Raw genomic sequence first — 49,381 nt, 5'->3', positions numbered from 1 at the left:
CCCCGTCGGAGGGGGTTTGTTCGCGCCTTTCGGCGTGATCACTACGTTAGCGGAATTCCTCGTCGGCACATAATCGCGCCGCGGTCCGAATTTCGGCATACCGAAATTGTTCCCGGTGAGGGGCCGTGCAGTAGTGGTGTGCCGCGAAGCGGCGGGATGGTTGCTCGGGGCCTGTCGGCTCCGTGGCAACTCGGAGGACACTACACGAGGGGGTGGGGTTGTTCAAACCCGCGCGGGGAGGGGGTTTGCCGGGTACTTTGGGGTCCATGACTACGCATGCGCTCGTACAGCAGTGGTGGCCCGCCTGACGGCGGCCGCCCAGCAGTGCATGCATGACCACGGCCGCCGCTTCGGCGGCCGTTCGCGTTTCTGCATCCGTAACGGCCGGTGAGGTCGGCGGTCTCGATGCGCACTCGGAGGAGTGCGGGACTTCGGGAGAGTACGGATGGACGAGATGGCGGTTCCGGCGTCGGGCCGTACGCGGATCTTCAGTGGTGTGAAGCCGACGGGGCATCTGACGCTGGGGAACTACCTCGGGGCGGTACGCGGGTGGGTCGAGGAGGACCAGCACCGTGCGGACGCGCTGTTCTGTGTGGTGGATCTGCACGCGCTGACCGTGGAGCACGATCCGGCGCGGGTGCGGCGGCTGACCCGGCAGGCCGCGACGCTGCTGCTGGCGTCGGGGCTGGATCCGGAGGTGTGCACGGTGTTCGTGCAGAGCCGGGTGGACGAGCATGCGCGGCTGTCGTACCTGATGGAGTGCACGGCCTCCGACGGGGAGATGCGGCGCATGATCCAGTACAAGGAGAAGACCGCGCGCGAGCAGGCGCGGGGTGGGAGCGTGCGGCTGTCGCTGCTGACGTATCCGGCGCTGATGGCGGCGGACATCCTGGCGTACGGGGCGCACGAGGTGCCGGTCGGTGAGGACCAGGCGCAGCACGTGGAGCTGACGCGGGATCTGGCGATCCGGTTCAACCAGCGGTACGGGGCGACGTTCGTGGTGCCGAAGGCGACGCTTCCGAAGGTGGCGGCGCGGGTGATGGACCTGCAGGAGCCGACGTCGAAGATGGGGAAGTCGCACGACCGGACGGCCGGCATCGTCTATCTGCTGGACGAGCCGGAGGTGGTGCGGAAGAAGGTGATGCGGGCGGTCACCGACGGGGGCAGCGAGGTGGTGTACGACCGTGCGGAGCGGCCGGGGCTCGCCAATCTGCTGGATGTGCTGGCCGCGTGCACGGGCGGGGATCCGGAGCGGCTGGCCGGTGCGTACGACTCGTACGGGGCGTTGAAGAAGGACGTCGCGGAGGCCGTGGTGGAGACGCTGCGGCCGGTGCGGGAACGGCACGCGGCGCTGGCCGCGGAGCCCGCGTACGTGGACGAGGTGCTCGGGCGGGGCGCGGAGCGGGCCCGGGGCATGGCCAGGCCGCGGGTGGACGCGGCGTACCGGGCGATGGGGCTGCTGGCGTAGCCGGGGCCGGTGGGGGCGGTCGGCCGGCCCCACCGGCGCGGGGGGTCAGCCGTTGCCGGTGGCCAGTTCGCGGCTGCGGTCGCGGGCGGCTTCCAGGGCGGCGATGAGGGCGGCGCGTACGCCGTGGTTCTCCAGTTCGCGGATGGCGTTGATGGTGGTGCCGGCCGGGGAGGTGACGTTCTCGCGGAGTTTGACGGGGTGTTCGCCGCTGTCGCGGAGCATCACGGCGGCGCCGATGGCGGCCTGCACGATGAGGTCGTGGGCCTTGTCGCGGGGCAGGCCGAGGAGGATGCCCGCGTCGGTCATGGCCTCGACCAGGAAGTAGAAGTAGGCCGGGCCGGAGCCGGACAGGGCGGTGCAGGCGTCCTGCTGGGACTCCGGGACGCGCAGGGTCTTGCCGACTCCGGCGAAGATCTCCTCGGCGCGGGTGAGGTGTGCTCCGGTGGCGTGGGTGCCGGCGGAGATGACGGACATGGCCTCGTCGACGAGGGCGGGGGTGTTCGTCATGACCCGTACGACGGGGGTGCCGGCGGCCAGCCGCTCCTCGAAGTAGGCGGTGGGGATGCCGGCGGCGCCGCTGATGACGAGGCGGTCGGCGGGGACGTGCGGGGCGAGTTCCCGCAGGAGGGTGTCCATGTCCTGCGGCTTGACGGTGAGGATGAGGGTGTCGGCGGACTTGGCGGCCTCGGCGTTGCTGACCGCGTCCACGCCGTAGCGGGCGTGGAGCTGGTCGGCGCGTTCCTGGCGGCGGGCGGTGACCAGGAGGTCGGAGGGCGCCCAGCCGCCGCGGATCATTCCGCTGAGGAGCGCTTCGCCGATCTTGCCGGTGCCGAGGACTGCGACCTTCTGGGTCATGGTGCGGGTTCGCCTTTCCGCTGCGCTGGGCCTTTGCCGTCATCCTCGCACCGTGCGGGGTGCCGGGCCGGTGCTGTCCGGTGGATGGGCGGTTCGGGGCGCGTACGGCGTGCGGTCACGCGGTGCGGCGGCGGAGGGTGGCCGCGCCCAGGGCGAGGACCAGGAGGGCGAAGGCGGTGACGACGAGGCTGTCGCGGAGGAAGGCGGTGGTGACGTCGGGGTGGTGGAGGACCTCGGTCATGCCGTCGACGGCGTAGGACATCGGGAGGACGTCGGAGACCGCTTTCAGGGTCGGCTGCATGGTGTCGCGGGGGGTGAAGAGGCCGCAGAGGAGGAGCTGGGGCATCAGGACGGCGGGCATGAACTGGACGGCCTGGAATTCCGAGGCGGCGAAGGCCGAGACGAACAGGCCGAGGGCGGTGCCGAGGAGGGCGTCGAGGACGGCGACGAGCAGCAGCAGCCAGGGTGAGCCGGTGACGTCGAGGCCCAGGACCCAGACGGACAGCGCGGTGGCGAGGGCGGACTGGACGATCGCCAGCAGGCCGAAGGCGAGGGCGTAGCCGCTGATCAGGTCGGCCTTGCCGAGGGGCATGGCGAGCAGGCGTTCCAGGGTGCCGGAGGTGCGTTCGCGCAGGGTGGCGATGGAGGTCACCAGGAACATGGTGATCATCGGGAAGATGCCGAGGAGCGAGGCGCCGATGCTGTTGAAGGTCTCCGGGCGGGCGTCGAAGACGTAGCGCAGCAGGGCGATCATCACGCAGGGGACGAGCAGCATCATCGCGACGGTGCGGGGGTCGTGGCGCAGTTGGCGCAGGACGCGGGCGGTGGTGGCGAGGGTGCGGGACGGGGAGAGGGCCGCGGCGGGGGTCCGGCGGGCCGGGGGCGGGGCGTCGGAGGTCATCGGACCGGCTCCTCGGTGGTGGTCTCCGGTGGTGCGGGGGTGGCGGCGGCCTCGTCGACGAGGTGGAGGAAGGCGGCCTCGACGGTCGCGGTTCCGGTGCGGTCGCGGAGGGCGCGGGGGGTGCCGTCGGCGAGGATGCGGCCCTCGCGCATCAGGAGCAGCCGGTGGCAGCGCTCGGCCTCGTCCATGACGTGCGAGGAGACCAGGAGGGTGGTTCCGCGGTCGGCGGCGAGGGCGTGGAAGAGGTGCCAGAGGTCGCGGCGGAGGACGGGGTCCAGGCCGACGGTGGGTTCGTCGAGGACGAGGAGTTCGGGGGCGCCGAGGAGGGCCACCGCGAGGGAGACCCGGCTGCGCTGGCCGCCGGAGAGGTGGCCGGCGAGGGCGTCGGCGTGCCGGGTGAGGTCGACGTCCTCAAGGGCGCGGGTGACGCTTTCGCGGCGCCGGGTGCGGGCGCCGCGGCCGGGGTGCAGGACGGCGGCGAAGTAGTCGAGGTTCTGGCGGACGGTGAGGTCGTCGTATACGGACGGGTCCTGGGTGACGTAGCCGATGCGGGGGCGCAGGCCGGGGTCGCCGGCGGGGCGGCCGAGGACGTCGAGGGTGCCGGTGACCTTGGCCTGGGTGCCGACGACGGCGCGCAGGAGGGTGGACTTGCCGCAACCGGAGGGGCCGAGGAGGCCGGTGATGCGGCCCGGGGGGATGGCGAAGGTGAGGGCGTCGAGGACGGTGCGGCGGCCTCGGACGACGGTGAGGTCGTGGGCGTGGACGGCGGGGGTGCCGGGGCCGTTCGGGGGTGGGGGGCCGGTTGGGGAGGCGGGGTCGTCGTCACCACCGTAATTCATCATGCGATGAATAATGTGCGGGGGAAGGGATGACGTCAAGGGGTGGCGTCAAGGGGTGGGCCATGGGGTGAGTGCGCCGCGGAGTGGTGCGCGGACGGTTCGGCAACGGCGCATGGGGGCGCGGGCGGCGCTTTGACGGCCGCCGGAGCGAACGGAACCCTTCCTTCCTGTCCGATAACCCTGCGTTTACAGGGTGGTTACATAACGGGTGGCGGCCGGGCGCGTCCGCCTCGACACAATGGGGGGACGTGTCCAGCCGCGCCGGAAGGGGCGACGATGACGACCATCCAGGTCCGCGGCCTCGGCCGGCTCCTGTTGATCGTCGTGACCCTCGTACTGGCCCTGCCGCTCGTCGCCGGCGGCACGTACGGAGAGCGGACGGCGGCCCCGCCGGCGGCCGGGAACAGCGCCGCCGGCACCGGCTCCCCGGGCTCCGCCCCGGTGGCGTCGGACCCCTCCGACCACCCGGAAGCGGCCGGTGACCGCTGCCAGCCGCGCCGTGGCGGACGCTCCGCGGCCACCCTGTGCGCGCCCGTACCGCCGGGCACCCCGGTCTCCACGGCCGGGCCCGTACGGACCGAGGGCGGGCTGCGGGTGACCGTCCCGCTGACCGGCCGTCAGGCCGTGCCGCTGTCGAGATCGGGCGAACTGCCGGTCCGCCACCTCGTTTTCCGCTGCTGAGCGCGAAGAGCTGCCCCAGGGGCCTCCCCCGGCCCGCGCATCCGACGGATCCAGCCGTCCTCGCATTTCCCCCTTCCTGGCGCGCGGCGCCCGGTGCCGGTCCGGCCTGCCCGGGCCGCGGCCGGGCCCGCGCCGGTGCCCGGCCCCCGGGCCCGGGCGGACGCGCGCCACCGCATCTCGCAACCGCTGGAGGCATGCTCATGCGTAGGTTCCGTGTTGCCCGCCCGCGCCCGTCCCGGCCCTCGATACCGTCCCCGGCCGCCCGGCCCGCCGACCGATCGTGGCGCTCGCCGGCCGTCTGGCGCGCCGACTTCACCGCCTCCCTCGTCGTCTTCCTCGTCGCCGTCCCGCTCTGCGTCGGGGTGTCCGTCGCCTCCGGGGCGCCGGCCGAACTGGGGCTGGTCACCGGCATCGTCGGCGGGCTGCTCACCGGGCTGCTGCCGGGCAGCAGCCTTCAGGTCAGCGGGCCCGCCGCCGGGCTGACCGTGCTGGTCTTCGAGGCCGTACAGGACTTCGGGCTCGGCGCGCTGGGCGCGCTGGTGCTGATCGCCGGGGTGCTTCAGCTGGTCATGGGGGTGCTGCGGCTGGGGCGCTGGTTCCGGGCGATCTCCGTCGCCGTCGTCCAGGGGATGCTCGCCGGCATCGGGCTGGTGCTGATCGCCGGGCAGCTGTACGCACTGGCGGACGCCAAGGCGCCGGGCGGCGGGCCGGCGAATCTGGCCGGGCTGCCGCGGCTGGCGATGGACACCATCGGGTCGGACCCGGCGCTGGGCGCGCTGGCGGTCGGCGTGTCGACCATCGCGGTGCTGGTGGCCTGGCCGCGGCTGCGGCAGCTGGCGCCGGCGCTCCCCCGGCCGCTGGCGCGGCTGGCGTCGCAGGCGCCGCAGGTGCTGCCGGCGCCGCTGGTGGCGGTGGCCCTGGTGACCGCCGTGGTGGCCGGGTGGGATCTGCCGGTGGCGCGGGTCGAGGTGCGGGGCCTGCTGGATGTCGTCCAGCCGCCGGGCGGCGCGGACTTCGCGCGGCTGACCGAGGCCGGGGCGGTGGCCGGGGCGGTGGGCACCGTGCTCGCCTTCACCCTGATCGCGTCGGCCGAGTCGCTGTTCAGCGCGGCCGCGGTGGACCGGCTGCACGACGGGCCGAAAACCGATTACGACAGGGAGCTGATGGCGCAGGGCGCCGGCAACACGGTGTGCGGGCTGCTCGGCGCGCTGCCGATGACCGCGGTGATCGTGCGCAGTGCCGCGAACGTGCAGGCCGGGGCGCGGACGAAGACCTCGCGGGTGCTGCACGGGGTGTGGCTGCTGGTCTTCGCGGCGGCGTTCCCGGCGGCGCTGGGAGTGGTGCCGCTCGCGGCGCTGGCGGGCGTACTGGTGCACGCGGGCGGCAAGTTGATCCCGGTGAAGGCGTGGCGTCCGCTGTGGCGGGAGCACCGTGGTGAGGCCGTGGTGCTGGCGGCGACGGCGGTGGCGATCGTGGCGACCAACATGTTCGAGGGGGTGCTGCTGGGGCTGCTGATGGCCGTGGCGAAGTCGGCGTGGGCGACCTCGCACGTCCACCTGGAGGTCGCGGGCCTGGAGGGCAGCGGCGTGGTGCACGTACGGGCCGTGGGCAACGCGACCTTCCTGCGGCTGCCGAAGCTGCTCGACCAGTTGGAGGCGCTGCCGCGCGACCGGGAGATCGAACTGGACCTGTCGGGGCTGCGGCACCTCGACCACGCGTGTGCGGCGGCGCTCGGCAGCTGGGAGGAGCAGCGCCGCGGCCCGGAGGGCACCGCGCGGGCGGCCGCCCGGTCCACCGCGCCCTGAGCGGGCGCCGTCCGGTGCCCGTAATGCGGTCGGATCGGCAACTGGGCGGCGTTCCAGGGGAAATGACCGTAGGGTCGGGGAGCTGTGATCACCGACCTCTGGGAGCGCTGTGACCCGCCGGCCCCTTCGCTGCTGCGGTGCGACCGCCGCGCTGTCCGTCGCCCTCCTGCTGTCCTCCTGCACGGGTGCCGGCGGGGGGACGGCGGGCAGCGGCGGGGTCGGTGATCCGCTGTTCCCCGCGCTCGGCAACGGCGGCTACGACGTACGCCATTACGGGATCACCCTCGACTACGACGTCGCGCACAAGCGGCTGGCGGCCACCACCGAGATCACCGCCCGGGCCGGCAAGGACCTGCGGTCCTTCAAGCTCGACCTGCAGGGGCTGCGGGTCACCGCCGTCCGGGTCGACGGCAGAGCCGCCGCGTTCTCCCGCAAGGGACACAAGCTGACGGTGCACCCGGCCGAGACGATCGCGAAGGGCGCGCAGTTCCGGACCGGCGTCGACTACGACGGCACCCCGCAGGAGATGACCGACCCGGACACATCGACGGAGGGCTGGGTCACGACCCCCGACGGGGCGTTCGTGTCGGGAGAGCCCGCCGGGTCCATGACCTGGTTCCCGAGCAACAACCACCCCTCGGACAAGGCGGCGTACGACTTCCGGCTCACCGTTCCGCAGCACTACACCGCCGTCGCCAACGGGCAGCTGCGCGCGGAGAAAACCGCCAAGGGGAAGACCACCTTCGAGTGGCACAACCCGGAGCCCATGGCGACGTACCTCGCCACCGCCACCATCGGGAAGTTCGACGTGCACACCTCCCGGACGCGCGACGGGCTGCCGCTGTACGTCGCGGTGGACCCGGCGGAGGTCGCCGCGAGCAAGGGACCGCTGGGCCGGCTGCCGCAGATCATCAGCTGGGAGAGCCGGCTGTTCGGGAAGTACCCCTTCTCCTCGGCGGGCGCGATCGTCGACCACACCCCGCCGCGGATCGACTGGCTCGCCCTGGAGTCGCAGACCAGACCGGTCTACGCGGGCGCGCCGGACACCGTCACCGTGGTGCACGAGATGTCCCACCAGTGGTTCGGTGACTCGGTGACGCCCAAGACGTGGCGGGACACCTGGCTCAACGAGGGCTTCGCGACCTACGCCGAGTGGCTGTGGGACGAGCACGAGGGCGGCAAGACGCCCCAGCAGCAGTTCGACGCGCTCTACCGGACCCCGAAGGACAACCCGCTCTGGGCCTTCCCGCCGGGCGACCCGGGCACGGCGAAGAACGTGACCGAGACGCCCGTCTACGAGCGGGGCGCGATGGTGCTGCAGCAGCTGCGGCGGGCGGTCGGCGACAAGACCTTCTTCCGCATCCTGAAGGAGTGGCCCACCAAGTACCGCTACCGCAACGCCGATTCGGCGGACTTCATCGCCTTCAGCCAGGAGCGCACCGATGCCGATCTGACCGGCCTCTTCCACACCTGGCTGTACGGCAAGGGGAAGCCGGAGCGCACGTACTGAGGTTCAGGACGGGCGGCGGGTGACGGTCAGATCGAGGGCGTACGCCTCCTCGACAGTGCCGTCCGGGAAGACGTCCAGGAGGGCGGTGCGCTCGGCCTCCAGGACGGGCGCGGCGGCCGCGGGGCCGATGGCGGCGAAGTAGGAACGGCTGCCGAGCATCGCGAGGTGGGTGTCGAGGGGCACCCGCCGGGTCCAGTGCAGGACGCGGGTGGCGGGGCGCAGCCCGAGGCCGAGGCCGCGGATCAGGTCGGGGGCCTCCGGGGCGACGCCGTGGGCGTGGTAGCCGGGGAGGCGGCGGGCGAGCCGGGCCTCCTGTTCGGCGGCCCACGGGACGCCGGGGTCGGGGACGTTCCACCACAGGGCGAGCGCGCCGCCGGGCCGCAGCACACGGAGCGCCTCGGGGACCGAGCGGGCCGGGTCGGTCCAGTGCCAGGACTGCGCGTAGCCGACGAGGTCGAAGCCGGCGTCGTCGGCGAAGGGCAGGGCGTCGCCGAGAGCGCGGACGAGCGGGGTGGCGGGGTGGGCGGCGCGCAGCCGGCCGGCCATCGCGGCGCCCGGCTCGACGGCGGTGACCTCGGCGCCGCGGGCGGCGAGCAGTGCGGTGGCGATGCCGGTGCCGGCGCCGACGTCCAGCACCCGCGCGCCGGCCAGCGGCCGGCCGGCCAGTTCCTCGACCGCGTCGAACAGGGCCGGCGGGTAGCCGGGGCGGGCGGCGGCGTACTGGGCGGCCACCGCGTCGAAGGCGCGGGCGAGGGTGGCATGGCCCGGGGCCCCGGGCTGCGGGGGCGGGAGGGTCGGCATGGGCTCATCGTGCCCGGCCACGGAACGGTACGGACCCGGAACAAAAACTCGTACCGGGTTTGATTTCAGACTTGGTCTGGTTATGGTGCCGGCATGGCCGGATTGCGGGAGCGGAAGAAGGAACAGACGCGGCAGCGGCTCGCGGCGACGGCCTGGCGGCTGTTCGCCGAGCGCGGCTTCGAGGCGGTGACGGTCAGCGAGATCGCCGAGGCCGCGGAGGTGGCCAAGGCGACGCTGTTCTCGTACTTCCCGACGAAGGAATCGCTCGCCCTCCAGGGCGTGGGCGACGAGGACCTGGCGGGCATCGTCGCCGGGCGGCCGGCCGGCACGTCGCCGCTGGACGCGCTCCGCACGCACTACCGCGACTTCGCCGTCGGCCCGATGACCGGGATCGACACGGAGGTCCTGGTCTCCCGGGTGCGGGTGATCTTCGACAGCCCGGCGCTCAGCAGCGCCGCCCACGCGCTGCTCTACCAGCAGCGGCAGAAGCTCGCGGAGGTGCTGGCGGCCGAGCACGGCGAGACGGCCGCGGCCCTGATGGCGGCTCAGATCAGCGCTTCGCTGGTGACCCTCCAGGAGACGTTCTTCCGGCGGCTGGCCGCCGGCGCCGCCCTGGAGGACGCCCGCCGCCGGCTGGCCGAGGACGTCGAGCTCGCCTTCGGGCTGCTGGCGCACGGCCTCGACCCCTTCGCGAGCGGGGGGCGGCCCGCGCGCGACGAACCGGCCCCGGCCGAGGACCCGATCACGACCGAGGACCGACCACGACCGACGGGCCGACTCCGACCGGCGGCCTGACCACGACCGACGGGCAGCGCACCACCGGCCACCACGACCGAACAGACCGGGACAAACACCGGAACAAGCACCGGAACGAGCAGTGAGAGGCGAGATGCGCGCACGGGGAATCAACTACGACACCGGCTTCCTGCCCGGGGAGGACGCCTCCCGCACGAGCTTCACCGAGGAGGTGGCGGCCAAGGACATGGCGGTGATCGCCGGTGAGCTGCATTGCGACGCGGTGCGCATATCGGGCGGCGATCCCGAGCGGCTGAGCGTCGCGGCGCGCTGCGCCGCCGAGGCCGGCCTGGAGGTGTGGTTCGCGCCGTTCCCGGTGGACCTCACCACCGAGGAGCTGCGGCCGTTCTTCGCCGACTGCGCCGAGCGGGCCGAGGCCGTCCGCGCGGGCGGCGCCGAGGTGGTGTTCGTCGCCGGGTGCGAGATGAGCGCGTTCTGCAACGGCTTCATCCCGGGCGACACCTACAGCGACCGGCTCCACGCGATGACCACCGCGGACCGCGACTGGTGGATGTCGCTCGGCCCGGTACAGCAGCGGCTCAACGGCTTCCTGGCGGAGGTCGCGAAGCTGGTGCGCGAGCGGTTCGCCGGCAAGATCACTTACGCCTCGGGCCCCTGGGAGGGCATCGACTGGGGGCCGTTCGACGTGGTCGGGGTGGACGCCTACCGGGCGGCGTACAACGCCTCGACGTTCCTCGAGGAGCTGCGCGGGCACCGCGCCCACGGCAAGCCGGTCGCGGTGACCGAGTTCGGCACCTGCCCCTACCGGGGCGCCGGCGAACGCGGCGGACTGGCCTGGCAGCCGCCCGCGGACGCGGTACCGGACGAGGGCGAGCAGGTCCGCTACCTCACCGAACTGCTCGACGTCTTCGAGGAGGAGGGCGTGGACACCGCGCTCTGGTTCACCTTCGCCGGGTACAAGTCCCGCAAGGGCGCGGACCTGTCGTCGTACGGCGTGGTGTCGATGCTCGACGAGGCGCGCTGGGAGCCGCGGGAGGTGTTCGCCACGATGGCGGCCCGGTACGCGCGGCCGAAGACCGGGGCCTAGAGCGGCCTGGAGCGGTCTAGCGGCGCTTCTTCGGCTTCTTCGCGGCCGGGTTGCCGGTACGGGCGCCACGCCGGCGCTCGTACCGCTCGCGGGCGGCCGCGTACTCGGCGCGGTGCAGCTTCTCGCCGGGCGCCTCGACGAGGCTGCGGCAGAAGTACGCGAGCAGCGACCCGATGAAGCCGATCAGCATCAGGCCCTGCCCGGACCGGTCGGCGGCGCTCGGCGCGGAAGGGTCGGGCCGGCGCACGAACCCCTCCCAGGTGCGGCGGAAGGCCAGCGCGCTGCAGATGGCGAAGCCGGCGACGACGAGGAGGCCGACGAACGGGCCGACGTCGGCGACCTCCAGGCCCTGGAACGCGAAGCGCAGCACGGCCGCGCCGGCCGCGGCGAGCGCCAGCGAGCCCACCGCGACGCCGGCCCGGCGCAGGGCGTAGCCGCCGTCGTGGTGGACCCAGCTCGTCCCGAAGAACCGGATCTCCTCCGGCTCGGGGCCGCCGCGCTCCGGAACGCCGGCCTCGGCGCCGCGGCGCTCCGGGCTTCCGGACGGGGTCTGCTCGTCGCTCATGGCACCGATTATCCCCGCCCGGGCGGAATCCCCGGCGGCCCGGGCCGCCGGGGTGGCCGGTCCCTCAGCTGGTGCAGGACGGCGCGACCATGCCGCTGCTGCCGGTCCGGACGTACGCGTCGGAGACGTACTGGCCGGGCGCGATGTTGTCCCAGATGTCGGTGGTGCCGCACGGGCCGCTGACCCGCTCGCCGTGCCGCTGGCAGCGGATCTCGATCCACGCGCCCGCCGCCAGCCGGCGGACGATCGCGGAGCTCGTGCTCGGCCCCTTGCGCACGTTGACCTGGTAGCCGGGCGCGAGCTGGAAGGTGCGGCGCTCGGCGGCGGCCTCCTGGGCCTCCTGGACGTCCTGCGTACTCATGTGGTTCCCCCCGTGTTCCCCCGTGGAGGGCCCGTCGCCGGGCCCGTTGTCAGATGCGCAAGCGGCACGCTAGCAAGCCTCGTTCATCTCGTACGTGCCATCGACTAGGCTCCGCGCGTCGCACCTGCGACCGAATGGCACCGGAAAACACGGGGGTGGATCCATGCCGTCGCTGCGCGAGACCGGGCCCGGCCCGGAAGCGGAGCGTCCGGAATACGCCGGGCAGTACCGCCTGGAGTCGCGCCTCGGCTCCGGCGGCATGGGCGTGGTTCATCTGGCCCGCTCCTCCTCCGGACTGCTGCTCGCGGTCAAGGTCATCCACGCCGAATTCGCCCAGGACCCGGAATTCCGGGGGCGGTTCCGGCAGGAGGTGGCGGCCGCGCGGCGGGTCAGCGGGGCGTTCACCGCACCCGTCGTGGACGCCGATCCGGACGCCGAACGCCCGTGGATGGCGACTCTGCACATCCCCGGCCCGACCCTCTCCGACCATGTGAAGCGGAACGGCCCGCTGGCGTCCGACGACGTACGGCGGCTGGCCGCGGGGCTCGCCGAGGCGCTGCGCGACATCCACCGCGCGGGCGTGGTGCACCGCGATCTCAAGCCGGGCAACGTGCTGCTGGCCGCCGACGGCCCGAAAGTCATCGACTTCGGCATCTCGCGCCCTACGGACAGCGAGATGCGCACCGAGACCGGCAAGTTGATCGGCACACCGCCGTTCATGGCACCCGAGCAGTTCCAGCGGCCCCGCGAGGTCGGCCCGGCGGCGGACGTCTTCGCGCTGGGATCGGTACTGGTGCACGCCGCGACCGGACGTGGCCCCTTCGACTCGGAGAGCCCCTACCTCGTCGCGTACCAGGTGGTCCATGACGAGGCCGATCTGGGCGGCGTACCGCAGGAGTTGACGCCGCTGATCGAGAGCTGCCTGGCCAAGGACCCGGCGGACCGGCCCACGCCGGACGCGCTGATGACGCAACTGCGCAGCGACGCCCCGGACGCCGGGCCCCTCACGCTGCCGGCCGGCGCGGCCGCGGAGGTGCCGCCGGGCGGCGCGGGGCCGGGGGCGGTGCGGATACCGGAGCAGCGGCAGCCCGTACGGGCCGAGGCCGCCCCGTCGCGCGCCGAGACGACCCACGTCCGGGCGGCGGCCCCCGGCGGGGAGCCCGACCGGGCGCCTGCCGAGGCCCCGGACCGGGGCCCCGCCGCGCCCCGCCGCCGCACCCGCTTCGCGCCCCGCCGGCCCCTGTGGGCCGCGCTCGCCCTCCTGCTCGCGGGCGCCGGGGTCGTCACCGCCGTACGGGCGCTGACCCCCGCCGACCCCGGCCAGGACCCCGCCCTGCAGACCCGTCCGTCCCTCGCGGCGGCCGGCTTCCACCCGTGGCGCACCACCCTCGTCAAGCGGCCCAAGGGCTACGCCGCCGAAGTCCCGTACTGCACCAGCGGCGACGGGGCCGTGTTCTGCGGCCAGTCCGGCCTGCCCGCGGCCCGGCTGAACCCGGAGACCGGCGCGGTGGTGTGGCGCCGCACGGCCGCCCCGGCCGGCCGGGACGCCGTCTCCCCGACCCCTCCGGTGCTCTCCGGCGGGCTGCTCTACGTCTTCGCCGCCGACGGCACCCGGCTGATGGCGCTCGACCCGTCGGCCGGCGGCAAGGGCGCCACCCGCTGGACCAAGGACGTCTCCGGATACGAGGGCGGCGCCGCCGTCGTCGGCGACCGGGTGCTCCTGACGGCCGCCGACGGCACCGTCACCGCCCTGGACAGCGCCACCCACCGGCAGCGGTGGCACAAGCGCTTCCCCGGGCACCAGCTGCCGGTGTTCACCTCGTTCGGGGACCCGCGCACCGCCTACGCCGCCGAGGCCACCGCGGACGGCACCGGCTCGCAGGTCACCGCCATCGACCCGGCCGACGGCCGGATCCGCTGGGCACGACGGCTGCCCGGCACGCTCGCCCCGGCCGGCACCGGCGCGTCCGGCGCGCTCTATCTCACCGCCACCGACCCGAAGTTGGTGAACTACACCACCGCCGTCGTCCGCTACGACCCGGCGACCGGCCGCACCCGCCGCCTGCCGCTGGCCGCGCCGCTCCAGAACACCGCCGCCGTGGTGCACGGCGAAACCGTCTACCTGCTGGCCGAGGGCGGTGCGCTGCAGGCCGTCGGCGCACGGAAGTGGGACACCGAGACCGCGGTCAGCCGGGGCTCGGCGCCGGTGGTCAGCGGCGACCGGCTGTTCTTCACCGCGGCGGACGGCCGGCTGCTGGCCGTCGACACCCGGTCGGGCGGGCTGCTGGGGCAGACCCGGCCGCAGCTGGCGGCCGACCGCCACAACGGCTTCCTCCAGGCGCTGCCCGCCCCGCGTGTGGACACCGCGCGGGACCGGATCTACGCGGCGGCGCCCAACGGGACGGTGTTCGCGGCCCCCACGAAGGACCCGGCCGGCTGGTGAAGGCCCGGCGCCCCGCCCTCGTGGCAGGGACAGGCGCACGCCTCGCGCCACACCCCGGGCACCGTGGTGACCTCGGGCCCGGGGGCGCCCTTGTCGCACGCCGCGTGCGTACCGATGTGGCACGCGGGTGAGATGTACGGACGCGGCACATAGCGGCGTACCGGGCTACGGGTGTCCATGAACGGGCCTCCGGCGACGGCGTCGCGGGCGTACGGGCTCCTGTGGCGCGGGAGACGGCTGTGGTGGCGGCGCTGACACGCGACGGGCGCGGCCTGCCGTGCGCCACGGTCGCGGTGCCTCCCGCACGCCGGCAGGACCAGCGCGAGGAGCCGTACCAGCCGCCCGGTCACCGCGCCGCCCTCGCGAGCACGGCGGTCAGCCGCCGCACCGTCTCCAGGTTGCAGCGCCCCAACTCGACCAGCGGGCGCGGGTAGGGGCGGGCGCACGACACCGGGTCGACGCCCAGTGACGGCAGCACGATGCCGGCCTGCCGGAGTGCGGCGGCCAGCTCGTCGCATGCCGCCCGGGCCTCCGTGTGGGGTTCTGTGGCCATTTGATACCGCTCCCGTCTCCCGTTCCGCTACCTGGCACACCGGACGGCAACTACCGTGAGTGATCCGGCTGTTACGAGAATGACCCCGGGGTGGGGCCCGATCCCACCGCTACGGGCCGTAATTCCACGCCGGGAGCCGGTAGTTCCACACCTTCCACAGAAGAGGTCGCCATGCCGCCGAGGACAGCCGTCACCGGCCGAAGCCAGGAACCGCGCCGACGCTTCGCGGAGGAGCTGCGATTACTCCGCACGCAGCACGGGGAGAGCCTGCGGCAGCTCGGCACGGCGCTGGGCTGGGACGCCTCCCTCTTCGGAAAACTGGAAAGCGGCCAGACCCTCGGCAGCCCGGAGGTCGCCGAGGCACTGGACCAGCACTACGGGACGCCTGGGTTGCTGCTGACGCTGTGGGAGCTGGCGGCCGCCGATCCCACGCAGTTCAAGGAGCGGTACCGGCGTTTCATGACGCTGGAAGCCGAGGCGACCGGCATTCAGCAGTACTCGCCGGCTGTGGTGCCAGGGCTGCTCCAGACCGAGACGTACGCCCGCAGGCTGCTGTGCCTGGGCGGGCTGAGTCCCGGCGCCCAGTTGGACCAGCAGGTCGACGCACGAATGAACCGACGCGAGATCCTGACCGGCGCCACCGCTCCCCAGTTCCGGGCAATTCTCGACGAGGCGGTGTTACGTCGTGCGCTGCTGGACGACGCGGAGTGGACAGAACAGCTGGACCATCTCGACAAGGTGACCCGGCTGCCTAATGTGACGCTCCAAGTGCTCCCCTTCAGCGTCGGATTGCGCGAGCTGCCGAACACGGACACCGCTCTGCTGCGCCTTCCGGAGGGAAAGACCGTTGCCTGGGTGGAGACGGGATACGACGGGCAACTGGTGGCAGAAATTAGCGGAGTTGAGCGACTCCAGTTCAGTTACGATCGACTGCGCGATTACGCCTTGTCCCCGCGCGAGACCGCGGCGTTCATCCAGCACCTCCTGGAGGAAGTCCCATGTCCGTCCGCCGACTCGACCTGAGCACGGTCGCCTGGCGCAAGTCCAGTCACAGCAACCCGGACGGCGGCAACTGCCTGGAAGTCGCCGACAACCTCCCCGCCCTCGTCCCCGTCCGCGACAGCAAGGACCCGCACGGCCCCGCGCTCGTCTTCCCCGCGGTGGCCTGGGCCTCGTTCGTCACGGCCGTCAAGGGCGGCAACTGGAGCTGAGCGCAAACGGAAGGAGCCCCCACGGGTGTGGGGGCTCCTTCGCGTGGGGCGTGGGTCAGCCGGATCAGCCCAGCAGGTTCACGTCGCGCACCGCGCCCTTGTCGGCGCTCGTTGCCATGGCCGCGTACGCGCGCAGGGCCGCCGAGACCTTGCGTTCGCGGTTCTTGGGTGCGTAGACGCCGCCGAGGGCCTCGCGGCGGGCGGACAGGGTGGCGTCGTCGACGAGCAGGTCGATCGTGCGGTTCGGGATGTCGATGCGGATGCGGTCGCCGTCCTCGACGAGGGCGATGGTGCCGCCGGCGGCCGCCTCGGGGGAGGCGTGGCCGATGGACAGGCCGGACGTGCCGCCGGAGAAGCGGCCGTCGGTGACCAGCGCGCACGCCTTGCCCAGGCCGCGGCCCTTGAGGAAGGACGTCGGGTAGAGCATCTCCTGCATGCCGGGGCCGCCCTTGGGGCCCTCGTAGCGGATGACGACGACGTCGCCTTCCTTGATCTGCTTGGTGAGGATCTTGTCGACGGCTTCTTCCTGCGATTCGCAGACGACGGCCGGGCCCTCGAAGGTCCAAATGGACTCGTCGACGCCGGCGGTCTTCACGACGCAGCCGTCCTCGGCGATGTTGCCCTTGAGGACCGCCAGGCCGCCGTCCTTGGAGTAGGCGTGCTCGACGGACCGGATGCAGCCGCCCTCGGCGTCCACGTCCAGCGACGCCCAGCGCTCGGACTGCGAGAAGGCGGTCGCCGAGCGCTTGCAGCCGGGCGCGGCGTGCCACAGTTCGACGGCCTCGGCGGACGGGGAGCCGCCGCGCACGTCCCAGGTCTTGAGGTGCTCCGCGAGCGAGGTGGAGTGCACGGAGTGCACGTCCTCGTTGAGCAGCCCGCCGCGGTACAGCTCGCCGAGGATGGCGGGGATGCCGCCGGCGCGGTGCACGTCCTCCATGTAGTACGTGCCGCCGGGGGCGACGTTCGGGGCGACCTTGGCCAGGCAGGGGACGCGGCGGGAGACCTCGTTGATGTCCTTGAGGTCGTAGTCCAGCTCGGCCTCCTGCGCGGCGGCGAGCAGGTGCAGGATGGTGTTGGTCGAGCCGCCCATGGCGATGTCGAGGGCCATGGCGTTCTCGAACGCGGCGCGGGTGGCGATGTTGCGCGGCAGGACGGACTCGTCGCCGTCCTCGTAGTACCGCTTGGTGATCTCCACGACCGTGCGGCCGGCGTTCTCGTAGAGCGCCTTGCGGGCGGTGTGGGTGGCGAGCACCGAGCCGTTGCCGGGCAGGGACAGGCCGATCGCCTCGGTCAGGCAGTTCATCGAGTTGGCGGTGAACATGCCGGAACAGGACCCGCAGGTGGGACAGGCGTTCTCCTCGATGCGGAGGACGTCCTCGTCGGAGACGCTGTCGTTGACCGAGTCGACGATCGCGTTGATCAGGTCCAGCTTGCGGACCGTGCCGTCGACGAGGGTGGCCTGGCCGGCCTCCATCGGGCCGCCGGAGACGAAGACCACCGGGATGTTCAGCCGCATCGCGGCCATCAGCATGCCGGGGGTGATCTTGTCGCAGTTGGAGATGCAGATCAGCGCGTCGGCGCAGTGCGCCTCGACCATGTACTCCACCGAGTCCGCGATCAGGTCGCGCGACGGCAGGGAGTACAGCATGCCGCCGTGGCCCATCGCGATGCCGTCGTCGACCGCGATGGTGTTGAACTCGCGGGGGACGGCGCCGGCGGCCCGGATGGCGTCGGAGACGATCCGGCCGACCGGGGCGAGGTGGGTGTGTCCGGGCACGAACTCGGTGAAGGAGTTGGCGACCGCGACGATCGGCTTACCGATGTCCTCGCTCGCTACGCCCGAGGCCCGCATAAGGGCGCGGGCGCCCGCCATGTTGCGGCCATGGGTAACGGTGCGGGACCTCAGATCGGGCACGATGGTCACTCCCTCGGGAATCGTCCGTACGACCGCCGGGCTCCGGGAGTCCGGGCCGGGACGGCCCGTCGCCCACCGGGCGGCGTCATAGAGCAGCTGAGGCCGAGGTTACGCTCTTGATCCAAGATCCGGACACTGGCGCCGGAATGTGAGACGGCTGCCCGTAGTGCGGACAGTCCGGGCAGTTCCCGCCCGGGACGTCACGGCTGGGTCAGATAGCGCTGGAGCGCCGGGGCGACCATCGCGATGATCTCCTCCACCTCCGCGGAGGCCAGCGGATCCATCTTGATCACGTAACGCAGCACGGCGATCCCGATGAGGTGCCCGGCGGCCAGCTGCGCCCGGAACTCCGGGTCGGGGACGGTCAGTTCGCCCGCCACCCGCTGGAGCATCCGGCGTGCGACGAGGCCGCGCAGCACCGCCGCCGCGGTGTCGTTGGTCAGCGCCGACCGCATGATGGCCAGCAGCGGCTGCCGGGTGACCGGGTTCTCCCAGACGCCGAACATGAACCGGGCCATCCGCTCGCCCACGTCCGCGCCGCCGCCCGCGAGGGTCTCGGGCATGGTCAGCGCGGGCGCGAAGGACAGCTCGATGGCCGCGCCGAACACCTGCTCCTTGGTGCCGAAGTAGTGGTGGACCAGCGCCGCGTCCACTCCGGCCGCCTTGGCGATACCGCGGATGGACGTCCGGTCGTAGCCGCGCTCTGCGAACTCCGTACGGGCCGCGGCCAGGATCCGCTCCCGGGCGCCGGGTCCCGGCTCGGCGGCGCGGGCGGGGCGGCCACGGCGGCGTGCGGACCCGGCGGGCTTGCCCCCCTGGCCGCCGTCCGCGGCCGCGTCCCCGCCGTCGGTCACGAGCCGGGGACCCGGGTCGGTGAGGCCAGGTGCAGCCGGGTGTAGGCGAGCGCCTCGGCGAGGTCGGCCTCGCGTTCGGCGGCGGACATCGCCCGCCGGGTGTTGACCTCGACGACCACATGCCCGTCGAAACCGGTCGCGGCGAGCCCCTCCAGCACCTCGGCGCAGGGCTGGCTGCCGCGCCCCGGCACCAGGTGCTCGTCCTTGGCGGACCCGTTGCCGTCGGCGAGGTGGACGTGCGCCAGCCGGTCGCCCATCCGCGACACCATCTCCAGCGCGTCGTTGCGCGCGGTGGCGGTGTGCGAGAGGTCGACGGTGAAGTGCCGGTAGTCGTCGTTGGTCGGGTCCCAGTCCGGCGCGTACGCCAGCATCTCGCGGTCCCGGTAGCGCCACGGATACATGTTCTCGACGGCGAACCGGACGTCCGTCTCGCCCTCCATGCGCCACACCCCGCGGACGAATTCCCGCGCGTAGCTGCGCTGCCACCGGAACGGCGGGTGCACGACCACGGTCGAGGCGCCCAGCTTCTCGGCGGCCGTACGGGCCCGCTGGAGCTTGACCCACGGGTCGGTGGACCAGACCCGCTGGGTGATCAGCAGACACGGCGCGTGGACCGCGAGGACCGGCACGCCGTGGTAGTCGGAGAGCCGGCGCAGCGCCTCGATGTCCTGGCTGACCGGATCGGTCCACACCATGACCTCGACGCCGTCGTAGCCCAGGCGCGCGGCGATCTCGAAGGCCGTCGCCGTCGACTCCGGATAGACCGAAGCCGTGGACAGCGCGACCTTCGCATCCGGAATGCGCACCACTGGCTCTGTCACGAGGGACAGCGTACGGGCCGGAACTGTGTACGGGGCAGGAGGTCCCGGCAGCCACCGCCCGCCGTCGCGGGCCGCCGCCCGCCTCCTCACAAGCCGTGGGGGCCAGGGGCCAGGCGTTACGGGTGCGGTACCGCGTCCCGTCGGACGTGACGAGTCTCACGCGACGCGGGAGCGCCCGCCCCCGCGCCGACCGCCCCTACGGCAGGTGGTCCAGCCGCCGCAGGATCACGCCCTCGCGCAGCGCCCACGGGCAGATGTCCAGCGTCTCGACCCCGAACAGATCCATCGCCGCCTCGGCGACCAGCGCCCCGGCCAGCAGCTGCTGCGCCCGCCCCTCGGACACGCCGGGCAACTCCACCCGCGCTTCCGCGGACATCCCCGCCAGCCGCGGCACCCACTCCTCCAGCTTCTTGTGGGTCAGCTCCCGCTGGACGTAGAGGCCCTCGGCGGAGCGCGCGGCGCCGGCGATCCGGGCCAGCTGCTTGAAGGTCTTGGACGTGCCGACGACGTGGTCGGGGCTGCCGTAGCGGCGGAACTCGCTCACCACCTTGGCGATCTCGGCCCGCACCCGGCGCCGCAGCGTCCGCACGTCCTCCGGGTCCGGTGGATCGCCCGGCAGGTCGCCCGCGGTCAGCCGGCCGGCGCCCAGCGGCAGCGAGACCGCCACGTCCGGGTCCTCGTCCAGGCCGTACGCGATCTCCAACGAGCCGCCGCCGATGTCCAGGACGAGCAGCCGCCCGGAGGACCAGCCCAGCCAGCGGCGGGCCGCCAGGAACGTGAGCCGCGCCTCGTCCTCGCCGGACAGGACCTGCAGGTCCACGCCGGTCTCCTGGGAGACCCGGCGCAGCACCTCCTCGCCGTTGGACGCCTCCCGCACCGCGGACGTGGCGAACGGCAGCACGCTCTCGACGCCCTTGTCCTCGGCCACCTGAAGCGCCTCCAGGACGGTGGCCACCAGGCGCTCCACCCCGTGGTCGCTTATGGCGCCGCCCTCGTCGAGGAGTTCGGCCAGGCGCAGCTCCGCCTTGTGCGAATAGGCGGGCAGCGGGCGCGCGCCCGGGTGTGCGTCCACCACGAGCAGATGGACCGTATTCGAACCCACATCGAGGACACCGAGTCTCATACGGGGAAACCTACTGCGCGGCCCCCACCGCTCTTGCGCCCCGGTCCCCCCATGGCGTCCCCCCAGGTCGGCGCCGTGCCCGGCGGCCACCCCGGCCTGCCGGACGGTCCGGGCGCCGGCCGCGGCCGCGCGGCGCGAAATCTACGGAATTGAGCAATTGCTCAAGGTCCCGCGGCGACCCGTACGCTGGATCTCGTGGCAAAGACGAAAAAGGCGAAGCACGAAAAAGCGCTCAATAAGGACGAGAAGCGGCGCGCCCGGCAGGCCGAGCAGGCGCGCCCCCCGGCCGACGAGGTCGGACTCGACTTCGCCCGCGCCTGGGTCACCTTCCCCGACCCGGCCGACGACGAGCAGCTCTTCCGCTGCGACCTGACCTGGCTGACCTCCCGCTGGACCTGCATCTTCGGCAGCGGCTGCCAGGGCATCCAGGCCGGCCGGGCGGACGACGGCTGCTGCACGCTCGGCGCCCACTTCTCCGACGAGGACGACGAGAAGCGGGTGGCGAGCCATGTGGCGCGGCTGACGCCCGACCTCTGGCAGTTCCACGACGTGGGCACGGAGACCGGCTGGACGGAGGAGGACGAGGACGGCGAGCGGCAGACCCGCCGCTGGCAGGGCTCGTGCATCTTCCAGAACCGCCCGGGCTTCCCCGCCGGCGCGGGCTGCTCGCTGCACATCCTCGCGCTGCGCGAGGGCCGCGAGCCGCTGGAGACCAAGCCGGACGTCTGCTGGCAGCTGCCGGTCCGGCGCACCTACGACTGGATCGACCGGCCCGACGACACCCAGGTGCTGCAGATCACGATCGGCGAGTACGACCGCCGGGGCTGGGGCCCGGGCGGCCACGACCTGCACTGGTGGTGCACGTCCGCGACCTCCGCGCACGGCGCCGGCGAGCCGGTCTACGTCTCGTACAAGCCGGAGCTGACCGAGCTGATGGGCAAGAAGGGCTACGCCAGGCTCGCCGAGCTGTGCGAGGAGCGGCTGGCGGCGACCCTACCGATGGCCCCGCACCCGGCGGACCCGCCGCGGCCTGCCAAGCAGCCGAAGCCGGACAAGCAGAAGTAGCCGGGGCGGATCGCTCCGGCGCGGCGGGCGCCGATGACGCCCGCCGCTGTGCGCCTCAGCGCGCCGGGCGCCCGTGGCCCCCGCCGCTGTGCCGTCTCAGCGCGCCGGGTGCGTCGTGTTCGACGGGGTCTCCGTCGAGGGCGGGGCCGGGGTGGTCGCGGTGGGGCTCGGGGCCGGGTTCGTGGGGGTCGGCGTGGGCGTCGGCGTCGGGTCCGACGGGGTCGGCGGGCGCGTCGGCGTGGGGCGCGAGGGCGACGGGACCGGGTGGTGCGGCGCCGGGTGGTGCGGACCGGGCGCGGGGCCGGTCGCGCCGTAACCGTCCAGCGTGACGGCGGTGCCGCCGGGCTCGATGGCGATCCGGGCCCGCCAGTGGCCGGTCGGCTCCCGGTCGTGGTCGACGTAGACCGTGATCGTCGTGGACTCCCCCGGCTGCAGCGAACCCGCCGTATGACTCATCTGGAGCCAGGCCGCGCCCGACGACGCCGTCCAGTGCACCGGCTTCCCGCCCGAGGCGCTGATCGTGATGACCGTCGTCGCGCCGCTCGGCTGCGCGGCGACCGTCAGCCGGCCCGGGCCCTTCTCCGACACCGCGGCGCTCTCCCCCGGCCGCAGCGGGGTGCCGTCCGCGCTGATCACCTCGACCGACACATCGGGCGTCCCGTCCCCGGCCCGGAAACCGGGCGCGGGCGTCGTGCGGGCGTTGCCGGCGTTCTCGTACGGGCGGCCGCCGAGCTGCGCGCCGGCCGGCGAGTCATTGGCCGTCACCGACGGGGAGCCGTCCACCGTCTCCCCCGTCGCGGGCGCGCCCCGGTAGGCCGCCCACAGGGCCAGCACCGGCGCCGCGACGACCGTGGCGACCACGGTCGTGGTCAGCGCCCGGGCCCGCAGCCTGCGGCGGCGGGCGGCCCGGTCCGTGGGCGCACCCACGGGGAAACCGCTGCGGTCGTAGCGAGGAGAACCGTTTGCCCCACCCGGCCGGCCACCGCGTCCCGCGCCGGGCACGCCCTCCGCGCGCCCCGAACGCGACCGCCGGGCCGCCCCCAGCGCACCGAGGACCGCGTCCCGGTCCACCGCCACCAGCGGCAGGGCGCCCCGGGCCGCCGGCGCGGTGCCCGGCCACGTCCCCGGCACGGTGGCCCGCTCGGCGGCCCGCCGGCACTCCGCACAGTCGTCGACGTGCCGCACCAGCTCCCGGCTCAGCGCCGCGCCCAGCAGCAGCTGACTGTCACCCGCCAGCTGCGCCACCTCGCGGCAGCGGCCGGACTCGACCACGGCCAGCGCCGCCCGCGTCCGCTCGACCTCGCACGACGCGGTGGCCAGCAGCGCCCGGGTGGCGATCGGGTCCGCGCCGAGCACCGCCGCCACCTCGTCCGCGGACAGCCGGTGACGCACCGAGAGTTCCAGCGCCTCCCGCTGCTCGGGGGTGGTCCCGGCGGCCTCCGGCCAGGCCAGCGCGGCCAGTTCCCGCTGACGCCGCTCGGTGTCCCGGACGGCCCGGCCGGCCGCCGCCCGCTTGCCGTCCGGCCGGCCGGCGTCCTGGCCGGCCCGCTCGGCGAGCCGGCGCAGACAGGCCCAGCGGGCCAGGGCGTAGAACCAGGAGCGGTGCCGCGCCGGGTCCGCGGGGCACCGGGTGTGGTGCCGCTCGGCGAGCGCCAGCACCTCGCCGAGCACCGCCGTCGCCGCGTCGTGGTCGCACAGCACCGACAGGCAGTAGGTGAACAGCCCGTCCAGATACGGCTCGTAGCCGTCGTCGTGGTCGCCCGCGGCGCCCGGATCGGGCCGCTCGGCGGGCCGCGAACGGCTCAGGCGCCGGTCGTCGCCGCGCGACCGGTGTGCGCCGGTGGAGTGCCTGGGGTGCTCGGGCCTGCTGCTCATCACCCCGGCGACGGTAGGCGGATGATGCAGCCAGCCCTGCTCGCCTTGCACACTTTTAACCCTTACGGGTGACCATCTCCCTCAAAAGGGGACACGAGCCGGCCTTTCCCTGGACGGGCACGCGCCGCGTGCGCCACCCGGTCGGAGCAACCCACGACCACGCCGGGGCCGGCGAGGGCCTCCCCGCCGCACCCGCTGCCCCTCCCCCGCACCCCTCTCCGCGCCCCTCTCTCCCGCTCCGCGCGGAGGCGTTGTCGGACCCCGCCGCTACGGTGACCCCATGGCAACTCGTAAAACGCCGGGCAAGGAGCGCCCCTCGTACCGCTGCACGGAGTGCGGCTGGACCACCGCGAAGTGGCTCGGCCGGTGCCCCGAGTGCCAGGCGTGGGGCACGGTCGAGGAGTTCGGCGGCACCCCCGCCGTGCGCACGACCGCCCCCGGCCGGGTCACGACGGCCGCGGTGCCCATCGGCCAGGTCGACGGCCGCCAGGCCACCGCCCGCTCCACCGGCGTCGACGAACTCGACCGGGTCCTCGGCGGCGGGCTCGTCCCCGGCGCCGTCGTCCTCCTCGCCGGCGAGCCCGGCGTCGGCAAGTCCACCCTCCTCCTGGACGCCGCCGCCAAGTCCGCCTCCGCCGCCCACCCCACCCTCTACGTGACCGGTGAGGAGTCCGCGAGCCAGGTACGGCTGCGCGCAGACCGCATCGGCGCCCTCGACGACCACCTCTACCTGGCCGCCGAGACCGACCTGTCCGCCGTCCTCGGCCACCTCGACACCGTCAAGCCGTCGCTGCTCGTCCTGGACTCCGTTCAGACCGTCGCCTCACCCGAGATCGAGGGCGCGCCCGGCGGCATGGCCCAGGTCCGCGAGGTGGCCGGCGCCCTCATCCGGGCCTCCAAGGAACGCGGCATGTCCACCCTGCTGGTGGGCCACGTCACCAAGGACGGCGCCATCGCCGGACCCCGCCTGCTGGAGCACCTCGTCGACGTCGTCCTGCACTTCGAGGGCGACCGGCACGCCCGTCTCCGCCTGGTCCGCGGCGTCAAGAACCGCTACGGCACCACCGACGAGGTCGGCTGCTTCGAACTCCACGACGAAGGCATCACCGGCCTCGCCGACCCCTCCGGCCTCTTCCTGACCCGCCGCGCCGAGCCGGTGCCCGGCACCTGCCTCACGGTCACCTTGGAAGGCCGCCGCCCCCTCGTCGCCGAGGTCCAGGCCCTGACCGTCGACTCCCAGATCCCCTCCCCCCGGCGGACGACCTCCGGCCTGGAGACCTCCCGGGTGTCGATGATGCTCGCCGTCCTGGAGCAGCGCGGCCGGATCAGCGCCCTGGGCAAACGCGACATCTACAGCGCCACGGTCGGCGGCGTGAAGCTCACCGAACCGGCCGCCGACCTCGCCGTCGCCCTCGCCCTGGCCAGCGCCGCCAGCGACACCCCCCTCCCCAAGAACCTGGTCGCCATCGGCGAAGTGGGCCTCGCGGGCGAGGTCAGGCGCGTCACCGGCGTCCAGCGCCGGCTGTCCGAAGCGGCCCGGCTCGGCTTCACCCACGCCCTGGTCCCCTCCGACCCGGGCAAGATCCCCGAGGGAATGCGCGTGCTTGAGGTCGCCGACGTCGGGCAGGCACTGAGCGTCCTGCCCAAGCGAGTGCGCCGGGAGGCCCCACAGGAAGAGGGCGCGCGCCGGTAGACTTTGCCCTGGTCTCGCCCGTCACCGCGCAATTGCCTGTCGGCCACGTACGCTCCCCAGGTACGTCAACCACAGCAGGGCCGGGCGGCCTGCGGACCGAGCGACCTGGCAACGGAGGAGCGCAGTGGCAGTCAACGACCGGGCATCGACTCCCGGCAGGTCGGGCGGGAACCCCGGTACCGAGAGCCTGATGCGCGCCTCGCTGAGCGCCGTCGCGCCCGGTACCGCGCTGCGCGACGGCCTGGAGCGCATCCTCCGCGGCAACACCGGCGGACTGATCGTCCTCGGCTTCGACAAGACCGTCGAGTCCATGTGTACCGGCGGTTTCGTCCTCGACGTGGAATTCACCGCCACCCGCCTGCGCGAGCTGTGCAAGCTCGACGGCGCACTCGTCCTCGACAAGGACATCACCAAGATTCTCCGGGCCGGCGTCCAGCTCGTCCCCGACGCCTCCATCCCCACCGAGGAGACCGGCACCCGCCACCGCACCGCGCAGCGCGTCTCCATCCAGGCCGGCTTCCCGGTCGTCTCCGTCAGCCAGTCCATGCGGCTGATCGCCCTCTACGTCGACGGCGAGCGCCGCGTCCTGGAGGAGTCCGCCGCGATCCTCTCCCGCGCCAACCAGGCACTGGCCACCCTGGAGCGCTACAAGCTCCGCCTGGACGAGGTCGCCGGCACCCTCTCCGCCCTCGAAATCGAGGACCTGGTCACGGTCCGCGACGTCACCGCGGTCGCCCAGCGCCTGGAGATGGTCCGCCGGATCGCCACCGAGATCGCCGAGTACGTCGTCGAACTCGGCACCGACGGCCGGCTGCTCACCCTCCAGCTCGAAGAGCTGATCGCCGGGGTGGAGCCCGAGCGCGAACTGGTCGTACGCGACTACGTCCCGGAGCCGACCGCCAAGCGCTCCCGCACGGTCGCCGAAGCGCTCGCCGAGCTGGACGCGCTCAGCCACACCGAACTCCTCGAACTCCCCACCGTCGCCCGCGCCCTGGGCTACAGCGGCGCCCCCGAGACCCTGGACTCCGCGGTCTCCCCCCGCGGCTTCCGCCTGCTGGCCAAGGTCCCCCGCCTCCCCGGCACGGTCATCGACCGCCTCGTCGACCACTTCGGCGGCCTGCAGAAGCTGCTCGCCGCCAGCGTCGACGACCTCCAGGCGGTCGACGGCGTGGGCGAGGCCCGCGCCCGCTCCGTACGCGAGGGCCTCTCCCGCCTGGCGGAGTCGTCGATCCTGGAACGGTACGTGTAGCTTCCGATCGCTGGGAGGGGGCAGGGCAAGGCCCCCGCCCGGCGTCGCTTGCGGAGGGGCACCCGCCACGGCGCCGCGCGGGCGTGACGTGGGCACGAGGCGCCCCTCGCACCAGCCGTCCGCGCCACGAGGCGGCCCCGTCGGCGCGGCCCCGGCCGACTGCTCCACTACTCCACGGCACGTTCCAGGACGGCCGCCTCCCTCTCCGGCGCCAGTCCCACCACCGGCCGGTCCGGCCGCTGCGGCGCCACCCCGCCGATGTCCCGGAGCCAGGCCCAGGTATCGGCGACCGTCTCGCTGACGGGCCGGCACCTCAGCCCGGCCGCCACCGCCTTGGAGACGTCCGCGCCGAAGAACGCGTCCCGCGCCTCGCCGGGCGCCAGCCACACCGGCAGCTCGGTCCACGGCTCGATACCGGCCGCGAGCACGTCCTCCGGGGCCGTCCAGCGCAGCTCCGCGTCCGAGCCGGTGACCTTGACGCAGCTGTCCAGCAGCTCACCCATCGTGGCGTGCCCGACCTCGCTCACCATGTTGTACGCGCCGCCGCGGCCGGCCTCCAGCGCGTCCAACGTCCACTCCGCCATGTCCCGGACATCGACGTACTGCAGCGCCAAGTCCCGCGGGCCCGGCGCCAGGACGGGGCCGCCGCGGGCGATGCGGTTCAGCCACCACGGCAACCGCCCGATGTTCTCGTACGGGCCGAGGATCAACCCCGCCCGCACCAGCAGCGCACGGTCCCCGAAGGCGTCGACCGCGGCCAGCTCGCCGCCCCGCTTGGCCGCCGCGTAGTCGTCGCCGTCCGTGGAGTCCGCGGAGCCCTCCGCCAGCGGTGCGTCCTCGCCCAGCCCGAACGCGGCCGGGTACGCGTACACCGACCGGCTGGAGACGTAGGCGTACGCCCCGACCCGGCCCGCCAACAGGCGCGCGGCGTCCCGTACGGCCGAGGGCGCACCGCTCCAGGTGTCGACGACGGCGTCCCACTCACCCGTCTCCAGGGCCGCGAGGCCGGCCCGGTCCCGCCGGTCACCGTGCAGCGCGGCCGTGCCCTCCGGCGGCGCGTGATGGCCGCGGTGGAAGACCGTCACCTGCCAGCCCCGTGCCACCGCCGCCTCGGTGACCGCCCGGCCCACGAACTCCGTCCCGCCCAGCATCAGTAGCTTCATGTCCACGACCCTGCCGGACGGAAGTGGCCGGAACCAGTACCGCACGCTCGCAGCGGAATCCCTACGAGCGCAACTAACGGAGCCCGCTCTTCCACTACGGGACGGGCTGGTTGGTCAGGCCGAATTGCCGGGCCACTTGAGCGGGGGGCTCAGACGGGTCGATTGCGCGCGCCACCCGAGCCGACGGGCCCTGGGGAGGGGCCCGGGCTCAGTCCTTGGCCAGCACGAACGACGTATGCGCCGTCTTCAGCCCCGGCACCTTCGCCTCGATCAGATACTTGCCGGCCGGCACCACCGCCGAACTCGGGGTCGCGCACTGCGGTCCGCTGGCGTGGCCGTCCCACTCGACGGTCCGCTTCACGGAACCGTCGGCAGGCACCTGGAGCAGCGCGGGAGCGGTGCCCGACGGGCAGTCGTTCGAGGCCCACACCCGGTCGTCGCCGGCCGTGTCCGTGATGGTGAGCACCGCGGCCTTCTGCCCCAGGTCCACCTTGCAGGCCGCGTCGGCCGTGTTCTTGATCGTCAGCTCGAACTTCGGCTTCTTGTCGCGGGCGTAGGACTCCTTGACGCTCTTGAGCGCCAACTCCACATCCGGGGAGGTGCAGTTGGGCAAGGACGAGTCGGCAGACACCACGCTGCCGGACCCCTGCCCGAGCGGCCCGCCGCCACCGGAACCACCGGTCCCGGCGCCGCCACCCGAACCACTTCCGCCACCCGAACCACTGCCGTCGCCGCCCGAAGAGCCGTCACCACCACCCGAATCCGAGCCCGACTCCCCGCCGGCGCCCGACTCGTCGCGCCCGCCGGGCTTTTGGCTGATGGCCGGGCCACCGGACGAGGGTCCGGGGGTGATGGAGGTCGCGGGTCCCTTGCCGTGCGAACCACCCTTGCCGCCATCGGCGTTCGTACTGCCGCCGCCGCCCAGGTTGAGCGCCCAGACGACCAGCACGGCGAGGAGGACGACGATGGCCAGCGCAACGGCCCTCCGCCGCCAGTAGATGGAGGAGGGAAGCGGCCCGATCGGATTGCGCAGTGATCCCACGCGGAAACTCTACGAGAGAACGGCAGTCACACCGGCCACTACCCGCCGCATCAGGCTGCAACTTTTCCCATGATCGGCCCGGAGCGGCCGCTACACCCGCGTTTCCCGCCGTAACGGCCCCTGATGCCCCGTTAGTAGGGGTTCTGCGCCGCTCCGGCCCCATCTTTCGTCAGATGCACCCCCTGACCTTCGCCTCATGCGCCCACCCGCCGTACCCCATACCGTCGTTGATCATGAACAGCACGCTCACCGCCGACGCGCCCCTCGCCACCCCTCTCCTGCACTACACCCCCCTGCACCCCGCCCCCCTCCATCCCACCCACGCCCCCATCACCAACAGCACCACCGGCCTCTACCGCGACATCACCGACCTCGCCCACGACGCTCCGCACTGGCTCCGCTCCCTCGCCGACATCGGCACCGAGGGCGGCCTGCTGCTCCTGATGGCGCTCGCAGTGGCGGCCTGGTGGCGGGCCCGTCGCGGCAGCGCCCACCGGGTCGCGCTGGCACTGCTGGCACCGATAGCCACCGCCGCCGCGTACCTGCTGAGCGAGATCATCAAGAGCGCGGTGCACGAGGAACGCCCCTGCCGGGCGGTGGCGGGCGCGGCCGCCTCACTCATCCCCTGCCCGCCGCACGGCGACTGGTCCTTCCCGAGCAACCACTCCACGATCGCCGCCGCCCTGGCCGTCGGCATCGCCGCCACCTGGCGCACCGCGCTCTGGCTGGCCCTGCCGATCGCCCTGCTGACCGGCTTCTCCCGGATCTTCGTCGGTGTCCACTACCCCCACGACGTCGCAGCCGGCCTCACCCTCGGCGCCACGGCAGCCGTCCTCTGCACGGCCCTCCTCAGCCGCCCGACGACCCGCCTGGTCCACCACCTGCGCGCCAGCAACCGCAAGTGGCAAATCTTGGTCCAGCCCTAACCCCACCCCGCTCCACCCCTTCACCGCGAGCCGAGCCGTGAGCGGTGAGCCGTTGGCCGGTGGCCGTTAGCCGTGGGCCGTGGGCCGTGGGCCGTTGTCGTTTCCAGCCGTGGGCTGCTGGCCGTTGTGGTTCCAGCCGCGGGACGTTGCGGTTTCCAGCCGTGGGCTGTTGCGGCTTCCAAGGGGGCGTCGCTCGCGGGGGCCACAAGTCACCACTCCCTCGGGAACCACGACTGCCACCTCCCTCAAGCCTCATGGACGCCGCCCCTCAGGACAGAGGCTCCCCTCAGGACCGAAGCCGCCCCTCAGGACGTACGCCGCGCCTCAGGACAGAGGCTGCCCCTCAGGACGCTGCCACTCCTCCTTGTGGCCGAAGCCCTGCCCGTTGTCGATCAGCCGCAGCCAGTCGGGCCGCAGCTCCCACAGGGTCGTGCGTTCCAGGGCGTCCCGCAGCCGGTCGCTCTGCTCGACGAAGGGGAAGCGCTCGGTATACACACGCCAGCCGGCCGCCCGCTCCGCACCGGCCAGGATGCGACAACGCCCCCGCCCCTGGATTCCCGTCAGCTCGCCCCACTCCTGACCGTCCCGCTGCACCGTGAACGCGACCCGCGCGTCCGGCTCGGCGAGGGCCCGGCCGTGCCGGGTCGTGGTCGCGGTGACGAAGTACAGCGCAGGCCCCGAGCCCAGGTCGGACCCATGGCCGGGGGCGCTGTCGGGAGCATGGTCGGGGGCGGGGCTGCTGCTCGCCGTCGTGCCGCCGGTGGCGTAGAGCACCGCGCAGGCTTGCGGCCCGTCCTCGTCCACGTACGCCAGCGTCAGCGTCGTGTGCGCGGCCAGCGCCCGCCGAATCGCCACTGGGCACGCCGTACCGCTTCCCGCGCCAGTGCCCGCCGCACCGTGCGTGCCTGCCGTCGGGTCGCTCGGTTCCCTACCGCTCATCTCTGCCATGTCTGCCATGTCTGCATCCTCGCCCCGTCTGCATCCTCGCTCGGCACGCCCACCCCCACTCACGGGCGCCGCCCCTCGCTCGCCATGCCCATCCCCTCGCTCGCCGCGGCCGCTGCCCTTGCTCCCCATGCCCCGCCCCCTCGCTCACCGCGCGCCCGCCCTCTCACTCGCCCCCGCCACCCCGTCGCCCGCCCTCGCCCGCCATGGCCGGCTCTCCTTCGCCACCCGCCGTGCCGCCGCTGCCTCCATTATTCCGGCAACGATTACGGAGAGTAATCAGTTCCCGCGGAGGGTGAGCGGATGGTGACTGGGCTTGGGGAACGGTCGGGATTTTGTTGGCGTGGCGGGGTGGCGTACCGGCGGTAGCCGCCGTGTGTGGGCATGTGGGCGTCCTGCGTGCGGGTGGGCGTGCGGCGGGGCGGGCCCGGTGCGTTTCCTGGGCGCGTGCGGACGTGCCAGGATCGGCGGTGCCATGACTTCGACTCCTGTCACCTCCACTGCCACAACCGCCGCCGCCGAGACCGCCTCCGCCGCCGTTCCGGCCGCGGAGGCCGCAGACGGGACCGCGCTGCACGGCCCGGTCACCGACTGGTTCGACGAGCACGCCCGCGATCTGCCCTGGCGCCGCCCCGAGGCGGGCGCCTGGGGCGTGATGGTGAGCGAGTTCATGCTGCAGCAGACCCCCGTCAGCAGAGTGCTGCCGGTGTACGAGCAGTGGCTGGCCCGCTGGCCGCGCCCCGCCGACCTGGCCGCCGAGGCGCCGGGCGAGGCTGTGCGGGCCTGGGGCCGGCTCGGCTACCCGCGGCGCGCGCTGCGGCTGCATGCCGCCGCATCCGCCATACAGGAACGGCACGGCGGCGACGTGCCGCGTGAGCACGGCCAGTTGCTGGCGCTGCCCGGCGTGGGCGAGTACACCGCCGCGGCGGTGGCGTCCTTCGCCTACGGGCAGCGGCACGCGGTGCTGGACACCAATGTGCGGCGGGTGTTCGCCCGTGCGGTGGCCGGCCGGCAGTTCCCGCCGAACGCGACCACCGCGGCGGAGCGCAAGCTCGCCCGTCAGCTGCTGCCGGAGGACGAGCGGCTGGCGGCGCGCTGGGCGGCGGCCACGATGGAGCTGGGTGCGCTGTTGTGCACGGCGCGTGCTCCGGAGTGCCATCGGTGCCCGATCGCCGCGCGGTGCGCGTGGCGGCTGGCCGGGTCGCCGGTGCACGACGGTCCGCCGCGGCGCACCCAGGCGTACGCCGGTACGGACCGGCAGGTGCGCGGCAAGTTGCTGGCCGTGCTGCGGGAGGCGGTCGCGCCGGTGCCGCAGCAGGTGCTGGACACCGTGTGGGACGAGCCGGTGCAGCGCGCCCGGGCGTTGGACGGGCTGGTGTCGGACGGTTTGGTGGAGCCGCTGAGCGGGGGCCGTTACCGGCTGCCGACGTCGTAGCGCGGCTGCCACGGAAGTGGGCGACGGGCCCGGCTGCTCCGGCGGCCGGGCCTGACGCCTTCTCAGACATCGGATCGGATGCCGGTCCGGGCGCGGAGCGGTCCGGTCCCGGAGCGGTGACCCAGGAATCAGGGCGCGGATCGGGGCGGGGATTCGGGGGCGGGGTCAGGCCACGGGTCCGCTCGCTGCCCGTCGGGCTGGACGCCGCGCAGCCTTCGGGTCGGTCGCCGCGCCGCCGTCCGGCCGGTCGCCGTGCACCCATCGGGCCGGCCGCGGGCCGACCGCCGCCCGTCCCCGGCCTCGTCCCGCCTCCAGGCCGAACCCGGTCACCTCCTGGCAAACCCGGCCAACGATCGACCCCTATGACTCAAAAGTGGTGGCCAATTGGCCGGATAGCGATGCCCGTAGGGGTTGCGGGGCGGCTCGGTGGGGCGCGTAAGCCCTGCGGTGGGGCGGTTGTCCGTCCCGAGTATGACCCGCGTAGCCCCGGCATCCGTCCGAGGTATGAGGCCCGGCGGGCTGTTACACAACCGAGGGTTTTCCGTGCACTTGCTGTGGGGCCCACGCACATTACGTCGCAACACCCCCTCCGTAGCGTCTTCCTCGTGCTGGAGATGACCGCCAGCACGGTCAACGTGGGGAATCGCAAGCGGATCGGAGGCGTCGGAATGGCGACCAGCGGCGGCAAGGTACTGGACTTCGAAGAGTACGTGCGTACGCGGCAGGAGGCCCTGCTGCGGAGTGCCCGGCGCCTGGTGCCCGACCCGGTCGACGCCCAGGACCTGCTGCAGACGGCGCTGGTGCGCACGTACGGCCGCTGGGACGGCATCGCCGACAAGTCGCTGGCCGACGCCTACCTCCGCCGCGTCATGATCAACACCCGTACGGAGTGGTGGCGGGCTCGCAAGCTGGAGGAGGTGCCCACCGAGCAGCTCCCGGACGCGAGCGTGGACGACGGCACCGAGCAGCGTGCCGACCGTGCCCTGCTGATGGACATCCTCGGGGTGCTGGCACCCAAGCAGCGCAGCGTGGTCGTGCTGCGACACTGGGAGCAGATGAGCACGGAGGAGACCGCCGCCGCGCTCGGCATGTCCACGGGGACGGTCAAGAGCACGCTGCACCGTGCGCTGGCCAGGCTGCGCCAGGAGCTGCAGGCCCGCGACATCGACGCGCGGATGCTGGAGCGCGGCGAGCGGGAGCGGGAGCGGTGCGCGGCCTGACCGGTGGCCGGCGGTTCCCGGTGCGGAGCCGGACATCGAACAGCGCGACATTACGTGTGAAAACGGTCACGCCGGGCGAGGCCGTAACGTTCACAGCTCGACGCGCGACAATCACATCAGGAGCAGCAGCGGGATCAGCGGCTGTGCGAGCGGCGCGGTGAGCGGGAGCGGATTGTCCAGGAACAGGTTGACCAGGACCGGGTTGACCAAAGGCGGCGCGGCCACGGCAGGTGTGGCCGCCGTTGGCCTTTTGCTGGCCGGATGCAATCCGGGGGGCGAGGGGGTCCGCAGTGAGGGTTCGGCCAGCACCACGCCCGCGCCGAAGGGCGCCGTGAGCAGTGCGCCCAGCCCGGCCTCGACCGCCGGCCACAAGAAGGTCGACGCCGTCCAGCTGATGAAGGACGACCCGAAGGTCAGCGCGGACGTGAAGAAGTCCCTTTACAAGCCGTGTGCCGCGGACGAGTACCCGGTCGAGGTGACGTATGCGTCGCTGACCGGCAGCAAGTCTCCCGATGTCATCGTCAACGTCATGACCTGCGCGGATTCCGTGGGGATCGGTTCATACGTCTATCGCAGGCACGCCGGCGCGAAGGACGGGTATGACAACGTGTATGCGAATGAGCAGCCGTTGGTCTACGCCGGGGTCAACAAGGGCGAGCTGGAGATCTCCAAGCAGACCTATGCCGCGGGGGACAAGGTGTGCTGCCCTTCCGGGGAAGATGTGATGACGTACCGCTGGTCCGGCGGGCGTTTCACGCCGCACCACCGGTATCACACCGACTACAGCAAGACCACCGTCGACGGCGGCACGCCGGGCGACGGCACGGGATCGGAGGGTTGAGACAACCGCATGGCCGAGACCCATGTGCTTTTCGTCGAGGACGACGACGTCATCCGCGAGGCCACGCAGCTGGCGCTGGAGCGGGACGGTTTCACGGTCACCGCGATGCCCGACGGGCTGGCGGGGCTGGAGGCGTTCCGCGCCAACCGTCCCGACATCGCGCTGCTCGATGTGATGGTGCCGGGCCTCGACGGCGTCAGCCTGTGCCGGCGGATCCGCGACGAGTCGACGGTGCCGGTGATCATGCTGTCGGCGCGGGCCGACTCCATCGATGTGGTGCTGGGGCTGGAGGCGGGCGCGGACGACTACGTCACCAAGCCGTTCGACGGCGCGGTGCTGGTCGCCCGGATACGTGCGGTGCTGCGGCGCTTCGGTCATGCGAGTGGCCCGAACGGGGTCCGGCCCTCTCCGGGGGACGCGGACGATCCGGTGGAGGCGGTGCTGCGCTTCGGTGATCTGGAGGTCGACACCGAGGGCATGGAGGTGCGCAAGGGCGGCGAGAACGTCGCGCTGACGCCCACCGAGATGCGGCTGCTGCTGGAGTTCTCCAACGCACCGGGTACGGTCCTCTCGCGCGACCGGCTGCTGGAGCGGGTCTGGGACTACGGCTGGGGCGGTGACACGCGGGTGGTGGACGTCCATGTCCAGCGGTTGCGCGGCAAGATCGGCCAGGACCGGATCGAGACGGTCCGCGGCTTCGGTTACAAGCTGAGAGGCTGACACCTCCGGTGGTCAGGCTGGCCCTGCGGACGGGGCTGAGATGGAAGCTCAGTGCGGCGATCGCGCTCGTCGGAGCGCTGGTCGCGATCGCGCTGAGCCTTGTCGTGCACAACGCCGCCCGGCATTCGATGCTGGACAACAGCCGTGACGTGCAGGTCGAGCGGCTGAACTTCACGCAGAAGATCTTCGAGTCGACCAACCGTCTGCAGTTCGGCGCGAAGATCGACGATCCCTCGCTGCCGCCGGCGCTGCGCCGGGAGGTCTCGGAGAACGAGCGCGCCACGTACCTCCAGGACACCGGGGAGACCGCCCCCGAGGTGTGGGCCGCCACGCCGCTCAGCGACGGCCGGGTGCTGTCGATGCACGACCGTTTCCCGGACCGTTTCGCGGTGCTGGACGATCTGGACCAGGCGCTGGTCATCGGTTCGACCGCGGTGGTGGTCGGCGGCTGTGCGCTGGGTGTGCTGGTCGGTGGTCGGCTGTCGAAGCGGCTGCGGAAGGCGGCGGCGGCCGCGGGCAAGCTGGCGGACGGTGACACGTCGGTGCGGATCCGCGACGAGGTCGGCAGCGGGCGGGTGCGTGACGAGACCGACGACCTGGCGTGGGCCGTGGACGCGATGTCGGACGCCCTTCAGGAGCGCATCGAGGCGGAGCGGCGGGTGACCGCCGATATCGCCCATGAGCTGCGTACGCCGGTGACCGGTCTGCTGACGGCGGCCGAGCTGCTGCCGCCCGGCCGCCCCTCGGAGCTCGTACGGGACCGGGCGCAGGCGCTGCGCACGCTGGTGGAGGACGTGCTGGAGGTGGCGCGGCTCGACGGCCATGCGGAGCGGGCGGAGCTGCAGGACGTGGTGCTCGGCGAGTTCGTCGCCCGGCGGGTGCGTGCCCTCGACCCGGAGATCACCGTCGATGTCGTACGGGAGGCCGAGGTCACCACGGATCCGCGCCGGCTGGAGCGGATCCTGGGCAATCTCATCGCGAACGCGGCGCGGCACGGCAGGCCGCCGATCGAGGTGACGGTGGAGGGCCGGGTGCTGCGGGTCCGTGATCACGGCCCGGGGTTTCCGGAGGCGCTGCTGCGCGAGGGTCCCAGCCGGTTCCGTACCGGAAGCAGCGACCGTGCGGGCCGTGGCCACGGCCTGGGTCTGACCATCGCGGCCGGCCAGGCGCGGGTGCTGGGCGCCCGGCTGACGTTCCGGAACGCGGACGAACTCACGGACGGCTCGACCGGCGCGGTCTCCGTCCTCTGGCTCCCGGAGAACGCCCCTACGAATACGGGGAGCTTTCCGGTCCTCCATCTGCCGGATCGGTAGCGCCGCACGTTGTTGGCTTTCCCGCCGTGTGTCGTCTCACCGTTGCGCCTGCGGGGAGGGGCCTTGTGTGTGGACGTAAAGCGAAGCAGTCCACACACAAGGCCCCGGAGGTCCGTCACCGCACCCACAGACCACCCGGCCCGCCGCAGGCGCAACGGCGAGCAACCACCGCGGCGCCGCAGACGACAACGTGGGATCAAACAGCCGACGGCACCCGCTCCGCCGCAGTGCCCTCCTCGGCGCTGTCGGCGGCCGGCTTCGTCGGGGCGCCTCGCAGCGGGACCTCCTTGAGGAACCAGGCCGCGGCGAAGCCGATGACGCTGATCACGGTGCCCCACAGGAAGACGTGGTGGGTGCCGGTGGCGACCGCGTGGCCGTAGGCGTCCTTGATCATCGGCGGGAGCTTCGGGAGGTCCTTGGGGTCCATCGTTGAGCTGCTGCCGGTCATCTTCTCGCCAGCGGCCTTGCCGAGCCGCTGGACCATCGTGGACTGCACCTGGTTGGTGAAGATCGCGCCGAGGATCGCGACGCCGAAGGAGCCGCCGATCGTACGGAAGAGGGTGGCGGACGAGGAGCCGACGCCCATGTCCTTCATCTCGACGCTGTTCTGGGCTATCAGCATCGTGGTCTGCATCAGGAAGCCCATGCCGGCGCCGAGGACCGCCATGAAGACGCCGGAGGTGAAGCGCGTGGTGTCGGTGTCCATCAGGGACAGCAGGGCCAGGCCCGCGGTGATCAGTCCGCCGCCGACCACGACGAAGACCTTGTACTTGCCGGTGCTGGTGGTGACCCGGCCGGCGAACAGCGAGACGACCATCATCGACAGCAGCATCGGCAGCAGGAGCAGGCCGGAGTTGGTGGCGGAGGCGCCCTGCACGGTCTGCTGGAACAGCGGCAGGAAGGTCATCGACCCGAACATCACGAAGCCGACCAGGAAGCCGATGAGCGTGACGAGGGAGAAGTTGCTGTTGCGGAAGATGTGCAGCGGCAGCACCGGCTCGCTGACCTTGCGCTCGACCAGCACGAAGCCGAGGAGTGCGACGACGCCGAGGACGCCGAGGCCGATGATCTGGCCGGAGAGCCAGTCGTACTCGGTGCCGCCCCAGGTCGTGATGAGCACCAGGGCCGTGATGCCGATGGTGAGCAGTGCGGCGCCCGCGTAGTCGATCCGGGTCTGCGACCGCTTCTTCGGCAGGTGCAGCACGGCGGTGACCATGATCAGTGCGATCGCGCCGAGCGGCAGGTTGATGTAGAAGCTCCAGCGCCAGCCGAGGTGGTCGGTGATGGTGCCGCCGACCAGCGGGCCGCCGATCATGGCGACGGCCATGACGCCGGCCATCATGCCCTGGTACTTGCCGCGTTCCCGCGGCGGGATCAGGTCACCGATGATCGCCATGACGCCGACCATGAGGCCGCCGGCGCCGAGGCCCTGGACGGCGCGGAAGCCGATCAGCTGCCCCATGTCCTGAGCCATGCCGGACAGCGCCGACCCGACCAGGAAGATGACGATGGACGTGAGGAACACGCCCTTGCGTCCGTACATGTCGCCGAGCTTGCCCCAGATGGGCGTGGAGGCCGCGGTGGCCAGGGTGTACGCGGTGACCACCCAGGACAGGTGGCTCATGCCGCCGAGTTCGCCGACGATCGTCGGCATCGCGGTGCCGACGATCATGTTGTCCAGCATGGCGAGCAGCATGGTGATCATCAGCGCGAAGAGCACCACCCGTACGCTCGCGGGCTGCTTCTCGCCGGTCTTCTCCGGCCCGGATGCAGGTCTGTCCGTCACCGCTGTCTTCCTTCCGTCCCCCGTCGGGGTCGCAGAACGCGACTTCCCCATCACTCACTCCTACTTACTTGCCGCCCGGCTAGTTCAGTACAGTGGGAAAGATAGGCGGCTAACTAGCCGGGCGTCAAGTAAGTTTCTCCTGCGCCCGTCCGGGCAGCCCTCTGACCAGTACCGACGACGCAGGAGAGCACCATGAGCACACAGGCGCGCAGGGGAAACACCCACCAGCGCATCCAGGACGTCGCTCTGGAGCTGTTCTCCGAGCAGGGCTACGAGAAGACGTCGCTGCGCGAGATCGCCGAGAAGCTGGAGGTCACGAAGGCGGCGCTGTACTACCACTTCAAGACCAAGGAAGACATCGTCATCAGCCTGTTCCAGGACCTGACCAGGCCCATCGACGAGCTGATCACCTGGGCCGAGGGGCAGCCGCGCACCCTGGAGACGAAGACGGAGCTGATCCGGCGCTACAGCGAGTCGCTGCGCACGGCCGAACCGCTGTTCCGTTTCATGCAGGAGAACCAGGCCACGGTGCGCGACCTGAGCATCGGGGAGACCTTCAAGGAGCGGATGCTGACGCTCTTCGGGCTCCTCAAGGAGCCCGATTCCGAGCTGGCGGATCAGGTGCGCTGCATCACCGCACTGTTCTCCATGCACGCGGGCATGTTCGCGATGCAGAACGTGGAGGGCGACCCCGAGGAGAAGCGCAAGGCCATCCTCGAGGTCGCCACAGAACTGGTCACGGCGGCAAACCCGCCGAGCCGCCGGCCAGCCCGGCCGGATTCAGCTCAGACGGCGTCGCCGTGAGCCCGCAGGAATCCGGTCGGCTCGATGCCCGACCCGTAGTTGGGGCCGGTGCGGACCTCGAAGTGCAGGTGGGGGCCGGTGGAGTTGCCGGTGCTGCCGGAGAGCGCGATCTGCTGACCGGCGCCGACCTGCTGCCCGACATGGACCTGTATCTGTGACAGGTGCGCGTACTGGGTGTACATGCCGTTGTCGTGCTTGATCACGATGGCGTTGCCGTACGCCGGGCCGTCGCCGCCACCCCAGGGACCGGCCTTGACGACGGTGCCCTTGTGGACGGCCTTGACCGCGGTGCCGGTCGGCACGACGAAGTCCTGACCGCTGTGCTTGTGCGCCCAGTGGCTGCCGGGGATGCCGAAGGGCTCGCCCAGCGTGTACTTGTCGACCGGCTTGACCCAGGCGTCGGCCTTCTTGACCGCATCCTTCTTGGCCTTGGCCGCGGCGGCCTTGGCGTCGGCGGCGGCCTTGGCCTGCGCGTCGGCCTGCGCGGTGACGGCCGAGCCGACGCCCGAGGTGAGGTGCATCAGACCGCCGTCGGCGGCGGAGGCGACACCGGCGCCGAGCGCGGCGGTCACACCGATACCGGCGGCCACGACGGCGACGCGGTTGCGCACAGCGGTCTTCTTGGAATTGCGAATGGCGGTGAACTTCGACATGCGGGTTCTTCCTCCGGAAAGTGATTGGTTTTCCCGGCTGCGGTCCGGGATCGCCATTCCTTGGTAACCGCTCATCGCCGCCCCGCCAAGGGGCCTTTCTACTATCCCGGCCCGTACGCGAAACGCGGGAAATCCGCCTCTTGCCACCCACCCAACGATCTGAGCGAAAGCCGCTAACCCGGTCATTTCGGACAGTCGTTGAGGGCGTGAAACCCCGCCTGATCAGGCGCTTTACCCCCGCGTTGCGCGGGTGGGGGCCCGCCGGCCCGCCGGGCCGCCCCCGCGGCCCGCGCCGGGCCCCGCGCACCCCCTGTTTTCCGCACCCCGCTCCCCCTAAATTGTTTAGTAGGGCCCTCGGGGCCTGTGTGTCATGTCACGCGGGGAGGAGATCAAATACCTTTTCCGTGTGACCCGGGTTACTCGGAAATGTGTGACCTGGATTACCCGGGGCCGTCGGATATCCCTTTCCGGGCGCCCGGGAAAAGTGGAATTCGTGACCGCGGCCACACCCCTTCCGGCTAGCCTGGCCGCGTCGGCAGCACCGGCCAGGGGAGGGCGGACCGCACGATGGACCCGACAGCAGCAGGCGTCCGGCTCGCGTCGAGCGTGCTCGCACCACTCGTCAGGAAACTGTTCCTCCAGGACGGCCCGGGGGCGGCCCTGGTCCCCGGCCCCGTACGGATATCCGGCCTGGTCTCCTTCAAGGGCGAGCGGCGCACACTCGGCGACAAGGAGCTGCGCAAGCTCGCCGGGGAGTTGGTCGAGCGCTCCTTACGCGCCCGCGGTCCCGGCGAGCGGCCGGTGCCCGCCACGGAGGAGGACGCCCTCGCCGGCGCCCTGGCCACCACGCTGCGCGGCCTCGGCGACCTCCACATGGACGACGTCCAGGCCGTACACCTCGGGCCCGCCGCCCTCGCCGCGCGCCTGCGCTCCGCGAGCCCGCACGCCGCCCGCGACCTCTCCCGGGACGCGGAGCTGCTGCACGACGCCCTGGTCGACACCGCCTGCCTGCACATCGTGCACTTCTTCACCCAGCGCTCGGCCTTCGTGGCCCGCACCCTCGTCCAGCAGAGCCGCAACCTCGACGGCCTGATCACCGCCATGGACGCGTTCCTGGCCCGCTGCCCCTCCCCCCGCGCCGCCGACACCGCCTTCGAGCGCACCTATCTCGCGTACATCGCCCGCAAGCACAGCAGGCTCACCCTCTACGGCATCGACCTCGCCCATTCCCCCGACCGGTGGCCGCTCGACGCCGCGTACATGAGCCTGGAGGCGACCTCGCCGGCCGCCCCCGACGTCGGCTCCCTCGGCCCGTGGGGCGGCGACTCCGGACCGCCCGCGCCTGCCCCCGCCCCCGCCGACCAGGCCCTTTCCGGCCGGGACCGGGTCCTGCTGCGGGGCGTCGCCGGCTCGGGCAAGACGACCCTCGTCCAGTGGCTGGCCGTCTCGTGCACCAAGCCCCCCGCCGAGACGCCCCTCCCCCACCTCTACGGCCGCGTTCCCTTCGTCCTGCCGCTGCGCACCCTCACCCGCGACGGCGCGCCGCTGCCCACCCCCGAACGGTTCCTGGCCGCCGTCGGCTGCCCCGTCGCCGGCTCGCAGCCCGACGGCTGGACCGACCGGGTCCTGTCCTCCGGGCGGGCCCTCCTCCTCGTCGACGGGCTCGACGAGATCCCCGACCGGGAACGCGAGCAGGCCCGCCGCTGGCTGCGCGACCTGCTCGACGCCTTCCCGGACAGCCTGTGGCTGCTCACCACCCGCCCCTCCGCCGTCCGCGACGACTGGCTCGCCGCCGACGGCTTCGACGAGCTGACGCTGGCCCCCATGCGCCGCGCCGAGGTCACCGCGTTCATCGGCCGCTGGCACGACGCGGCCCGCCGCGACGGGACGGACACCACGGCACTCGACGCCTACCGGCAGTCGCTGCTGACCGCCGTACACACCAAACAGGACCTGGCCCGGCTCGCCACCAACCCGCTGATGTGCGCGCTGATCTGCGCCCTGCACCGCGACCGCCGCGGCTATCTGCCCACCGGCCGCAAGGAGCTGTACGACGCGGCGCTGGCGATGCTGCTCTCCCGCCGCGACCGCGAACGCGACATGGCCGCCCCCACCGGCATCGACCTCGGCGACGCCCCGCAGATCCAGCTGCTGCAACGGCTGGCGTACTGGCTCATCCGCAACGGCCGGACGGAACTGGACCGGGCGCGGGCGGAGCGCATCGTGGCGGAGGCGCTGCCGGCCGTCCCGTCCGCGGCGGCGCAGGGCAGCGCGGAGGCCGTCTTCCGCCACCTGCTGCTGCGCAGCGGTCTGCTGCGCGAACCGGCCCCCGGCTCGGTCCAGTTCGTCCACCGCACCTTCCAGGACTACCTGGGCGCGAAGGCGGCGGTCGAGGACGGCGACTTCGGGCTGCTGGTGGAGCACGCGGCGGACTCCCAGTGGGAGGACGTGATCCGGATGGCGGTGGCGCACGCCCGGCCGCGTGAACGGGCGGAACTGCTGCGGGAGTTGCTCGCGTACGGCGACGGCCTGGCGGACGACCGCGGCCGGCTGCGCGTCCACCTCCTCGCCCTGGCCTGCCTGGAGCACGCGACGGAGCTCGATCCGCGGGTGCGCCAGGAGGTGGACGAGCGGGCCCGGGCGATCCTGCCGCCCCGCAGCCGCGAGGAGTCCCGGCTGCTGGCAGAGGTGGGGCCGTTCGTCCTGGAGTTGCTGCCCGGGCCGGACGGGCTGGCGGACGACGAGGCGCAGGAGGTGGTGGCGACCGCGGAGCTGCTCGCCTCGGACGCGGCCTTCGAGGTCGTCAAGCGGTTCGTCGAACACCCCGCGTTCGGCACGCAGGTTCAACTTGCCTCGGCGTGGCGGTCGTTCGAGACGGAGCGGTATGCCCGGGACGTCGTGCGGCACCTGGACCCGCGCGCGATGGTCACCGCTGAGACCACCGCGGAGCTGCGCGCGCTGAAGGCGCTCGGCGGCCGGGCGCGGGTGGCAGTGAGCGGCTCCTTCACCGCCCGTGAACTCCTCGACGAGCTGGTGCACGAGCCCCTGGAGAACCTGACGATCACGGGGAACCCCGTGATCAGTGATCTCGCCTTCCTCCGGGCGTTCCCGGCACTGGAGTGGCTGTCACTGTGGGGCTGCCCCGCGGTCGAAAACCTCGCCCCGCTGGCGGAACTCGGCATCCATACGCTGAACCTCTCCGGGCCGCAGGACACGGATCTGCCGACTCCGCGCGGGCTCGCCGCACTGACCGGCCTCACCAGCCTCTCCCTCTACACCGGCCTCCCGGAGGGCACCGCGGCGCTGCCCGCGGGCGCGCCGCTGACCTATCTGACGCTCGGCCGGCCGGTCGGGGCCGAGTGCGCGGGGCTGGCGGCCTGGCCCCGGCTGCGCAGCCTGCAGTTGCCCCGGCTCACCGACGGTTTCGGCGAGGACCAATGGGGCGAGCTGGCATCGCTGCCCGAACTGGACTGGCTGTCGCTGGGGGTGGCATCGGACGAGGTCTCGCTGCACGTCCCGCCCGGCCTCCGGCTCCCTCAGGTCAGGACTCTGGCCCTCCTCAACATGGGGCGGGTGCCGGTGCCCCGCCTGGGCGCGGTGCTGCGCGCGGTCCTCCCGGCGTTCCCGCACCTGCGTTCCCTTGAGCTGTACAACGGCCACATGACCAACGACGCGCCGATCGCCCTTCCCTCGATGGCCGGTCTGCGTGACCTTCAGAAGGTCTATCTCGGCGGCCTCCGCCCGGAGCCCGCCGACGATCTGCCGCCCCACGTCGAACTCACCCGGCACCCCCGGCCCCGTTCCTAGCGGGCCGGGGGCCGTCGCGACCTGGGCATTCCGGCGCGGAGCGGGCCGCCTTTCCGAAACGGGCCGGTCGCTGATCGGCCGCTATTCGTTCCGGGAACGGCGTTCCCTACGGAATTCGTCGCGGGCGGGGTACTCAGCACATACGGCCGAAAAGAGATCCTCACGCCGCCCCGCCGCATTTTCGACATCACATGCGGAACATCAGAGATCAGGAAGAACACCCCGCACATACGGCACTGCCCGGAACCGTGAGAAACGATTCCGGGCAGTGCCGTATGCGCGTTGTGCGCCGGGGTGAAGTCGGCGGCGATTAACGCTTTCGCCGGGACTCCGCTCAGGCGTCCTTGCTCAGGTTCGGGCCCGAGCCGCCGGTGGCGGACTCGATCGGCGGGGCGTCCGGCAGAGCGGACTTCTCCTCGCCGCGGAAGGTGAACTTGGCGCTCTCACCCTCGCCCTCGGTGTCGACGACCACGATGTGGCCCGGACGCAGCTCGCTGAAGAGGATCTTCTCCGAGAGGGCGTCCTCGATCTCGCGCTGGATCGTGCGGCGCAGCGGACGGGCGCCGAGCACCGGGTCGTACCCGCGCTTGGCCAGCAGCGACTTGGCGGTGCCGCTGAGCTCGATGCCCATGTCGCGGTCCTTGAGCCGCTCGTCCACCTTGGCGATCATGAGGTCGACGATCTGGATGATGTCTTCCTCGGTCAGCTGGTGGAAGACGACGGTGTCGTCCACACGGTTGAGGAACTCGGGGCGGAAGTGCTGCTTGAGCTCTTCGTTGACCTTGTTCTTCATCCGCTCGTAGCTGGACTTGGTGTCGCCCTGGGCCGCGAAGCCGAGGTTGAAGCCCTTGGAGATGTCCCGCGTGCCGAGGTTGGTCGTCATGATGATGACCGTGTTCTTGAAGTCCACGACCCGGCCCTGGGAGTCGGTCAGGCGACCGTCCTCCAGGATCTGCAGCAGCGAGTTGAAGATGTCCGGGTGGGCCTTCTCGACCTCGTCGAAGAGCACCACGGAGAACGGCTTGCGGCGCACCTTCTCGGTGAGCTGACCGCCCTCTTCGTAGCCGACGTAGCCGGGAGGCGAACCGAACAGCCGGGAGACCGTGTGCTTCTCGCTGAACTCCGACATGTCGAGGGAGATCAGCGCGTCCTCGTCGCCGAAGAGGAACTCCGCCAGCGTCTTGGACAGCTCGGTCTTACCGACACCGGACGGGCCGGCGAAGATGAACGAGCCACCGGGACGCTTGGGGTCCTTCAGGCCGGCACGGGTACGGCGGATGGCCTGGGAGAGCGCCTTGATGGCGTCCTTCTGGCCGATGACGCGCTTGTGGAGCTCGTCCTCCATGCGGAGCAGGCGGCTGGACTCCTCCTCGGTCAGCTTGAAGACCGGGATGCCCGTCGCCGTGGCCAGGACCTCGGCGATCAGTTCCTCGTCCACCTCGGCGACGACGTCCATGTCGCCGGCCTTCCACTCCTTCTCCCGCTTCGTCTTCGCGGCGAGGAGCTGCTTCTCCTTGTCGCGCAGGCCCGCGGCCATCTCGAAGTCCTGCGAGTCGATCGCGGACTCCTTCTCCCGGCGCACATCGGCGATCTTCTCGTCGAATTCGCGCAGGTCCGGCGGTGCGGTCATGCGGCGGATCCGCATCCGGGAGCCGGCCTCGTCGATCAGGTCGATCGCCTTGTCCGGCAGGAAGCGGTCGGAGATGTAGCGGTCGGCGAGGGTGGCCGCCGCGACCAGCGCGGAGTCCGTGATGGACACGCGGTGGTGCGCCTCGTAGCGGTCCCGCAGGCCCTTGAGGATCTCGATTGTGTGCGGCAGCGACGGCTCCGCGACCTGGATGGGCTGGAAGCGGCGCTCGAGGGCCGCATCCTTCTCCAGGTGCTTGCGGTACTCGTCGAGCGTGGTGGCACCGATGGTCTGCAGCTCGCCTCGCGCCAGCATGGGCTTGAGGATGCTGGCGGCGTCGATCGCGCCCTCGGCGGCACCCGCACCCACGAGGGTGTGGAGCTCGTCGATGAACAGGATGATGTCGCCGCGGGTGCGGATCTCCTTGAGGACCTTCTTCAGGCGCTCCTCGAAGTCACCGCGGTAGCGGGAGCCGGCGACCAGGGCACCGAGGTCGAGGGTGTAGAGGTGCTTGTCCTTGAGGGTCTCGGGCACCTCGCCCTTGACGATGGCCTGGGCCAGGCCCTCGACGACCGCCGTCTTGCCGACGCCGGGCTCGCCGATGAGGACCGGGTTGTTCTTCGTACGGCGCGACAGGACCTGCATGACGCGCTCGATTTCCTTCTCGCGCCCGATGACCGGGTCGAGCTTGGTCTCGCGAGCGGCCTGCGTCAGGTTGCGGCCGAACTGGTCCAGGACGAGGGAGGTCGAGGGCGTGCCCTCGGCGGGGCCACCGGCGGTGGCGGCTTCCTTGCCCTGGTAGCCGGAGAGCAGCTGGATGACCTGCTGCCGCACCCGGTTGAGATCGGCGCCGAGCTTCACGAGGACCTGGGCGGCGACGCCCTCGCCCTCGCGGATCAGGCCGAGCAGGATGTGCTCGGTGCCGATGTAGTTGTGGCCGAGCTGGAGGGCCTCACGGAGCGAGAGCTCCAGGACCTTCTTGGCACGGGGGGTGAAGGGGATGTGCCCGGACGGCGCCTGCTGGCCCTGCCCGATGATCTCCTCCACCTGCTGGCGGACCGCCTCGAGCGAAATCCCGAGGCTCTCCAGGGCCTTAGCGGCGACACCCTCACCCTCATGGATCAGGCCCAGGAGGATGTGCTCGGTGCCGATGTAGTTGTGGTTGAGCATCCGGGCTTCTTCCTGAGCCAGGACGACAACCCGCCGCGCGCGGTCGGTGAACCTCTCGAACATCGTTAATCGCTCCTCAGAGCGGTCAGGCAGTTAGGGGTCGGTCCCCTCCCTGTCCTTCCGCATGCTAGTCCCGCGGGGCGGGACAGCTCATTCCAACTGCCGACACCCGTCCGGATCACCCCCGCTCCGGCGGGGAAATTTACTGCCGAACAGCTGACATCTGCTCCAACTCGATGGTGCGAGACGATGTTCCCGCAGGCCAGGCATATACGCCGTCCGCCACTACGCCCGTGGCGAACGCGCCCGTCCCCGACACGCCGCCCGCATCCCGCCGTCGGCGGGGCCGGGGCGCCGTGTGCGCCGGTCACACCGTCTCTTCCCACTGAGACTGTCTTACCCGCTGCCACTGACACTCCATGCGGCGCGGGCCGCTTCCATCCGCTACGGGCGAACATCCGCGCGCCTCCGAATACCCCGCCACGCCTCTTCCCCGGACACGACACGTATGGGGGCGCGTACTCAGCGTAACTTCCTGGAGTGTGAGGAGTTGCACGGGGCATGGCCCGCGTGCTTCCACGCCCCCGCAGCTCTCTCGCCGGGGCTCCCGCCGTCCCCGCCGCCTCCGCCGTCCGCCGCTGGTACGAGGACGAGCTGGGCTGGCCGACCGCCGGTCCGGAGCCGGTGGAGCTGCTGACGGGGGTGCGCTTCGATGCCCTGGAGATGCCGGCGGACGCGGGGAGCGCGGTGCTGCGGCGGTGGCCGCGGACCGGCCCGGTGGCGTTCGTGCGGACCGGACGCGACGGGAAACCCCTGAGCGATCGGCCGAAATTGCTCGTGCTCATCGCAGCCGGCGGCGCCGAGGAACTCCCGGGAATCCTGGAATGGCTGGAGTGGGGCGCGCTTACCCCTGATCTCACGGCACGTGGTGCCGGGGACCGGATGCCCGCACCGGCGGTCCCCACCGGCGCCGCCCCGGCGTCACTGCCCTGCGGATTCGGCTCCCGGGAGGCCGCGGTGTGGATGCGGCCTCCCCGGCCGGGGTACGAGGCGGAGAATTCCCTGCCCACCACGGGGCTCGGGACAGGAAACGGGGACGGTGGGGGCGCCCCCGACCTCGTACGGCTCGTGAGCTCGGCGGCGACGGAGTGCCACCGTGCCCGGTTGTTGCGTGCTCGTAATGCCCAATCGGACCGCGCCTGCGGCGATCAGCCGTTGGCCTTCTCAAATGCCTCACGAATGTCGGCGGGGACACGGCCGCGGTCATTGACGTTGTAGCCGTTCTCCTTCGCCCAAGCGCGGATCTTCGCGGTGTCCTGGCTGCCGCCGGAAGCCGCCGCCGCACGCGCCTTGCCGCGTCCGCCGGAACGTCCACCGGTACGGCGACCGGCCTTGACGAACTCGGAGAGCGACTCACGCAGCTTCTGCGCGTTGGTGTCGGAGAGGTCGATCTCGTAGGACTTGCCGTCGAGAGCGAACGTCACCGTCTCCTCCGCCTCGCCGCCGTCGAGGTCGTCGACAAGAAGAACCTGAACCTTCTGTGCCACCGGTTTCCCTTTCATCGAATGCGGATTACGACGGAAAGCAAACCGCTTTTCCGGGAAAAACACAAACCCTTGGGTAGGGTTCACTTGCCCGCAGACCGGGGAACGCTTGCTTCCGTAGCCATGAGATAGGGGAGCGATTCGGACATAGAACACTCATCACAGGTGCAGAAGCATCCGGCTGTTACCCAGGGTGTTCGGCTTCACTCGTTCGAGGCCAAGGAACTCCGCAACGCCCTCGTCATAGGAACGCAGCAGCTCACTGTAGACATCACCGTCTACGGGAGCCTCGCCGATCTCCACGAAGCCGTGCTTGACGAAGAAGTCGACTTCGAAGGTGAGACAGAAAATGCGCCGCACTCCGAGCCAGCGCGCGGTGGCCAGGAGCTTCTGCAGGACGTGATGGCCGACGCCGGAGCCCTTCAGGCGCGGGTCCACGGCCAGCGTGCGGACCTCCGCGAGGTCTTCCCACATGACGTGGAGCGCGCCGCAGCCGACGACCTCGGCGTCTTCGTCCCGCTCGGCCACCCAGAACTCCTGGATGTCCTCGTAAAGCGTGACGGTGGCTTTGTCGAGCAGGATCCCGTCGCGGGAGTAGGCGTCGATGAGACGGCGTACGGCGGGTACATCGGCGGTCCTGGCGCGGCGGACGGTGAGCCCTTTTGAATGCGGGAGCATGCCGGGACGCTATCGCTCCTTGCCGTTGGCGCCGGCTCCGGGTTCATCGCCTTCCGCGGATCGGGCTTCGGGGGCTTGTGCGGCGCGCGCTTCGTCTTCTTCCGCCGGCGCCGGCGGTTGTGCCTCTTCCGCCTCTTGTTGTGCGCCTTCCGCACGCGGGGCGTCTTCCGGGTCTTCCGCCGGTTCGTCGGCTTGCACCATCCGTACGGCATCGCGCAGGGCGTGGCGTTGTTCCGGCGACATCATGCCGAAGAAGGCGACAAGTGCGGCCGCGGGGTTGTCACTGGCGGACCATGCCTCGTTCATCAGTGCGGCCGCGTAGGCGGCGCGAGTGGAGACCGCCTCATATCGATAGGCGCGGCCTTCTGCTTCGCGGCGCACCCAGCCCTTCTGATGGAGGTTGTCCAATACGGTCATGACCGTGGTGTAGGCGATCGACCGTTCCTTCTGCAGATCTTCCAGGACTTCTCGAACGGTGACCGGGCGGTTCCACTCCCAGACCCGCGTCATGACCGCGTCTTCCAGATCACCCAATGGTCTCGGCACACAAGAACAATAGTGGGAGATGTCCAGGATGTCCGTTGATCTCGTCGCCGTTGCGCGGTCTCGTTGCGGTGGACCGGGAAATGCGCGTACGGCCCGGGACGGTGGTCCCGGGCCGTACGGTGCGTGTGCGGGCCGCCGCGGCGCGGGCGGCGGGTGGATCAGGCGCCGTGCGCGTGGGGCTCCTGGCCGGCCGCTTCGGCGCGGGTGAGCACGGCGTCCACGGCGGCGTCCTCCTTGGCCTTGTTCGCGCCGCCCTGGCTCTTGACGATCGTGACGATCAGGCAGGTGAAGGCGACGGCCATCACCACGGGCGGGAGCAGCGCTGCGACGTAGTCCACGGCGGACGGCCTCCTTGTAGGCGTGCGGGAGCCTCGGCGTACCTGAGCAAGGGTACGCAGCACTCAGGCGGTGCGGCTCTCGGGGGGCGGGGCCGGCTTGCGGCGCGGGGGGAACACCTCGCCGGGGGTGGGGATGGGGCGTTCGGGCCGCGGGGATTTCGGTGCCGGCTCCCGCTTGGGCTGCGGGGCGGGCGGCGGTTCCTTCTCCGGGTCCCGTTCCCGGCCGCCGCGGGCCGCTGAGCGGCCGCCTGGCAGCGCGCGGAGCCGGACCCGTACGGATTGTTCGGCCAGTCCCTCGCAGTGCCGCAGCAGGGCGCTGCGGCGTTCGTGCTCGGCGGCCCCGACGTGCCGGGTGCGCAGGGAGCGCAGGGCCGCGAGGTCGTCGGGGCCGG

Annotated in this window: 44 protein-coding genes (1 of these 44 cut by a window edge); 21 read left to right on the top strand and 23 right to left on the bottom strand. The window is 72.2% G+C overall.

What is annotated here, in order from left to right:
• The first annotated feature begins 445 nt into the window (after nucleotides 1–445).
• Nucleotides 446–1,468, top strand: a complete 1,023-nt coding sequence (trpS, locus tag OO62_RS20870; RefSeq protein WP_228332507.1) for a tryptophan--tRNA ligase — start codon at nucleotides 446–448, stop codon at nucleotides 1,466–1,468.
• Nucleotides 1,469–1,513: 45 nt separating this feature from the next.
• Here the strand turns inward: trpS and proC are convergent, their stop codons facing one another.
• The 3 genes from proC to OO62_RS20855 all read right to left on the bottom strand — a co-directional run bounded on the left by proC (nucleotide 1,514) and on the right by OO62_RS20855 (nucleotide 4,066).
• A complete protein-coding gene (gene proC / locus OO62_RS20865; protein WP_033269001.1) occupies nucleotides 1,514–2,323 on the bottom strand; it encodes a pyrroline-5-carboxylate reductase in 810 nt (269 codons plus the stop codon).
• Nucleotides 2,324–2,438: 115 nt separating this feature from the next.
• Complete coding sequence (locus OO62_RS20860) at nucleotides 2,439–3,224, bottom strand: ABC transporter permease (RefSeq protein ID WP_033269000.1); 786 nt, start codon at nucleotides 3,222–3,224, stop codon at nucleotides 2,439–2,441.
• Entirely contained in the window at nucleotides 3,221–4,066 is an 846-nt protein-coding gene (locus tag OO62_RS20855) for an ABC transporter ATP-binding protein (RefSeq protein ID WP_033268999.1), read from the bottom strand. Before OO62_RS20855 ends, OO62_RS20860 begins: the two co-directional genes overlap by 4 nt.
• A gap of 273 nt (nucleotides 4,067–4,339) precedes the next feature.
• Here OO62_RS20855 and OO62_RS20850 point away from each other — a divergent pair, with 273 nt between their 5' ends.
• The 3 genes from OO62_RS20850 (at nucleotide 4,340) to OO62_RS20840 (ending at nucleotide 8,059) form a co-directional block, all read left to right on the top strand.
• Nucleotides 4,340–4,744 carry a hypothetical protein gene (locus OO62_RS20850; protein ID WP_033268998.1) on the top strand — a complete coding sequence of 135 codons (405 nt, stop codon included), beginning with the start codon at nucleotides 4,340–4,342 and terminating at the stop codon, nucleotides 4,742–4,744.
• A gap of 200 nt (nucleotides 4,745–4,944) precedes the next feature.
• Nucleotides 4,945–6,549: a SulP family inorganic anion transporter gene (locus OO62_RS20845; protein ID WP_033269033.1), complete on the top strand. Its 1,605-nt coding sequence runs from the start codon at nucleotides 4,945–4,947 to the stop codon at nucleotides 6,547–6,549.
• A 109-nt stretch (nucleotides 6,550–6,658) separates the two neighbouring features.
• Nucleotides 6,659–8,059: a M1 family metallopeptidase gene (locus tag OO62_RS20840; protein ID WP_033268997.1), complete on the top strand. Its 1,401-nt coding sequence runs from the start codon at nucleotides 6,659–6,661 to the stop codon at nucleotides 8,057–8,059.
• Between the two features lie 3 nt (nucleotides 8,060–8,062).
• Here the strand turns inward: OO62_RS20840 and OO62_RS20835 are convergent, their stop codons facing one another.
• Nucleotides 8,063–8,860, bottom strand: a complete 798-nt coding sequence (locus tag OO62_RS20835; RefSeq protein WP_033268996.1) for a class I SAM-dependent methyltransferase — start codon at nucleotides 8,858–8,860, stop codon at nucleotides 8,063–8,065.
• A gap of 93 nt (nucleotides 8,861–8,953) precedes the next feature.
• Between OO62_RS20835 and OO62_RS20830 the strand changes: the two genes are divergently transcribed.
• Entirely contained in the window at nucleotides 8,954–9,655 is a 702-nt protein-coding gene (locus tag OO62_RS20830) for a TetR family transcriptional regulator (protein WP_078617287.1), read from the top strand.
• A gap of 94 nt (nucleotides 9,656–9,749) precedes the next feature.
• Nucleotides 9,750–10,703 carry a glycoside hydrolase family 113 protein gene (locus tag OO62_RS20825; protein ID WP_033268995.1) on the top strand — a complete coding sequence of 318 codons (954 nt, stop codon included), beginning with the start codon at nucleotides 9,750–9,752 and terminating at the stop codon, nucleotides 10,701–10,703.
• Between the two features lie 16 nt (nucleotides 10,704–10,719).
• Here the strand turns inward: OO62_RS20825 and OO62_RS20820 are convergent, their stop codons facing one another.
• A complete protein-coding gene (locus OO62_RS20820) occupies nucleotides 10,720–11,268 on the bottom strand; it encodes a hypothetical protein (RefSeq protein WP_033268994.1) in 549 nt (182 codons plus the stop codon).
• 64 nt (nucleotides 11,269–11,332) lie between these two features.
• A complete protein-coding gene (locus OO62_RS20815; RefSeq protein WP_033268993.1) occupies nucleotides 11,333–11,629 on the bottom strand; it encodes a peptidase in 297 nt (98 codons plus the stop codon).
• 163 nt (nucleotides 11,630–11,792) lie between these two features.
• Between OO62_RS20815 and OO62_RS20810 the strand changes: the two genes are divergently transcribed.
• Nucleotides 11,793–14,072, top strand: a complete 2,280-nt coding sequence (locus OO62_RS20810) for a protein kinase domain-containing protein (protein WP_033268992.1) — start codon at nucleotides 11,793–11,795, stop codon at nucleotides 14,070–14,072.
• 346 nt (nucleotides 14,073–14,418) lie between these two features.
• Here OO62_RS20810 and OO62_RS20800 read toward each other — a convergent pair whose 3' ends face one another.
• Nucleotides 14,419–14,625, bottom strand: a complete 207-nt coding sequence (locus OO62_RS20800; protein ID WP_033268990.1) for a hypothetical protein — start codon at nucleotides 14,623–14,625, stop codon at nucleotides 14,419–14,421.
• A 171-nt stretch (nucleotides 14,626–14,796) separates the two neighbouring features.
• On the opposite strand from OO62_RS20800, the gene OO62_RS20795 reads away from it, so the two are divergent.
• Both OO62_RS20795 and OO62_RS20790 read left to right on the top strand, forming a co-directional pair.
• Entirely contained in the window at nucleotides 14,797–15,648 is an 852-nt protein-coding gene (locus OO62_RS20795; protein ID WP_033268989.1) for a helix-turn-helix domain-containing protein, read from the top strand.
• Nucleotides 15,624–15,836, top strand: coding sequence for a DUF397 domain-containing protein (locus OO62_RS20790; RefSeq protein WP_033268988.1), 213 nt, complete (start codon nucleotides 15,624–15,626; stop codon nucleotides 15,834–15,836). The genes OO62_RS20795 and OO62_RS20790 overlap by 25 nt, the downstream gene beginning before the upstream one ends.
• A gap of 64 nt (nucleotides 15,837–15,900) precedes the next feature.
• Here OO62_RS20790 and ilvD read toward each other — a convergent pair whose 3' ends face one another.
• The 4 genes from ilvD to OO62_RS20770 all read right to left on the bottom strand — a co-directional run bounded on the left by ilvD (nucleotide 15,901) and on the right by OO62_RS20770 (nucleotide 20,549).
• Nucleotides 15,901–17,751 carry a dihydroxy-acid dehydratase gene (gene ilvD / locus OO62_RS20785; RefSeq protein ID WP_033269031.1) on the bottom strand — a complete coding sequence of 617 codons (1,851 nt, stop codon included), beginning with the start codon at nucleotides 17,749–17,751 and terminating at the stop codon, nucleotides 15,901–15,903.
• A 200-nt stretch (nucleotides 17,752–17,951) separates the two neighbouring features.
• Complete coding sequence (locus OO62_RS20780; protein ID WP_051733465.1) at nucleotides 17,952–18,605, bottom strand: TetR/AcrR family transcriptional regulator; 654 nt, start codon at nucleotides 18,603–18,605, stop codon at nucleotides 17,952–17,954.
• Nucleotides 18,602–19,426, bottom strand: coding sequence for a sugar phosphate isomerase/epimerase family protein (locus OO62_RS20775; RefSeq protein ID WP_180290092.1), 825 nt, complete (start codon nucleotides 19,424–19,426; stop codon nucleotides 18,602–18,604). Before OO62_RS20775 ends, OO62_RS20780 begins: the two co-directional genes overlap by 4 nt.
• A 196-nt stretch (nucleotides 19,427–19,622) precedes the next feature.
• Nucleotides 19,623–20,549: a Ppx/GppA family phosphatase gene (locus OO62_RS20770; RefSeq protein WP_033268986.1), complete on the bottom strand. Its 927-nt coding sequence runs from the start codon at nucleotides 20,547–20,549 to the stop codon at nucleotides 19,623–19,625.
• 195 nt (nucleotides 20,550–20,744) lie between these two features.
• Between OO62_RS20770 and OO62_RS20765 the strand changes: the two genes are divergently transcribed.
• Nucleotides 20,745–21,614 carry a DUF3109 family protein gene (locus OO62_RS20765; protein ID WP_033268985.1) on the top strand — a complete coding sequence of 290 codons (870 nt, stop codon included), beginning with the start codon at nucleotides 20,745–20,747 and terminating at the stop codon, nucleotides 21,612–21,614.
• A 96-nt stretch (nucleotides 21,615–21,710) separates the two neighbouring features.
• On the opposite strand, the gene OO62_RS20760 is transcribed toward OO62_RS20765, so the two are convergent.
• Nucleotides 21,711–23,489 (bottom strand): BACON domain-containing protein, encoded by a 1,779-nt coding sequence (locus OO62_RS20760; RefSeq protein ID WP_033269029.1) that lies wholly within the window; start codon nucleotides 23,487–23,489, stop codon nucleotides 21,711–21,713.
• A 280-nt stretch (nucleotides 23,490–23,769) separates the two neighbouring features.
• Between OO62_RS20760 and radA the strand changes: the two genes are divergently transcribed.
• Together radA and disA are read left to right on the top strand one after the other, a co-directional pair.
• Entirely contained in the window at nucleotides 23,770–25,182 is a 1,413-nt protein-coding gene (gene radA, locus OO62_RS20755) for a DNA repair protein RadA (RefSeq protein ID WP_033268984.1), read from the top strand.
• Nucleotides 25,183–25,306: 124 nt separating this feature from the next.
• Nucleotides 25,307–26,431 (top strand): DNA integrity scanning diadenylate cyclase DisA, encoded by a 1,125-nt coding sequence (disA, locus tag OO62_RS20750; protein ID WP_033268983.1) that lies wholly within the window; start codon nucleotides 25,307–25,309, stop codon nucleotides 26,429–26,431.
• A 167-nt stretch (nucleotides 26,432–26,598) separates the two neighbouring features.
• Here disA and OO62_RS20745 read toward each other — a convergent pair whose 3' ends face one another.
• Entirely contained in the window at nucleotides 26,599–27,594 is a 996-nt protein-coding gene (locus OO62_RS20745; RefSeq protein ID WP_033268982.1) for an NAD-dependent epimerase/dehydratase family protein, read from the bottom strand.
• A gap of 208 nt (nucleotides 27,595–27,802) precedes the next feature.
• Nucleotides 27,803–28,636, bottom strand: a complete 834-nt coding sequence (locus OO62_RS20740) for a hypothetical protein (RefSeq protein WP_033268981.1) — start codon at nucleotides 28,634–28,636, stop codon at nucleotides 27,803–27,805.
• Nucleotides 28,637–28,869: 233 nt separating this feature from the next.
• Between OO62_RS20740 and OO62_RS20735 the strand changes: the two genes are divergently transcribed.
• Nucleotides 28,870–29,562 carry a phosphatase PAP2 family protein gene (locus tag OO62_RS20735; protein ID WP_078617285.1) on the top strand — a complete coding sequence of 231 codons (693 nt, stop codon included), beginning with the start codon at nucleotides 28,870–28,872 and terminating at the stop codon, nucleotides 29,560–29,562.
• A 324-nt stretch (nucleotides 29,563–29,886) separates the two neighbouring features.
• Here OO62_RS20735 and OO62_RS20730 read toward each other — a convergent pair whose 3' ends face one another.
• Nucleotides 29,887–30,417 (bottom strand): pyridoxamine 5'-phosphate oxidase family protein, encoded by a 531-nt coding sequence (locus OO62_RS20730; protein ID WP_228332506.1) that lies wholly within the window; start codon nucleotides 30,415–30,417, stop codon nucleotides 29,887–29,889.
• A gap of 565 nt (nucleotides 30,418–30,982) precedes the next feature.
• Between OO62_RS20730 and OO62_RS20725 the strand changes: the two genes are divergently transcribed.
• The 5 genes from OO62_RS20725 to cseC all read left to right on the top strand — a co-directional run bounded on the left by OO62_RS20725 (nucleotide 30,983) and on the right by cseC (nucleotide 36,036).
• Entirely contained in the window at nucleotides 30,983–31,942 is a 960-nt protein-coding gene (locus OO62_RS20725) for an HhH-GPD family protein (protein ID WP_033268980.1), read from the top strand.
• 614 nt (nucleotides 31,943–32,556) lie between these two features.
• Nucleotides 32,557–33,162 (top strand): SigE family RNA polymerase sigma factor, encoded by a 606-nt coding sequence (locus tag OO62_RS20720; protein ID WP_078617284.1) that lies wholly within the window; start codon nucleotides 32,557–32,559, stop codon nucleotides 33,160–33,162.
• A 331-nt stretch (nucleotides 33,163–33,493) separates the two neighbouring features.
• Nucleotides 33,494–34,003, top strand: coding sequence for a hypothetical protein (locus tag OO62_RS20715; RefSeq protein WP_318533621.1), 510 nt, complete (start codon nucleotides 33,494–33,496; stop codon nucleotides 34,001–34,003).
• Nucleotides 34,004–34,012: 9 nt separating this feature from the next.
• A complete protein-coding gene (gene cseB / locus OO62_RS20710) occupies nucleotides 34,013–34,723 on the top strand; it encodes a two-component system response regulator CseB (RefSeq protein WP_033268978.1) in 711 nt (236 codons plus the stop codon).
• Between the two features lie 8 nt (nucleotides 34,724–34,731).
• Entirely contained in the window at nucleotides 34,732–36,036 is a 1,305-nt protein-coding gene (gene cseC / locus OO62_RS20705) for a two-component system sensor histidine kinase CseC (protein WP_033268977.1), read from the top strand.
• A 196-nt stretch (nucleotides 36,037–36,232) separates the two neighbouring features.
• Here cseC and OO62_RS20700 read toward each other — a convergent pair whose 3' ends face one another.
• Nucleotides 36,233–37,873 carry an MDR family MFS transporter gene (locus OO62_RS20700; RefSeq protein WP_051733464.1) on the bottom strand — a complete coding sequence of 547 codons (1,641 nt, stop codon included), beginning with the start codon at nucleotides 37,871–37,873 and terminating at the stop codon, nucleotides 36,233–36,235.
• Between the two features lie 141 nt (nucleotides 37,874–38,014).
• On the opposite strand from OO62_RS20700, the gene OO62_RS20695 reads away from it, so the two are divergent.
• Complete coding sequence (locus OO62_RS20695) at nucleotides 38,015–38,626, top strand: TetR/AcrR family transcriptional regulator (RefSeq protein ID WP_033268976.1); 612 nt, start codon at nucleotides 38,015–38,017, stop codon at nucleotides 38,624–38,626.
• Here the strand turns inward: OO62_RS20695 and OO62_RS20690 are convergent.
• On the bottom strand, nucleotides 38,608–39,279 hold the full coding sequence (locus tag OO62_RS20690) for a M23 family metallopeptidase (protein ID WP_033268975.1): 672 nt from the start codon (nucleotides 39,277–39,279) through the stop codon (nucleotides 38,608–38,610). The genes OO62_RS20695 and OO62_RS20690 overlap by 19 nt on opposite strands.
• Before the next feature lie 567 nt (nucleotides 39,280–39,846).
• Here OO62_RS20690 and OO62_RS20685 point away from each other — a divergent pair.
• Entirely contained in the window at nucleotides 39,847–43,086 is a 3,240-nt protein-coding gene (locus OO62_RS20685) for an NACHT domain-containing protein (RefSeq protein WP_033268974.1), read from the top strand.
• 334 nt (nucleotides 43,087–43,420) lie between these two features.
• Here OO62_RS20685 and OO62_RS20680 read toward each other — a convergent pair whose 3' ends face one another.
• Nucleotides 43,421–45,946, bottom strand: coding sequence for an ATP-dependent Clp protease ATP-binding subunit (locus tag OO62_RS20680; protein WP_033268973.1), 2,526 nt, complete (start codon nucleotides 45,944–45,946; stop codon nucleotides 43,421–43,423).
• A 498-nt stretch (nucleotides 45,947–46,444) separates the two neighbouring features.
• On the opposite strand from OO62_RS20680, the gene OO62_RS40800 reads away from it, so the two are divergent.
• Nucleotides 46,445–47,161, top strand: coding sequence for an SCO3374 family protein (locus OO62_RS40800; protein WP_078617283.1), 717 nt, complete (start codon nucleotides 46,445–46,447; stop codon nucleotides 47,159–47,161).
• Here the strand turns inward: OO62_RS40800 and OO62_RS20675 are convergent.
• From OO62_RS20675 to OO62_RS20655, 5 genes are all read right to left on the bottom strand, one after another.
• Complete coding sequence (locus tag OO62_RS20675) at nucleotides 47,092–47,430, bottom strand: histone-like nucleoid-structuring protein Lsr2 (RefSeq protein WP_033268972.1); 339 nt, start codon at nucleotides 47,428–47,430, stop codon at nucleotides 47,092–47,094. The genes OO62_RS40800 and OO62_RS20675 overlap by 70 nt on opposite strands.
• Before the next feature lie 156 nt (nucleotides 47,431–47,586).
• Nucleotides 47,587–48,105, bottom strand: a complete 519-nt coding sequence (locus tag OO62_RS20670; RefSeq protein ID WP_033268971.1) for an amino-acid N-acetyltransferase — start codon at nucleotides 48,103–48,105, stop codon at nucleotides 47,587–47,589.
• A 9-nt stretch (nucleotides 48,106–48,114) separates the two neighbouring features.
• Nucleotides 48,115–48,615, bottom strand: coding sequence for a BlaI/MecI/CopY family transcriptional regulator (locus OO62_RS20665; protein ID WP_033268970.1), 501 nt, complete (start codon nucleotides 48,613–48,615; stop codon nucleotides 48,115–48,117).
• Between the two features lie 194 nt (nucleotides 48,616–48,809).
• Nucleotides 48,810–48,989: a hypothetical protein gene (locus OO62_RS20660; RefSeq protein WP_033268969.1), complete on the bottom strand. Its 180-nt coding sequence runs from the start codon at nucleotides 48,987–48,989 to the stop codon at nucleotides 48,810–48,812.
• 63 nt (nucleotides 48,990–49,052) lie between these two features.
• Nucleotides 49,053–49,381, bottom strand: partial view of a hypothetical protein gene (locus OO62_RS20655; RefSeq protein WP_077193141.1) — the 3' portion only. The gene runs 313 nt beyond the window's last position; only the last 329 of its 642 coding nucleotides appear in the window; its start codon lies beyond the right edge, outside the window; the stop codon is at nucleotides 49,053–49,055.

Source organism: Streptomyces lydicus (genome assembly GCF_000717345.1).
GTDB lineage: Bacteria > Actinomycetota > Actinomycetes > Streptomycetales > Streptomycetaceae > Streptomyces > Streptomyces lydicus.
The sequence above is the reverse complement of the archived record's forward strand: the minus strand, read 5'-3'. Positions and strand labels throughout refer to the sequence as shown.

Excerpts from the sequence above, each read along its gene's own strand:
- trpS (WP_228332507.1), top strand. The coding sequence starts at position 446 with ATGGACGAGATGGCGGTTCCGGCGTCGGGCCGTACGCGGATCTTCAGT.
- proC (WP_033269001.1), bottom strand. The coding sequence starts at position 2,323 with ATGACCCAGAAGGTCGCAGTCCTCGGCACCGGCAAGATCGGCGAAGCG.
- OO62_RS20860 (WP_033269000.1), bottom strand. The coding sequence starts at position 3,224 with ATGACCTCCGACGCCCCGCCCCCGGCCCGCCGGACCCCCGCCGCGGCC.
- OO62_RS20855 (WP_033268999.1), bottom strand. The coding sequence starts at position 4,066 with ATGATGAATTACGGTGGTGACGACGACCCCGCCTCCCCAACCGGCCCC.
- OO62_RS20850 (WP_033268998.1), top strand. The coding sequence starts at position 4,340 with ATGACGACCATCCAGGTCCGCGGCCTCGGCCGGCTCCTGTTGATCGTC.
- OO62_RS20845 (WP_033269033.1), top strand. The coding sequence starts at position 4,945 with ATGCGTAGGTTCCGTGTTGCCCGCCCGCGCCCGTCCCGGCCCTCGATA.
- OO62_RS20835 (WP_033268996.1), bottom strand. The coding sequence starts at position 8,860 with ATGCCGACCCTCCCGCCCCCGCAGCCCGGGGCCCCGGGCCATGCCACC.
- OO62_RS20830 (WP_078617287.1), top strand. The coding sequence starts at position 8,954 with ATGGCCGGATTGCGGGAGCGGAAGAAGGAACAGACGCGGCAGCGGCTC.
- OO62_RS20825 (WP_033268995.1), top strand. The coding sequence starts at position 9,750 with ATGCGCGCACGGGGAATCAACTACGACACCGGCTTCCTGCCCGGGGAG.
- OO62_RS20820 (WP_033268994.1), bottom strand. The coding sequence starts at position 11,268 with ATGAGCGACGAGCAGACCCCGTCCGGAAGCCCGGAGCGCCGCGGCGCC.
- OO62_RS20815 (WP_033268993.1), bottom strand. The coding sequence starts at position 11,629 with ATGAGTACGCAGGACGTCCAGGAGGCCCAGGAGGCCGCCGCCGAGCGC.
- OO62_RS20810 (WP_033268992.1), top strand. The coding sequence starts at position 11,793 with ATGCCGTCGCTGCGCGAGACCGGGCCCGGCCCGGAAGCGGAGCGTCCG.
- OO62_RS20800 (WP_033268990.1), bottom strand. The coding sequence starts at position 14,625 with ATGGCCACAGAACCCCACACGGAGGCCCGGGCGGCATGCGACGAGCTG.
- OO62_RS20795 (WP_033268989.1), top strand. The coding sequence starts at position 14,797 with ATGCCGCCGAGGACAGCCGTCACCGGCCGAAGCCAGGAACCGCGCCGA.
- OO62_RS20790 (WP_033268988.1), top strand. The coding sequence starts at position 15,624 with ATGTCCGTCCGCCGACTCGACCTGAGCACGGTCGCCTGGCGCAAGTCC.
- OO62_RS20770 (WP_033268986.1), bottom strand. The coding sequence starts at position 20,549 with ATGAGACTCGGTGTCCTCGATGTGGGTTCGAATACGGTCCATCTGCTC.
- OO62_RS20760 (WP_033269029.1), bottom strand. The coding sequence starts at position 23,489 with ATGAGCAGCAGGCCCGAGCACCCCAGGCACTCCACCGGCGCACACCGG.
- radA (WP_033268984.1), top strand. The coding sequence starts at position 23,770 with ATGGCAACTCGTAAAACGCCGGGCAAGGAGCGCCCCTCGTACCGCTGC.
- OO62_RS20745 (WP_033268982.1), bottom strand. The coding sequence starts at position 27,594 with ATGAAGCTACTGATGCTGGGCGGGACGGAGTTCGTGGGCCGGGCGGTC.
- OO62_RS20735 (WP_078617285.1), top strand. The coding sequence starts at position 28,870 with ATGAACAGCACGCTCACCGCCGACGCGCCCCTCGCCACCCCTCTCCTG.
- OO62_RS20725 (WP_033268980.1), top strand. The coding sequence starts at position 30,983 with ATGACTTCGACTCCTGTCACCTCCACTGCCACAACCGCCGCCGCCGAG.
- OO62_RS20720 (WP_078617284.1), top strand. The coding sequence starts at position 32,557 with ATGACCGCCAGCACGGTCAACGTGGGGAATCGCAAGCGGATCGGAGGC.
- cseB (WP_033268978.1), top strand. The coding sequence starts at position 34,013 with ATGGCCGAGACCCATGTGCTTTTCGTCGAGGACGACGACGTCATCCGC.
- OO62_RS20700 (WP_051733464.1), bottom strand. The coding sequence starts at position 37,873 with ATGGGGAAGTCGCGTTCTGCGACCCCGACGGGGGACGGAAGGAAGACA.
- OO62_RS20695 (WP_033268976.1), top strand. The coding sequence starts at position 38,015 with ATGAGCACACAGGCGCGCAGGGGAAACACCCACCAGCGCATCCAGGAC.
- OO62_RS20690 (WP_033268975.1), bottom strand. The coding sequence starts at position 39,279 with ATGTCGAAGTTCACCGCCATTCGCAATTCCAAGAAGACCGCTGTGCGC.
- OO62_RS20685 (WP_033268974.1), top strand. The coding sequence starts at position 39,847 with ATGGACCCGACAGCAGCAGGCGTCCGGCTCGCGTCGAGCGTGCTCGCA.
- OO62_RS20680 (WP_033268973.1), bottom strand. The coding sequence starts at position 45,946 with ATGTTCGAGAGGTTCACCGACCGCGCGCGGCGGGTTGTCGTCCTGGCT.
- OO62_RS40800 (WP_078617283.1), top strand. The coding sequence starts at position 46,445 with ATGGCCCGCGTGCTTCCACGCCCCCGCAGCTCTCTCGCCGGGGCTCCC.
- OO62_RS20670 (WP_033268971.1), bottom strand. The coding sequence starts at position 48,105 with ATGCTCCCGCATTCAAAAGGGCTCACCGTCCGCCGCGCCAGGACCGCC.
- OO62_RS20665 (WP_033268970.1), bottom strand. The coding sequence starts at position 48,615 with ATGACGCGGGTCTGGGAGTGGAACCGCCCGGTCACCGTTCGAGAAGTC.